The organism is Actinomycetospora soli (assembly GCF_021026295.1).
Taxonomy (GTDB): domain Bacteria; phylum Actinomycetota; class Actinomycetes; order Mycobacteriales; family Pseudonocardiaceae; genus Actinomycetospora; species Actinomycetospora soli.
Map to the genome: position 1 here is coordinate 57,544 of NZ_JAJNDA010000014.1, position 55,611 is coordinate 113,154.

The 55,611-nt window shown below is 74.2% G+C and carries 60 protein-coding genes (2 of these 60 cut by a window edge); 33 read left to right on the forward strand and 27 right to left on the reverse strand.

Annotated features, from left to right (window positions below; translation table 11 throughout):
- Positions 1-363, forward strand: partial view of a hypothetical protein gene (locus tag LN037_RS21705; protein ID WP_230756725.1) — the 3' portion only. Its footprint begins 327 nt before the window's first position; only the last 363 of its 690 coding nucleotides appear in the window; the start codon falls outside the window, past its left edge; it ends in the stop codon at positions 361-363.
- A gap of 90 nt (positions 364-453) precedes the next feature.
- Here the strand turns inward: LN037_RS21705 and LN037_RS21710 are convergent, their stop codons facing one another.
- From LN037_RS21710 to LN037_RS21720, 3 genes are read right to left on the reverse strand one after another with little or no spacing between them, the layout of a single operon-like run.
- On the reverse strand, positions 454-1,398 hold the full coding sequence (locus tag LN037_RS21710; protein ID WP_230756728.1) for an MBL fold metallo-hydrolase: 945 nt from the start codon (positions 1,396-1,398) through the stop codon (positions 454-456).
- The gene (locus tag LN037_RS21715) at positions 1,395-2,312 is read right to left on the reverse strand and encodes a fumarylacetoacetate hydrolase family protein (protein ID WP_230756730.1); all 918 of its coding nucleotides are present in this window, start codon (positions 2,310-2,312) and stop codon (positions 1,395-1,397) included. Before LN037_RS21715 ends, LN037_RS21710 begins: the two co-directional genes overlap by 4 nt.
- A 48-nt stretch (positions 2,313-2,360) precedes the next feature.
- A complete protein-coding gene (locus LN037_RS21720) occupies positions 2,361-3,239 on the reverse strand; it encodes a LysR family transcriptional regulator (protein ID WP_230756734.1) in 879 nt (292 codons plus the stop codon).
- 152 nt (positions 3,240-3,391) lie between these two features.
- Between LN037_RS21720 and LN037_RS21725 the strand changes: the two genes are divergently transcribed.
- Positions 3,392-3,640 carry a hypothetical protein gene (locus LN037_RS21725; RefSeq protein ID WP_230756736.1) on the forward strand — a complete coding sequence of 83 codons (249 nt, stop codon included), beginning with the start codon at positions 3,392-3,394 and terminating at the stop codon, positions 3,638-3,640.
- A gap of 48 nt (positions 3,641-3,688) precedes the next feature.
- Entirely contained in the window at positions 3,689-4,888 is a 1,200-nt protein-coding gene (locus LN037_RS21730) for an amidohydrolase family protein (RefSeq protein WP_230756740.1), read from the forward strand.
- Here the strand turns inward: LN037_RS21730 and LN037_RS21735 are convergent.
- Genes LN037_RS21735 through LN037_RS21745 form a run of 3 tightly spaced genes read right to left on the reverse strand, consistent with a single transcriptional unit; the run spans position 4,831 to position 7,683 of the window.
- Complete coding sequence (locus LN037_RS21735) at positions 4,831-5,658, reverse strand: ABC transporter permease subunit (protein WP_230756743.1); 828 nt, start codon at positions 5,656-5,658, stop codon at positions 4,831-4,833. The two genes, LN037_RS21730 and LN037_RS21735, sit on opposite strands and share 58 nt — an antisense overlap.
- Complete coding sequence (locus LN037_RS21740; protein WP_255694670.1) at positions 5,655-6,611, reverse strand: ABC transporter ATP-binding protein; 957 nt, start codon at positions 6,609-6,611, stop codon at positions 5,655-5,657. The genes LN037_RS21735 and LN037_RS21740 overlap by 4 nt, the downstream gene beginning before the upstream one ends.
- Before the next feature lie 28 nt (positions 6,612-6,639).
- Positions 6,640-7,683, reverse strand: a complete 1,044-nt coding sequence (locus tag LN037_RS21745; RefSeq protein ID WP_230756746.1) for a LolA family protein — start codon at positions 7,681-7,683, stop codon at positions 6,640-6,642.
- Positions 7,684-7,748: 65 nt separating this feature from the next.
- On the opposite strand from LN037_RS21745, the gene LN037_RS21750 reads away from it, so the two are divergent.
- The 5 genes from LN037_RS21750 to LN037_RS21770 all read left to right on the forward strand — a co-directional run bounded on the left by LN037_RS21750 (position 7,749) and on the right by LN037_RS21770 (position 12,844).
- Positions 7,749-8,393 carry a cyclase family protein gene (locus tag LN037_RS21750; protein WP_230756748.1) on the forward strand — a complete coding sequence of 215 codons (645 nt, stop codon included), beginning with the start codon at positions 7,749-7,751 and terminating at the stop codon, positions 8,391-8,393.
- A gap of 44 nt (positions 8,394-8,437) precedes the next feature.
- Entirely contained in the window at positions 8,438-9,094 is a 657-nt protein-coding gene (locus tag LN037_RS21755; protein WP_230757029.1) for a response regulator transcription factor, read from the forward strand.
- Positions 9,095-9,294: 200 nt separating this feature from the next.
- Positions 9,295-10,545, forward strand: a complete 1,251-nt coding sequence (locus LN037_RS21760; protein ID WP_230756751.1) for a sensor histidine kinase — start codon at positions 9,295-9,297, stop codon at positions 10,543-10,545.
- Positions 10,546-10,804: 259 nt separating this feature from the next.
- On the forward strand, positions 10,805-11,722 hold the full coding sequence (locus tag LN037_RS21765; protein ID WP_230756753.1) for a molybdopterin-dependent oxidoreductase: 918 nt from the start codon (positions 10,805-10,807) through the stop codon (positions 11,720-11,722).
- Between the two features lie 54 nt (positions 11,723-11,776).
- A complete protein-coding gene (locus LN037_RS21770; RefSeq protein WP_230756756.1) occupies positions 11,777-12,844 on the forward strand; it encodes an alpha/beta fold hydrolase in 1,068 nt (355 codons plus the stop codon).
- Here the strand turns inward: LN037_RS21770 and LN037_RS21775 are convergent.
- Positions 12,841-13,557 carry a TetR/AcrR family transcriptional regulator gene (locus tag LN037_RS21775; RefSeq protein WP_230756759.1) on the reverse strand — a complete coding sequence of 239 codons (717 nt, stop codon included), beginning with the start codon at positions 13,555-13,557 and terminating at the stop codon, positions 12,841-12,843. The genes LN037_RS21770 and LN037_RS21775 overlap by 4 nt on opposite strands.
- Before the next feature lie 31 nt (positions 13,558-13,588).
- Here LN037_RS21775 and LN037_RS21780 point away from each other — a divergent pair, with 31 nt between their 5' ends.
- From LN037_RS21780 to LN037_RS21795, 4 genes are read left to right on the forward strand one after another with little or no spacing between them, the layout of a single operon-like run.
- Positions 13,589-13,990, forward strand: a complete 402-nt coding sequence (locus tag LN037_RS21780) for a VOC family protein (protein WP_230756762.1) — start codon at positions 13,589-13,591, stop codon at positions 13,988-13,990.
- Complete coding sequence (locus LN037_RS21785; protein ID WP_230756766.1) at positions 13,987-14,490, forward strand: GNAT family N-acetyltransferase; 504 nt, start codon at positions 13,987-13,989, stop codon at positions 14,488-14,490. The genes LN037_RS21780 and LN037_RS21785 overlap by 4 nt, the downstream gene beginning before the upstream one ends.
- Entirely contained in the window at positions 14,487-15,239 is a 753-nt protein-coding gene (locus LN037_RS21790) for a HipA family kinase (RefSeq protein WP_230756769.1), read from the forward strand. The genes LN037_RS21785 and LN037_RS21790 overlap by 4 nt, the downstream gene beginning before the upstream one ends.
- Positions 15,227-15,598: a DUF3037 domain-containing protein gene (locus LN037_RS21795; protein WP_230756773.1), complete on the forward strand. Its 372-nt coding sequence runs from the start codon at positions 15,227-15,229 to the stop codon at positions 15,596-15,598. Before LN037_RS21790 ends, LN037_RS21795 begins: the two co-directional genes overlap by 13 nt.
- Positions 15,599-15,682: 84 nt before the next feature.
- Here the strand turns inward: LN037_RS21795 and LN037_RS21800 are convergent, their stop codons facing one another.
- The 10 genes from LN037_RS21800 to LN037_RS21845 form a co-directional block, all read right to left on the reverse strand.
- Positions 15,683-16,087, reverse strand: a complete 405-nt coding sequence (locus tag LN037_RS21800) for a PIN domain-containing protein (protein ID WP_230756777.1) — start codon at positions 16,085-16,087, stop codon at positions 15,683-15,685.
- Positions 16,084-16,287: a hypothetical protein gene (locus LN037_RS21805; protein ID WP_230756781.1), complete on the reverse strand. Its 204-nt coding sequence runs from the start codon at positions 16,285-16,287 to the stop codon at positions 16,084-16,086. Before LN037_RS21805 ends, LN037_RS21800 begins: the two co-directional genes overlap by 4 nt.
- Before the next feature lie 121 nt (positions 16,288-16,408).
- Positions 16,409-18,493, reverse strand: a complete 2,085-nt coding sequence (locus tag LN037_RS21810; protein ID WP_230756784.1) for a prolyl oligopeptidase family serine peptidase — start codon at positions 18,491-18,493, stop codon at positions 16,409-16,411.
- Positions 18,494-18,639: 146 nt separating this feature from the next.
- The gene (locus LN037_RS21815) at positions 18,640-19,641 is read right to left on the reverse strand and encodes an alpha/beta fold hydrolase (RefSeq protein WP_230756786.1); all 1,002 of its coding nucleotides are present in this window, start codon (positions 19,639-19,641) and stop codon (positions 18,640-18,642) included.
- 55 nt (positions 19,642-19,696) lie between these two features.
- On the reverse strand, positions 19,697-20,455 hold the full coding sequence (locus LN037_RS21820) for a PadR family transcriptional regulator (RefSeq protein WP_230756788.1): 759 nt from the start codon (positions 20,453-20,455) through the stop codon (positions 19,697-19,699).
- Positions 20,456-20,568: 113 nt separating this feature from the next.
- Positions 20,569-20,820: a DUF6295 family protein gene (locus tag LN037_RS21825; RefSeq protein ID WP_230756791.1), complete on the reverse strand. Its 252-nt coding sequence runs from the start codon at positions 20,818-20,820 to the stop codon at positions 20,569-20,571.
- A gap of 2 nt (positions 20,821-20,822) precedes the next feature.
- Positions 20,823-21,578 carry a dienelactone hydrolase family protein gene (locus LN037_RS21830; protein ID WP_308286173.1) on the reverse strand — a complete coding sequence of 252 codons (756 nt, stop codon included), beginning with the start codon at positions 21,576-21,578 and terminating at the stop codon, positions 20,823-20,825.
- 49 nt (positions 21,579-21,627) lie between these two features.
- Positions 21,628-22,167 carry a FumA C-terminus/TtdB family hydratase beta subunit gene (locus tag LN037_RS21835; RefSeq protein ID WP_230756793.1) on the reverse strand — a complete coding sequence of 180 codons (540 nt, stop codon included), beginning with the start codon at positions 22,165-22,167 and terminating at the stop codon, positions 21,628-21,630.
- The gene (locus tag LN037_RS21840) at positions 22,164-23,018 is read right to left on the reverse strand and encodes a fumarate hydratase (protein ID WP_230756795.1); all 855 of its coding nucleotides are present in this window, start codon (positions 23,016-23,018) and stop codon (positions 22,164-22,166) included. Before LN037_RS21840 ends, LN037_RS21835 begins: the two co-directional genes overlap by 4 nt.
- 118 nt (positions 23,019-23,136) lie before the next feature.
- Positions 23,137-23,733: a TetR/AcrR family transcriptional regulator gene (locus LN037_RS21845; protein WP_230756798.1), complete on the reverse strand. Its 597-nt coding sequence runs from the start codon at positions 23,731-23,733 to the stop codon at positions 23,137-23,139.
- A gap of 73 nt (positions 23,734-23,806) precedes the next feature.
- On the opposite strand from LN037_RS21845, the gene LN037_RS21850 reads away from it, so the two are divergent.
- The 4 genes from LN037_RS21850 (at position 23,807) to LN037_RS21865 (ending at position 28,759) form a co-directional block, all read left to right on the forward strand.
- On the forward strand, positions 23,807-25,273 hold the full coding sequence (locus LN037_RS21850; protein ID WP_230756800.1) for an APC family permease: 1,467 nt from the start codon (positions 23,807-23,809) through the stop codon (positions 25,271-25,273).
- On the forward strand, positions 25,260-26,549 hold the full coding sequence (locus tag LN037_RS21855; RefSeq protein ID WP_230756802.1) for a D-arabinono-1,4-lactone oxidase: 1,290 nt from the start codon (positions 25,260-25,262) through the stop codon (positions 26,547-26,549). Before LN037_RS21850 ends, LN037_RS21855 begins: the two co-directional genes overlap by 14 nt.
- Positions 26,536-27,537 carry an alanine racemase gene (locus LN037_RS21860; RefSeq protein WP_230756804.1) on the forward strand — a complete coding sequence of 334 codons (1,002 nt, stop codon included), beginning with the start codon at positions 26,536-26,538 and terminating at the stop codon, positions 27,535-27,537. The genes LN037_RS21855 and LN037_RS21860 overlap by 14 nt, the downstream gene beginning before the upstream one ends.
- Positions 27,538-27,631: 94 nt before the next feature.
- Positions 27,632-28,759 carry a baeRF2 domain-containing protein gene (locus tag LN037_RS21865; protein ID WP_230756807.1) on the forward strand — a complete coding sequence of 376 codons (1,128 nt, stop codon included), beginning with the start codon at positions 27,632-27,634 and terminating at the stop codon, positions 28,757-28,759.
- A 372-nt stretch (positions 28,760-29,131) separates the two neighbouring features.
- Here the strand turns inward: LN037_RS21865 and sthA are convergent, their stop codons facing one another.
- On the reverse strand, positions 29,132-30,544 hold the full coding sequence (gene sthA / locus LN037_RS21870) for a Si-specific NAD(P)(+) transhydrogenase (RefSeq protein ID WP_230756809.1): 1,413 nt from the start codon (positions 30,542-30,544) through the stop codon (positions 29,132-29,134).
- A 128-nt stretch (positions 30,545-30,672) separates the two neighbouring features.
- Between sthA and LN037_RS21875 the strand changes: the two genes are divergently transcribed.
- Positions 30,673-31,785: a DUF4192 domain-containing protein gene (locus tag LN037_RS21875; RefSeq protein WP_230756811.1), complete on the forward strand. Its 1,113-nt coding sequence runs from the start codon at positions 30,673-30,675 to the stop codon at positions 31,783-31,785.
- 28 nt (positions 31,786-31,813) lie between these two features.
- Here the strand turns inward: LN037_RS21875 and LN037_RS21880 are convergent, their stop codons facing one another.
- The 3 genes from LN037_RS21880 to LN037_RS21890 are packed head-to-tail and all read right to left on the reverse strand — an operon-like array spanning position 31,814 to position 34,222.
- Positions 31,814-32,494, reverse strand: a complete 681-nt coding sequence (locus LN037_RS21880) for an HAD hydrolase-like protein (protein WP_230756813.1) — start codon at positions 32,492-32,494, stop codon at positions 31,814-31,816.
- Entirely contained in the window at positions 32,491-33,459 is a 969-nt protein-coding gene (galE, locus tag LN037_RS21885; RefSeq protein WP_230756816.1) for a UDP-glucose 4-epimerase GalE, read from the reverse strand. Before galE ends, LN037_RS21880 begins: the two co-directional genes overlap by 4 nt.
- Before the next feature lie 49 nt (positions 33,460-33,508).
- Positions 33,509-34,222, reverse strand: a complete 714-nt coding sequence (locus LN037_RS21890; RefSeq protein WP_230756819.1) for an iron-dependent transcriptional repressor DtxR — start codon at positions 34,220-34,222, stop codon at positions 33,509-33,511.
- A gap of 58 nt (positions 34,223-34,280) precedes the next feature.
- Here LN037_RS21890 and LN037_RS21895 point away from each other — a divergent pair, with 58 nt between their 5' ends.
- The 4 genes from LN037_RS21895 to LN037_RS21910 are packed head-to-tail and all read left to right on the forward strand — an operon-like array spanning position 34,281 to position 39,702.
- Complete coding sequence (locus LN037_RS21895; protein WP_230756822.1) at positions 34,281-35,201, forward strand: sulfurtransferase; 921 nt, start codon at positions 34,281-34,283, stop codon at positions 35,199-35,201.
- A gap of 58 nt (positions 35,202-35,259) precedes the next feature.
- The gene (locus LN037_RS21900) at positions 35,260-36,426 is read left to right on the forward strand and encodes an acetoin utilization protein AcuC (protein WP_230756825.1); all 1,167 of its coding nucleotides are present in this window, start codon (positions 35,260-35,262) and stop codon (positions 36,424-36,426) included.
- Between the two features lie 4 nt (positions 36,427-36,430).
- Positions 36,431-39,169, forward strand: coding sequence for a bifunctional acetate--CoA ligase family protein/GNAT family N-acetyltransferase (locus LN037_RS21905; RefSeq protein WP_230756828.1), 2,739 nt, complete (start codon positions 36,431-36,433; stop codon positions 39,167-39,169).
- Positions 39,170-39,225: 56 nt separating this feature from the next.
- Positions 39,226-39,702: a hypothetical protein gene (locus tag LN037_RS21910; RefSeq protein ID WP_230756831.1), complete on the forward strand. Its 477-nt coding sequence runs from the start codon at positions 39,226-39,228 to the stop codon at positions 39,700-39,702.
- Between the two features lie 310 nt (positions 39,703-40,012).
- Here the strand turns inward: LN037_RS21910 and LN037_RS21915 are convergent, their stop codons facing one another.
- From LN037_RS21915 to LN037_RS21925, 3 genes are all read right to left on the reverse strand, one after another.
- Positions 40,013-41,086 carry a sigma-70 family RNA polymerase sigma factor gene (locus LN037_RS21915; RefSeq protein ID WP_230756833.1) on the reverse strand — a complete coding sequence of 358 codons (1,074 nt, stop codon included), beginning with the start codon at positions 41,084-41,086 and terminating at the stop codon, positions 40,013-40,015.
- A 165-nt stretch (positions 41,087-41,251) separates the two neighbouring features.
- Positions 41,252-41,686, reverse strand: a complete 435-nt coding sequence (gene dtd, locus LN037_RS21920) for a D-aminoacyl-tRNA deacylase (RefSeq protein WP_230756836.1) — start codon at positions 41,684-41,686, stop codon at positions 41,252-41,254.
- A complete protein-coding gene (locus tag LN037_RS21925) occupies positions 41,683-43,209 on the reverse strand; it encodes a DUF7782 domain-containing protein (protein ID WP_230756839.1) in 1,527 nt (508 codons plus the stop codon). Before LN037_RS21925 ends, dtd begins: the two co-directional genes overlap by 4 nt.
- 212 nt (positions 43,210-43,421) lie before the next feature.
- Between LN037_RS21925 and acs the strand changes: the two genes are divergently transcribed.
- On the forward strand, positions 43,422-45,362 hold the full coding sequence (gene acs, locus LN037_RS21930) for an acetate--CoA ligase (RefSeq protein WP_372460512.1): 1,941 nt from the start codon (positions 43,422-43,424) through the stop codon (positions 45,360-45,362).
- A 53-nt stretch (positions 45,363-45,415) separates the two neighbouring features.
- On the opposite strand, the gene LN037_RS21935 is transcribed toward acs, so the two are convergent.
- Positions 45,416-46,327, reverse strand: coding sequence for a lysophospholipid acyltransferase family protein (locus LN037_RS21935; RefSeq protein WP_230756845.1), 912 nt, complete (start codon positions 46,325-46,327; stop codon positions 45,416-45,418).
- A 121-nt stretch (positions 46,328-46,448) separates the two neighbouring features.
- On the opposite strand from LN037_RS21935, the gene LN037_RS21940 reads away from it, so the two are divergent.
- Genes LN037_RS21940 through LN037_RS21950 form a run of 3 tightly spaced genes read left to right on the forward strand, consistent with a single transcriptional unit; the run spans position 46,449 to position 48,826 of the window.
- Positions 46,449-47,795, forward strand: a complete 1,347-nt coding sequence (locus LN037_RS21940) for an SAM-dependent methyltransferase (protein WP_230756848.1) — start codon at positions 46,449-46,451, stop codon at positions 47,793-47,795.
- The gene (locus tag LN037_RS21945) at positions 47,792-48,616 is read left to right on the forward strand and encodes a DUF1295 domain-containing protein (protein WP_230756852.1); all 825 of its coding nucleotides are present in this window, start codon (positions 47,792-47,794) and stop codon (positions 48,614-48,616) included. Before LN037_RS21940 ends, LN037_RS21945 begins: the two co-directional genes overlap by 4 nt.
- 60 nt (positions 48,617-48,676) lie before the next feature.
- Positions 48,677-48,826 (forward strand): hypothetical protein, encoded by a 150-nt coding sequence (locus LN037_RS21950; protein WP_230756854.1) that lies wholly within the window; start codon positions 48,677-48,679, stop codon positions 48,824-48,826.
- Positions 48,827-48,903: 77 nt separating this feature from the next.
- Here the strand turns inward: LN037_RS21950 and LN037_RS21955 are convergent, their stop codons facing one another.
- Positions 48,904-49,365: a peroxiredoxin gene (locus tag LN037_RS21955; RefSeq protein WP_230756856.1), complete on the reverse strand. Its 462-nt coding sequence runs from the start codon at positions 49,363-49,365 to the stop codon at positions 48,904-48,906.
- A 116-nt stretch (positions 49,366-49,481) separates the two neighbouring features.
- Here LN037_RS21955 and LN037_RS21960 point away from each other — a divergent pair, with 116 nt between their 5' ends.
- The gene (locus LN037_RS21960; RefSeq protein WP_230756858.1) at positions 49,482-49,961 is read left to right on the forward strand and encodes a DUF2975 domain-containing protein; all 480 of its coding nucleotides are present in this window, start codon (positions 49,482-49,484) and stop codon (positions 49,959-49,961) included.
- Positions 49,961-50,197, forward strand: coding sequence for a helix-turn-helix domain-containing protein (locus LN037_RS21965; protein WP_230756860.1), 237 nt, complete (start codon positions 49,961-49,963; stop codon positions 50,195-50,197). The genes LN037_RS21960 and LN037_RS21965 overlap by 1 nt, the downstream gene beginning before the upstream one ends.
- Here LN037_RS21965 and LN037_RS21970 read toward each other — a convergent pair.
- Entirely contained in the window at positions 50,179-50,811 is a 633-nt protein-coding gene (locus tag LN037_RS21970) for an NUDIX hydrolase (protein WP_230756862.1), read from the reverse strand. The two genes, LN037_RS21965 and LN037_RS21970, sit on opposite strands and share 19 nt — an antisense overlap.
- 64 nt (positions 50,812-50,875) lie before the next feature.
- Between LN037_RS21970 and LN037_RS21975 the strand changes: the two genes are divergently transcribed.
- The 6 genes from LN037_RS21975 to LN037_RS22000 all read left to right on the forward strand — a co-directional run.
- On the forward strand, positions 50,876-51,811 hold the full coding sequence (locus tag LN037_RS21975) for an ADP-ribosylglycohydrolase family protein (RefSeq protein WP_230756864.1): 936 nt from the start codon (positions 50,876-50,878) through the stop codon (positions 51,809-51,811).
- A gap of 56 nt (positions 51,812-51,867) precedes the next feature.
- Positions 51,868-52,575, forward strand: a complete 708-nt coding sequence (locus tag LN037_RS21980) for an alpha/beta fold hydrolase (RefSeq protein WP_230756867.1) — start codon at positions 51,868-51,870, stop codon at positions 52,573-52,575.
- Positions 52,576-52,585: 10 nt separating this feature from the next.
- Positions 52,586-53,830: an NAD(P)/FAD-dependent oxidoreductase gene (locus tag LN037_RS21985; protein ID WP_230756884.1), complete on the forward strand. Its 1,245-nt coding sequence runs from the start codon at positions 52,586-52,588 to the stop codon at positions 53,828-53,830.
- Complete coding sequence (locus LN037_RS21990; RefSeq protein ID WP_230756887.1) at positions 53,827-54,561, forward strand: DUF1365 domain-containing protein; 735 nt, start codon at positions 53,827-53,829, stop codon at positions 54,559-54,561. Before LN037_RS21985 ends, LN037_RS21990 begins: the two co-directional genes overlap by 4 nt.
- A 318-nt stretch (positions 54,562-54,879) precedes the next feature.
- On the forward strand, positions 54,880-55,407 hold the full coding sequence (locus LN037_RS21995) for a GNAT family N-acetyltransferase (protein WP_230756890.1): 528 nt from the start codon (positions 54,880-54,882) through the stop codon (positions 55,405-55,407).
- A 5-nt stretch (positions 55,408-55,412) separates the two neighbouring features.
- A protein-coding gene (locus tag LN037_RS22000) for an HhH-GPD-type base excision DNA repair protein (protein ID WP_230756895.1) crosses the window boundary here: on the forward strand, positions 55,413-55,611 show its 5' end (the start). It continues 389 nt past the right edge of the window; the window shows 199 of its 588 coding nt (coding positions 1-199); the start codon lies at positions 55,413-55,415; its stop codon lies beyond the right edge, outside the window.

Here is a 55,611-nt window from a genome sequence, read left to right on the forward strand (position 1 = left end):
GTGCCGCAGGCCATTCCCGACGACGGGTCGATCGTCGCCTCGGGCTCGTTCGCGCTGCTGCAGGTGGTCGGCGGGCTCGTCTTCGTCGCCGGGGTGCTGCTGACCGGGATCGCGCTGCTCCGCCGCGGGTCCGGCGTCCCGTGGTGGATCGGCGCCGCCTTCGTGCTCTCCGCGCTCGGCGTGCTGGTGCCGCTGCCCGAGGCACCGGTGCTGACCGGACTGCAGGTCGAGCTGTTCGAGGCGGTCGGGACCGTCGGGCTCGGTCTGCTCGCGGTCCGGGCGGCGCGCAGCGCTCAGCCGGCGCCCGCCGGGTCGCCGTACCGGGCGGCCGCGTGGACGGCCTCGACGGAGAAGGTCACGTGACCGACGGCCACCGCGGGCCACGTCCGCGGCGGCCACCCGGGCCACGTCCGCGGCACGGCACCGACCGTGCGACCCGGAGCGCGGTCGAGGTCAAGCCAGGCAGGTCAACGGGCGCCCGCCGTTCCACGTGACCATGTCGCCGAGGGCCGCCATCACGTCGATCGCCCCGCCGCGCGGCGTCCCGTCGAGCTCCGCGTAGGCGCGGTGCAGGTTCCCGACGATGCGCTCGGCGTCCGGCCAGTCGGCGAACCGGCCGAGATCGGTGTCCTGCGCGGCGGCCAGCGGGGACAGCCCCGCCGCCCGTCCCCGCTCGGCGACGTCGAGCACGAACCGCAGGTAGTCCAGCGTGGCGTCGAGCGGGGCCCGGTCGTGGAACACGGGGCCGTGCCCGGGCACCGTCGTCGTCGCGCCCAGCGGGGCGACGACCTGCTCGAGGACGTCGATCGCGCCGGTCACCGAGCCCATCAGCAGGAACGGCGTCCCGCCGTTGAACACGAGGTCGCCGCAGAACAGCGTCGACCGCTCCGGGAACCACACCAGGGAGTCGTTGGTGGTGTGGGCGGGCGTGCCCACGTGCAGGACCTCGGCCCGCAGATCCCCGACGTGGAGCGCGACGCGGTCGGTGAACGTGAGGAACGGCGGGTCCAGGGGCAGCGTGCCCCACTCCGGGTTCTCCCAGAACGGCAGCTCCCGCGGCGGCCCGAACGCGATCATCTCCTCGCGGGCGCGCTCGTGGGCCACGATCGTCGCGGTGCAGAAGAGCGCGTTGCCCCAGGTGTGGTCGCCGTGGTGGTGGGTGTTGACCAGGGTCCGGACCGGGGCGGACGTGACCGAGGCGATGGCGTCGACGAAGGCGCGGGTGCGGCGTTCGGTCGAGCAGGAATCGACGGCGACGACGCCCTGCGGTCCGACCGCGAAGCCGGTGTTGTTGATCCACCACGTGCCGTCGGGCTGGACGTAGGCGTGGATCCCGTCGGAGACCTCCTCCAGCCGCGGCGGGCCGGGGACGGTGATGTCGTGGGTGTGGGCACTCACCGGGTGTTCTCCTCGCGCAGGGGACGGACGGGGGCGCCCGCGACGATCGGCGCGTCGACGGCGCCGAGGCCGTCGACCTCGAGCCGGACCCGGTCGCCGGGGCCGAGATAGGTGTAGGCGTCCGCGCCGTGCACCCGCGAGAGCTCGAGGATGCAGCCGGTGCCCACCGTGCCGCTGCCGATCAGGTCGCCGGGGACCACCCGCGTGCCACGCGAGGCGTAGGCGATCATCTCGCCGAACGACCAGTACAGGGCGTCGAGGCGGCCCGCGCTGTAGGGCGTCCCGTTGACCGCGGCGCGCATGGCGGCGGCGGCCGGCAGCTCGTCGGGCGTGAGCATCCAGGGCCCGCAGCTCGACGCCGAGTCCTTGCCCTTGGCGGGGCCGAGGTTCAGCTTCATCTCCTCGCCCTGCAGGTCGCGGGCGCTCCAGTCGCAGAACAGCACGTAGCCGGCGACGTGGTCGACGGCCTCGTCGGGATCGAGGTCGGAACCCTCCCGGCCGATCACCGCCGCGACCTCGAGCTCGTAGTCGAACGCGGCGCTGCCGGGGGAGACCGGGACGGGCTCGTGGGGCCCGCGCAGCGACGCCGGGTTGGTGAAGTAGAAGACCGGCTGCTGATACCAGAGCGGGTCGACCGTCAGGCCGATCGCGGCGCTCGCGGTGACCACGTGCTCCTCGAAGGCCATGAAGTCCCGGATCGACGGGGGCCGGGGCACCGGGGGCAGCAGGGTCACCGTGCCGGGGTCGACCTCGGGTGCCGCCAGCGCGGCGTCGGCCGCCGTGCGCAGCCGCGTGCCGTCGTCACCGAGCAGGTCCACCAGCGCGGTGGCGCCCGGCACCGGGTGCAGGACCTCGTCCCGCCAGACCGCGGTCCGGACGGTCCCATCGGCCTCGGAGTAACTGCTCCAGCGCATCCACGCTCCCCTCGTCGGCGGCCAGTCTGCGGCGGGCGCCGTGGTAGATCATGGACCGATCCGGTTGCGGTCGAGGCCCGCCACGGCGCGCGCCGCGGCCCGGACGACGGCCACGGGGTCGCGGTGGTCGCCGGGGCGGCTCGCGACGGCGACGGTGGCCGGGGGTCCGTCGACCGGCACGTAGCGCACCCCGGGGTGCGGGAAGAACCGTCGGGCGGGTTCCGCGTGCAGCCCGAGCCGCCCGCTCGTCGCCACCGCCGTCGCGACCCCGGCGGGGGAGCGCACCGTCACCCGGCCCCGACCGCCGGCGCCCTCGCCCCACTCCGCGAGCCCCGCGGAGGCGCCGACCGGGGAGACCAGCCGCTGCCCGGCGACGTCGGCGCGGGTGAGCCGGTCGGCCCGGGCGAACTCGGAGCGGACCGGGACGACCGCGACGCGCTCGGACGTCAGCACCCGGTCCAGCGTGGGGTCGTCCGCGCCGCCCACGTCGTGGACCAGCGCGAGGTCGACCTCCCCGGAGCGGACGGCGTCGTACTGGTCGGCCCAGGTCAGCTCGACGGTGTCCACCGCGAGGTCCGGGTACCGGGCCGCGACCAGGTCCCACACGTCGGGCCAGAGGTCGGCCAGCCCGAAGCCGAGCACGCCGATGCGCAGCACGCCGGGCACGTCGCGACGGGCGTCGACCTGGTCGACCAGCGCGTCCAGCCCCGCCAGCGCCTGCCGGGCGCGGGGGACGAAGCGTTCGCCGGCGGGGGTGAGGGCGACCCGGCGGCTGGTGCGGGCGAACAGCCGGGTGCCGAGCTCGCGCTCGAGTGCCTGGATCCGGCGACCGAAGGGTTGCGCGGCGATGAAGTGGGCCTGCGCCGCGCGGCCGAAGTGCAGGGTGTCCGCGAGCGTCACGGCGTACCGCAGGGCCCGGACGTCCATGTCCCACCACCTCGCCGTGCACCGGGGCGCCGTCGGGCGATGCTACGGCGCGCGGACCCGTCGTCGGGATGGTCGATCGGAACCGGAACGGGACATGTTCCGCGGCGCGCGCGCTCCGATGCTGGCCCGGAACCCAGCCACGAGGAGGCACCATGGCACGCACCCTGATCCGGGGCGGTCACGTCCTGACGATGGACCCCGCGCTCGGCGACCTGCCGACCGGCGACGTCCTCGTCGACGACGGGGTGATCACGGCGGTCGCCCCGTCGCTGCCCGACACCGACGCCGAGGTGCTCGACGCCCGGGGGCACCTGGTCCTGCCCGGGCTGATCGACACCCACCGGCACACGTGGCAGTCGCTCGCCCGCGGCATCTGCGGCGACTGGACGCTCGGCGACTAATACTTCGGCATCCGGCTCGCGATCTCACCCGCGTTCACCGCCGACGACGTGGCGCTGGGACAGCGGCTCGGCGCCCTGGACGCGCTGAACGCGGGCGTGACGACCCTGCTCGACTTCTCGCACTGCAACAACACCCCCGACCACAGCGACGCGGCCGTGCTCGGGCTGCGCGACGCCGGGATCCGGGCGGCGTTCTGCTACGGCTTCTTCGAGAGCTCGCCGGAGGCGTCGCGCTTCGGGGACCACGACGCGCGGCTCGCCGACTTCCACCGTGTCGCCGACACCCACTTCGCCGGCGGCGACGACCTGCTCACCCTCGGCGTCTCGCTCTCCGAGCTGTTCGGCCTGCCCTTCGACCGGTCCGTCGCCGAGCTGGCGGCCGCCCGCGAGCGGCGCGCCCTGGTCGTCAACCACACGGGCTGCGTCTGGGGCAGCGTGCTGACCGGCGGGATCCCCGAGCTGGACGCCCTCGGGCTGCTCGGCCCGGACATGGTCCACGTGCACGGCAACACCCTCGGCGACGCGGAGTGGGAGGCCGTGGCCCGCAGCGGCGGCAAGATCTCGATCTCCGTCGAGACCGAGCTGAACATGGGGATGGGCCGCCCGGTGTTCGAGCGGTGCCGCCGCCACGGCCTGGCGCCGACCCTGTCCGCCGACGTCATCTCGCTCAACTCCGGCGACCTCTGGCACGAGATGCGTTTCGGGCTCGGGTTCACGCGGTGGGAGGCGACCGAGGCGGTCAACCGCGCGGGCGCGATGCCGGAGCGGGTGACCACCCTCGCGCAGGAGGCGCTCACCTGGACCACGGTGAACGCCGCCGACGCGCTCGGCCTCGGGGACCGGGTCGGCTCGCTGACCCCGGGCGAGCGCGCCGACCTGCAGCTCGTGGGTGGCGGCGCGCTCGAGCAGCACCCGCGGATCGACCCCTACGCGACGCTGGTCTTCCAGACGACCGCCGCCGACGTCGCGACCGTGCTCGTGGACGGCCGCGTCGTGAAGCGCGACGGCGTGCTCACCGGGGTGGACCTGCCGCGGCTGACGGCCGAGGCCGACCGCGCCGCCGACGCGATCCTGGGCCGAATCCGCGACGCCGGGCGGGCGCTGCCGGGCACCCCGCCCGGCGCCTTCGAGGCCCTCGAGCCCGTGGCCCGCGGCTTCCACGCCGAGGCGGTGCGGGCCGCGGCGGGAGCTCAGCCGTCCCGACGTGCCATGCGCCAGGACGTCACGCCCACGCCGAGCACGACGTAGACCAGCGCCCGCAGCGTGGACGACGCCAGGCCGTCGAGCGGCAGCGGATCCCGGAGCACGTCCGTGCCGGCCCCGAAGCCGCTCGTGAGCAGCAGCGGCTGCAGCCAGTCGAGCGCGGGGATCGCCCCGAGCACGCCGAACACGATCAGGCCGCCGAGCACGCACGCCAGGACGACGAGCGGGTGCTCGGTGAACGTCGAGATCGCGAGCGCCACGGCCCCGACGGCGAGCAGCTGCCCGACCGTCCACGCCGCCACCAGTGCGATCCGACCGAGGGCCTCGCCGACGCCGAGGGTGGTCCCGGAGAGCGTGATCAGCGAGCCCGGCCCGCCGACCACCAGGGCGCCCGCGATCATCCCGACGACCGCGATGATCGCGACGGCGAGCACCGCCACCGTGATCACCCCGGCCGCCTTCATGACGACGAAGCGGGCCCGGCCGACCGGCGCGACCAGCAACCCGCGCAGCGTGCCGGACCCCGCCTCGCCGGCCACCGCGTCCGCGGCGGCCGACGCCACCGCGAGCGGCAGCAGCAGGGTGAGGGCCAGCCCGAGGGCCGCCACGGGCAGGACGAACCCGTTGCCCGCGACCTGGGCGATCAGCCCGCGGCCGCCCCGCCCGGCCACCGCGATGCCGATCGCCACGGCCACCGGGATCAGGGCCAGCAGGCCGAGCACCACGAGGGTGCGCGGGCGCCGGAGCACCCACCGGATCTCGGCGCCGACCACGCGGCCGAGGGAGGCGTGGGTCCTCTCGAGTACGGCGGTCACGCGTCCTCCTCGGTCAGCCGTGCGAAGAGCTCCTCGAGGTGCGCCCGGCGTCGGGACACCTCCCAGACCCCGACCCCCGCGTGCACCAGCGCGGCCACGACCGCCGGCGGGTCGACCTCGGTCACCGCCAGGGCATCGTCGCGCCGGTAGGCCTGGAAGCCGGCGGCCCGCAGGGCCGCGAGCCCGCGGTCCGCGTCGTCGACGGTGAGGGCGAGCTCGCCGTCGGAGGCCAGCAGCGTCGCGAGCTCGCCCGACACCAGCAGCGACCCCTTCGCGAGCACCGCCACGTGGGTGCACACGGCCTCGACCTCCGCGAGCAGGTGCGAGGACAGCAGCACCGTGGTGCCCGCCTCGTGCAGCTCGGCGATCACGCGTCGGACGTCCCGCGTGCCGGCCGGGTCGAGCCCGTTCGTCGGCTCGTCGAGCACGACCAGCCGTCGCGGCACGAGCAGCGCCGCGGCCAGCCCGAGGCGCTGCTTCATGCCCAATGAGTAGCCCCGGTAGCGACGCCGGGCGGCGTCGGTGAGCCCGACCCGCTCCAGCGCCGCGTCGACCGGGACCCGGAGGTCGCCGTCCAGCCGCGGCTCGCACGCCGCGGCGCGGAGCAGGTTGTCCCGCCCCGACAGGAACGGGTGGAAGCCCGGGCCCTCGACGAGCGCCCCGACGTCGGGCAGGGCCCGCTCGAGCTGCGTGCCGTCGTGCCCGAGCAGCTCGACCCGGCCCGCCGTCGGCGGGGTCAGGCCGAGCAGCATCCGGATCAGCGTCGTCTTGCCCGAGCCGTTCGGGCCGAGGAGTCCGACGACCGCGCCCGCCGGCAGGTCGAGGTCGACGCCGTCGACCGCGGTGACCGACCCGTAGGTCTTGCGGAGGTCCCGCAGCCGGGCGGCGGGCTCGCTGCCCGTTCCCGACGACGGGTCGGTGCGGGTCTGCAGGGCCTCCTCGGTCACGCTCATGTCCCTACTCCCCGTCGCTCCGCTCGCCTCACCGGGTACCCAGGGCCTCGGCCACGACCGGCTCCGGCACCGCGCCGACGGCCACGCGCCCGTCGTCGGTGACGATGGCCGTCCCGACCGCGGTCGTGATCGCCCGGCCGTTGCCCCACGGCCCGCTGACCGGGGTGCCGAGCGCGTTCAGGTCGGGCGCACCCTCGGGACGCTGCTGGTCACCCTGCTGCTGGTCACCCTGCTGCTGGGCCGGTCGCTGCAGCACGAGGACGCGGTCCCAGCCGTCGCCGACCGTGCGGGTGCCCTCCGGGGGGCCCTGGCGCTGCGGGCCGTCCTGGCCGCGGGCCGGGGCGTCCTTCACGGTCGTGCCGGGCGGCGGGGTGAAGGTGAACAACGACGGGTCCTGCGGGCCGAAGGTGACGTCGTCGAACCCGATCTGCAGCGCCGGCGTCGCCGAGCCGGTCGCGAGGACCGTGAGCTGCAGCGGGATGCGCTTCTCGGCGTCGACCGCGACGCGGACCTCGCGCAGCATCGTGCGCTCGGTGGGCTGCGGGGTGAGGACCAGCGTGTAGGCGGGCCGTCCGGCGACCTCGGCGGTGCCGTCGACGGCGACCTGACTCGTCTTCCGCAGCTCGCCGATGATCTGCGCGGACGCGCCGGCCGGGTCGGTCTGCGGGTCCTTCTGCTCCGGCGCGCCGCCCGTCGAGCGGGTCGCGGTGCGGTCGGTCGCGTCGTAGGCCCAGCGCGTGGTGCCGTCGGAGACCAGCGTCTTCTCGCCGTCACCGGAGGGCAGGGCGACCCGGCCCCTCCCGTCACCGCCGGACCACACGCGGGCGGACTGCTCGCCGTTGCCGAGCTGCGGCGCGCCCGGCAGCGCCGGCAGGCCGAGCTCGTTGTCGATCCCGACGGTGCCGTTGAACGGCCCCGGCTGCGCGGTCATCACCGACGCGACCAGGTCCTCGGGACTGACCGGCGGGAGCTGCGGCTGGGCCGCCGCCGTCCCGCCGATCCCGATCACCCCGGCGACGACGGCGCCGGCCGCCACCACCGCTCCTGCTGCCCCGAACCATCTGCGCCTCATGGGAACCATCCTGCGGTCGTGGTCCTGAGACGGTCACAGCTCGGGCGGTGGCGGATGATCACGTCGTGACCCTGATCGACCTCAGCCACCCCATCGAGCACGACATGGTGACCTACCCCGGCCTGCCGGGACCGCGGATCAGCGACCACATGAGCTTCGAGGACTCGCACGGCCGCTACGCCGAGGGCACCGAGTTCGCGATCGGCGCCGTGTCGATGGTCGCCAACACCGGGACCTACCTCGACACCCCGGCGCACCGGTACCGGGACGGCCACGACCTCGCCGCGCTGCCGTTGGAGCGGTGCGCCGACCTGCCGACCGTGGTCGTGGAGGCGACCGGGGGCATCGGACCCGACCAGCTCCCGGACGAGGACCTCACCGGCCACGCCGTCCTGCTCCGTACCGGCTGGGACCGGCACTGGCGCACCGAGCACTACGGCGACCCGTCGCACCCCTTCCTGACGGCGGACGGCGCGCGCCACCTGGTCGGGCGCGGCGCGGTGCTCGTCGGCATCGACACCGTGAACATCGACGACACGAGCGGGGACGAGCGGCCCGCCCACACGCTCCTGCTGGGCGGTGAGGTGCTCGTGCTCGAACACCTCACCGGGCTCGACCGGCTGCCGGAGCGCGGGGCGCGACTGACGGCGGCACCACCCGCCGTCGTCGGAATGGCGACGTTCCCGGTTCGGGCCTTCGCGCGGATCTGAGACCGCCACAGCTCCGCGGCGCTACGGTCGCGCACGTGCCCCGCGTGCTGGTCGTCGACGACGAGCCGGGGGTGCGCGCGGCGCTGGTCCGCGGGCTCGGCGCCGAGGGCATGGACGTCGTCGCCGTCGGGGACGGGCCGGCGGGGCTCGCGGAGGCGTCGACGGGCACGTTCGACGCGGTGGTCCTCGACATCATCCTGCCCGGGCTCTCCGGCTACCGGGTCCTCGAGCAGCTGCGGGCCGACGGGGTCGAGACCCCGGTGCTGCTGCTCTCCGCGAAGGACGGCGAGGTCGACCAGGCCGACGGGCTCGACCTCGGCGCCGACGGCTACGTGGTGAAGCCGTTCTCGTTCGTCGTGCTGGTCGCGCAGCTCCGGGCCCTGCTGCGGCGTCGCGCACCGTCGGTGCCGCGGGTCGTCGTCGGGGGGCTCACCGTCGAGGCCGACGCGGCGAACTGGGCGGGTGCCGAGATCGGGTTGTCCGCCCGGGAGCTCGCGGTGCTGCGGCACCTCGCGCAGCGGCCGGGCGTCACGGTGACGAAGGACGAGCTGCTCGCCGCGGTGTGGGGCGACGGGGCCGCCGCCCGCAACGTCGTCGAGGTGTACGTCGGCTACCTGCGCCGCAAGCTCGCTGCGGTCGGCGCGGACGGGCTCGTCGTCACCGAGCGCGGACGCGGGTACCGGCTCGACCCGCCGTCGTGAACGCCCGTCCGGCTTCGAGCGAAGGGCACCCTCGGTCGAACAGACCGGGCTTTGGCGCCCTTCGCTCAGCGGCGGACGCGCCCGGTCCGGCTGGCGAGGGGCGCCCGACGACGGGTAGACCGACCGAAGGTGCCCATCGCTCAGGTCGCGGCCCCGGCGCCTGGTGGGCCCGCCGCACGCTGCGGACCCGGATCGCGCTGGTGGTCGGGGTGGTCGCGCTCGTGGTGCTCGGCGGCCTCGCGCGGCTGGGCGCGGGCCTGCTCCTGTCGGCGGTGGTCGAGGCGGGCGACGGGGAGCTGAGGGAGCGCGCGGTGGCCGCCGCGCCCGCCGTCCGGGACGGCGAGCCGCTCGCGCCGCCGCTGCGGGTGACCGACGTGGCGGGCGCACCCGTCGACGGGCGCGGGCCGCTGCCCCTGGCGGAGCCGGTGCTGCGGGCGCTGGCGAGCGGGGAGCCGGTGACGGTCGCGGGGCCGGGGACCGAGCCGCGCCGGTGGGTGGCCGTCCCGGTGACCCTGCCGGACGGGACGCCGCGCCTCGTTCTCGCCTCGCGCGACCTGCTCGGTGCGGCGTCCCTGCTCGGCGACGCGGCGTCGTGGTTCGTGCCCGGGGTCGTCGTCGCCGCGGTCGCGCTCGCGGGGGCGGCCTGGTTCGCGGCCGGCGCGGCGCTACGGCCGGTGACCCGCCTGCGCACGGCCGCGTCGGGCCTCGGCGAGGGGGAGCGGCTGCCCGTGCCGCCGTCGCACGACGAGGTCGCCGCGCTCGCCGAGGAACTCAACGCGCTGCTCGCCCGGCGCGACGACGCGGTGTCGACCGTCCGCCGCTTCGCCGACGACGCGGCGCACGAGCTGCGCTCGCCGATCGCGTCGGTGCGGGCGCAGGCCGACGTGGCGGTGGCGCACCCGCGGCCGGGGGAGGACACCGAGGCGTGGGCCGCGGTCGCGAAGGACGCCGAGCGACTGTCGTCACTGGTCACCGACCTGCTCGCGCTCGCCCGCGCGGACGGTGGGCGGCTGCCGACGGCGGAGCCGGTCGACCTGGGCGAGGCGGTGGCGGAGGCGGTCGCACGGCAACCCGACGGGCCGGTGATCACGGTGTGGGCGCCCGTCGCGGCGACGGCGTCGGCGACGCCTGCCGAGGTCGGGCTGGTGCTCGACAACCTCCTCGGTAACGCCCGCCGCCACGCGCGGACGGTGGTGACGGTGTCGGTGGTGCCGGCCGGGGCGTGGGCCCGGCTGCTCGTCGACGACGACGGGCCGGGCATCCCGGAGGACGAGCGGACACGCGTGTTCGACCGGTTCACCCGCCTCGACGCCACGGGGGGCACGCCCGGCTCGGGGTTGGGGCTCGCTCTCGTCGCGCGGCTCATCGAGAGCCGGGGAGGCACCGTCCGGGCGGCCCGCTCACCCGAGGGCGGGGCGCGGATCGAGGTGCGCTGGCCGACGGGACCTTGAGGTCGTCCACCCCTCAGACGTCACCGTCGTGTCGTCCTTCCGCGGAAAGGCTGCAGCGTTCTCGGCCGCCGCAGGGACGGGTTCGTAACCGGACGGTTGACCTCGTGGACTCCGCAGTCTGGATGATCACCGACCGGGCCGACAGCGTCTTCGGTCCTAGGCGGTTGATCATGCCGAGCGCGACAGGGGAGATGTCGCGCTCGGCATGATCAACCGTCTAGCTGCTCCGGCCCGTCGACCTCGCCCTACCCTCGACCCGATGAGCGCGCGGATGGACCCGGTCGGAGCGGTCCGTCGACTCGTGCCGCCCGAGCGCCTGACGAGCCGGGTCACGGCACTCGAGGACGCCTTCGTCATCGCGCACTTCGGCCTCGCGGCGCCCGAGCCGCGCCGACCCGTCGTCGTGAACGGGCTCGTCGACCGCGCGGTCGTGCTCACGCCGGACGACATCCGCGCGCTGCCGCAACGCCGGATCGAGTCGGTGCACGAGTGCTTCGGCAACCCGCTCGCGCCGGGGGAGTGGGTGCGCCGCGCGGCGAACCTGGTGTGGACCGGCGCGCGCCTGCGCGACGTGCTCGACGTGGCCGGGATCGGCGACGACGCGACGAGCCTGTGGGCCCGCGGCGCCGACCACGGCGAGTTCGGCGGCAGTTCGGCCCCGGACTACCTCAAGGACCTGCCGCTCGACGACGTCCTCGACCGCGCCCTCGTCGCGTACCGCTGCAACGACGAGCTGCTGCGCGCCGACCGCGGCGGTCCGCTGCGCCTGGTGGTGCCGGGGTACTTCGGCACGAACTCGGTGAAGTGGCTGACCGAGCTGACGCTCGCCGACCACCGCCCCGAGCACCTGTTCACCACGCGGCTCTACCTGCGCCCCGTTCCCGACGGCAGGTCGGTGCCGGTCCGGGAGCTCGACGTCACCTCGGTGCTCACGCACGTCGAGGACGGCGTGGTCCACGGGTGGGCGTGGAGCTCGGTACCGGTGACGCGCGTGGTCGTGACGGTGGACGGCCGACCGGTCCGGGTGGAGCTCGAACCGGCCCGGGGCCGGGCCTGGCAGGGGTTCCGGGCCGTCGTCGGGACCGGCCGGACGATCACGGCGCGGGCCACGGACGCCGTCGGTCGCACACAACCGACCTCCGGGGCGCGCAACGCGGTGCACGAGCTGCACCTGTGACCCACGTCGCCGTAGGCTCCGGCGCGGAAGATCGACTCAGCGCGGAGGTCACGGATGACCGGCACCGACCGGCAGGGCTACTACTCGCACGCCCAGCAGGGTGAGCACGAGTACTTCGACCTCGGCGGGTTCGTCCTGCGGTCGGGCTACACGCTGCCCGGGGCGCAGCTGGCCTACCGCACGCACGGCACGTTGAACGCGAACAAGGACAACCTCGTCCTCTTCCCGCACATGTACTCCGGCACGCCGTCGTCGCTCGACGACTACATCGGGCCGGGCAGGCCGGTCGACACCGAGAAGTACTTCGTCGTGTGCCCGGGGCAGCTCGGGGGTGGGATGTCGAGCTCGCCGTCGAACACCCCGCCGCCGTTCGACCGCGGGCAGTTCCCGTTCGTCTCGATCGCCGACGACGTCCTCGCGCAGTACAAGCTCGTCACCGAGCAGTTCGGCGTCGAGCAGCTGCACGCGGTGCTCGGTTGGTCGATGGGCGCGCAGCAGACCTACGAGTGGGCGGTGCGCTTCCCCGACATGGTGCCGCGCGCGGCCGCGTTCGCGGGCACCGCGAGGACGCCGGTGCACAACCAGGTCTTCATCGACCTGCACATGGAACTGCTGAAGTCCGACCCCGCGTTCGCCGACGGCTTCTACACCGACGCCGCCGACGTGCGTCTCGGCCTCACCCGGCACGCGATCGCCTTCTCGCTCGAGGGCTTCACGCACGAGTGGTACCGCGGCGAGCACTGGCGCGGCCTCGGGTTCGCGTCGTCGAACGACTTCCGGCAGAGCTTCATCCGCGGCTACTTCGCGCCGATGGACCCGAACAACCTCGTCACGCAGGCGAACAAGTGGTGGGCCGGCGACATCTCGCCGCACGGGGGCGGCTCGCTGGAGGCCGCGCTCGGCAAGATCACCGCGCACTTCTTCGTGGTGCCGTTCGGCGGCGACAACTTCTTCCCCGTCGAGGACTGCGAGAACGAGGCCGGCCACCTGCCGCACGGCGAACTGCGGGTGGTCGACACCCCGGCCGGCCACTTCGCGATGTTCGGCCTGCGCCCGCAGGACGTGGAGCGGATCAGCAGCGTGATCGGGGAGATGCTCTCCAGCCCCGGCTACACGGTCTAGGGCTCGATCAGGGCCGCGAGCCCGTCGAGCACGCGCGCCGTCCCGAACGCCCACGCGGCGTCGGGGTGGCGCGCGCTGCGCTGCGCCTCGCCGGCCGCGGCGCCCACCCGCGTGGCCAGCGGGTACGACGACGGGTCCAGCACCTCGGCGAGGGCCGGCCCGGCCGCCGCCCACCACGCCTCGTCCCCGGCCGGATCGGAGCGCGACTCGGTGCGCGCGGCCGCCGCCACGAAGTCCAGCACGAACGTCAGCGCCGCGTCGCGGTCGACGTCCGACAGACCGCACCCGTCGAAGGCGGCGAGCTCGTGCTCGTACTTCGCCGTCGTGCCCGGTCCCGGCACCGGTCGACCCGGGTCGACCGCGCCGACCCACGGGTGCGCCCGGAACACCGCGCGGTTGGTGTCCATCACCGCGCGCACCCGGTCCCGCCAGCCCTCCGCGCCGAACTCGCGCCGCTCCATCGTCCGGAACGCGTGGTCGACGAGCAGGTCGACGAGTTCGGCCTTCCCCGGGACGTAGGTGTAGAGCGTCATCGGGGCGACGCCGAGATCGGCGGCGAGCGCGCGCATCGTCAGGGGCTCCAGCCCGTACGCGTCCGCGAGGCGGGTGGCCGCCCCGACGACGGCGTCCAGCGTCAGGCCGCGCGCCGGACCGCGGCGCGACGGGGCCGCCGTCCGCCAGAGCAGCGGGATCAGGCGCGCAGGATCGACCACGTAGTACACCGTACTGTGTACGCTGTACGGGGTGAACGTCACCGCCACCGCCGTCAGCCTCACCGTCGCCGACCCCGCTGCCTCGGCCCGCTTCCTCGTCGACCACTACGGGTTCACCGAGGTGATGAGCGTGCCCGGCAGCGTCCACTCGCTGACGCGGGAGGACGCCGGCGTCAACGTCGTCTACCTCGCGACCGGGCTGCCGACGATGCCGCCCGAGCAGCGCGACGTGACCGCGCAGGGCCTGATCCTCGCGTTCGTCGTCGACGACCTGGAGGGCGAGCTGGCCCGGCTGCAGGGCGAGGGCGTCGAGATCACGATGCCGCTGACGGTCGAGGAGTGGGGCGAGCGCGCGTTCCAGACCCGCGACCCCAACGGCGTGGTGGTCCAGCTCGTCGACTGGAACGGGGTGGGCGCGACAATGGACGCATGACCGTCCCGACGATCACGCTCCACGACGCCCGTCCCGACACCGAGCCCGGCCTCGGGGCGCTGCGCGGCTACGTCGGCGACGTGATCGGTCGGATGAACGGGCGCCCGGCGACGGACGAGGAGATCGACGCCTTCGTCGCCGAGAGCCCGCACGGCGGCCTGGTGCCGCCCGAGGGCGTGTTCGTGCTGGCCCTCGGTGGCGAGGACACGGTGCTCGGCTGCGCCGGGCTGCGGTTCGCCGGTCCCGGCGTGCCCGACGACGCCGCGGAGATCAAGCGGATGTGGACCGACCCGACCGCGCGCGGGCTCGGCGTCGGGAAGACCCTCCTGGCCGACCTGCTGGCGCGGGCCCGGGAGGCCGGCCGTGCGCGGGTCGTCCTCGACACCCGTGCCGACCTCGTGGAGGCGCGCACGCTCTACGAGCGGCACGGGTTCGTCGAGGTGGCGCCGTACAACGACAACCCGTACGCCCAGGTCTGGTACGCCCTGGACCTGCGGTGAGGCGGGTCGTCGCGACCCGCTACGTGACGCCGCTGCGCGAGGGCGGGTCGCTGCCCGGGTTGGTCGAGGCGGACGACCTCGGCACCTACGTCGTCAAGTTCACCGGCGCGGGGCAGGGCGTGAAGGCGCTGGTCGCGGAGGTCGTCGCGGGCGGGATCGGCCGTGCGCTCGGACTGCGGGTGCCCGAGCTCGTCGTCGTGGAACTGGACCCCGTGGTGGCGCAGTCGGAACCGGACTGGGAGGTCCAGGAGCTGCTCGCGCGCTCCGGCGGCGACAACCTCGGCATGGACTTCCTGCCGGGCGCGCTGGGGTTCGACCCGGTGGCGCACGCGGTCTCCGCAGAGGAGGCGGCGCGGATCCTGTGGTTCGACGCCTTCGTCGAGAACGTCGACCGCTCCTGGCGCAACCCCAACCTGCTGCGCTGGCACCGCGACCTCTGGTGCATCGACCACGGCGCCTGCCTGTACTTCCACCACTCCTGGGCGCGCGCGGCCGCCGTCGTCGCGCGGCCGTACGACGCGTCCGACCACGTGCTCCGGCCCTTCACGACGGCGGGTGCGCGGGCTGCGGCGGACGCGTCGTCGTCGGCCCTGGTGACCCCCGACCTGCTCGCCGGCGTGGTCGCCGAGGTGCCCGACGACTGGCTCGTCGGAGGCTTCGACGCCGACTTCCCGACGGCGGGTGACGCGCGGTCGGCGTACGTCGAGCACCTGCTGGCGCGCGTGGCGGAGCGGTCGTGGGCACCGTGAACACGTACGAGTGGGCGCCGTTGCGCGTCGTGCCGCGCGTCGACCGGGGCGAGTGCGTCAACGTCGGCGTGCTGCTCTACTGCCGGCATGCGGTGGTGCTGACGATGCGGCTGGCCCTGGACGTCGAGCGGTTGGCGGCCCTCTTCCCGTCGCTCGACGTGGACGAGGTGGCGCTCGCCGTGGGGGCGTGGCCGCGGGTCGTGGCGGGGGAGGGCCCGGCGGGGGTGCTCTCGCCGGGCGAGCGATTCCGGTGGCTGACCGCGCCCCGGTCGACCGTCGTCCAGGCCGGGCCGGTGCACACCGGGCTGACGTCGGATCCGGAGGCCGAGGCGGACCGTCTCGTCTCGCGCCTGGTCTAGCTCCCCTCGCGTGGCCGGACCACGTGGCAGCAAAGCGTCGTTACTGGCGTCCAGTGGCAGTTCCTCCACATCGACGGGCCGGGCTCAGGCGCTCGGCAGCAGCTCGAGTCCCTCGTGATCGGCGAAGTCCGCGAAGTCGCGGAGGTTGAACGTCGCGAGCGGGACGTCCCGGGCCAGGCAGCAGGCAGCGATCCACGTGTCGTTCGCCGGCCGCGGACGTCCGCGCAGCTGCGCGTAGGCCTGGAGTTCGCCCCAGCGGAGCGCGACGTCCCACTCGTAGGGCAGCACGATCAGGTACGCCAGGAAAGCGCTCATCTCGGCGCGTCGCCGTGAGCCCCATCGTCGCGCCAGGGTCCACTTCGTGAGTTCCCCGAGCGTCACGAAGGTGATGGCCGGGCGACGGACCTCCAGGACTGTCCGGAGAGCCGCGGCCGGTCGCCGGCGGAACAGGGTCGACGCCGCGTCCGTGTCGAGGACGACGAGGCTCACGACCGGCGGCGCGACTCATGGAGATCTGCGAGGAACTCGGCGTACTCCTCGTCCGAGGAGAACGGGTCCTCCCACGGGAGGTCGTCGAGTGGAGGGAGCGGCTTCACCCCCTGCCGGCGAATCAGCTCCTCGGTCGGAACGTGGTCGTCGCGGTGCTCCGGCCTCGACGTGGTGGACATGGCGATCACCTCCTCGGCCACGAGGATGGCACGCGCGTCTTCGGTCCGGTGCCCGTTTCCGAGCCCTCGCCACAGTGGCAGAAAGCGTCGTTGCTGCCACTGGACGCCAGCAACGACGCTTTCCTGCCACGAGGGGGTGTGGTCAGCCCACCACGCGCCGGCAGAACTCGAGGACCAGCGCCCACTGGAAGGCCCGCTGCGCGTTGTCGGCCGCGCCGCCGTGGCCGCCCTCGACGTTCTCGTAGTACTCCACGGGGTGCCCGTACTCCCGCAGGCGCGCGACGAACTTGCGGGCGTGGCCGGGGTGGACGCGGTCGTCGCGGGTCGAGGTCGTGACCAGGATCGACGGGTACGTCGCGTCCTTCGACAGGTGCTGGTACGGCGAGTACTGCGAGATGAACGCCCAGTCGTCGGGGTCGTCCGGCTCCCCGTACTCGGCCTGCCACGACGCGCCCGCGAGCAGCAGGTGGAAGCGCCGCATGTCCAGCAGCGGCACCATCACCACGACCGCCCCGAACAGCTCCGGGTACCGCGTGATCATCACGCCCATGAGCAGACCGCCGTTGGACCCGCCGTGGATGGCGAGCCGATCCGGCGTCGTGATCCCGCGGTCGACGAGGTCGCGCGCGACCGCCGCGAAGTCCTCGTACGCCCGGTGTCGGTGCTCGCGCAGCGCCGAGGTGTGCCACTCCGGCCCGTACTCGCCGCCGCCGCGGATGTTCGCGACGACGTACGTCCCGCCCTGCGAGATCCACCCCCGCCCCATCACGCCGGAGTACGACGGGGTCAGCGAGATCTCGAAGCCGCCGTACCCGGTCATGAGGACGGGCCCCGAGTCGGCGGACTCCTTGCCGACGACGAAGTAGGGCACCCTCGTGCCGTCGTCGCTCGTCGCGAAGAACTGCTGGACGGTGACGCCGGTGGTGTCCCAGAACGACGGTGCCGACCGCAGCGTCTCGAGCGGCGCGTCCTCCTCCGCCGACGCCCCGAGCACCGTCCGCGCGAACGTCGAGGGCCGGGTGAAGCCGTCGGTGTCGAGGAAGATCTCGTCGGACTCGTCGGGGTCGGTCCCGACGACCGCGACCTCGGCGAACGCCTCGCCGGTCGGCAGCTCGCGACGGGACCAGTCGCCCGCGGCCCACTGCTCGGGGCCGGCCGGTGGGGTGAGCACCTCGAGGCGGGTCGCGACGTCCTCGAGCACGGTGAGGATCAGGTAGCTCTTCGTCCACGACCAGCCCGACAGCGACCGCGACGCCGTCGGCGAGAACAGCACTGTGTGCTCGCGGGACCCGGTCAGGAACGCCTCGGCGTCGAACGCGAGCAGCGTGCCGGCGCCGTACTCGGTGCCCTCGACCGTCCACGGCGACCGCGTCCGCACGAGCAGCCAGGCCCGGTCGATGTCGGTGTCCGCGTCGGCCGGCGCCTCGATCAACACCAGCGACCCGTCGTCGCGGACCACGAACTCCTCGACGGTGTGGAAGTCGGGGCTGCGGCCGACCATCTCGCGCTCGAACCCGCGCGTGCGGTCCTTGCCGGCGAACGCCGACACGTCGGTCTCCTGCGCCTCGAAGACGACGGGCGCCTCGGTCACCGCGGTGCCGCGCGACCAGCGCCGCATCACCCGCGGGTAGCCCGACGTCGTCATCGAGCCGGGACCGAGGTCGGTCCCGACGAACACGGTGTCGTCGTCGATCCACGACACGCGGCTCTTGGCCTCGGGCAGCGTGAAGCCGCCCTCGTCCGCCGTCAGGAAGCGCTTCGCCTCGAGGTCGAACTCGCGGACCACCGTCGCGTCGGCGCCGCCGCGCGAGAGCTGGACGAGGGCGCGCGTGTAGTCCGGCCAGCGCGCGGCGGCGCCGGCCCAGACCCAGTTCTCGTCCTCGTCACGGGCGAGGGCGTCGACGTCGAGGAGCAGCTCCCACGTCGGGTCGCCGGTGCGGTAGTCGTCGAGGGTGGTGCGGCGCCAGAGCCCGCGGGGGTGCTCGGCGTCCTGCCAGAAGTTGTAGAGGCGCTCCCCCCGACGACGGGTGTAGGGGATGCGGTCGTCGGAGTCGAGGACCGCGCGCAGCCCGTCCCGCAGCTCGGTGAACCGCTCGGTGTCGGTCAGCCGGCCCAGGCTCTCGCCGTTGCGCTCGCGGACCCAGCTCAGGGCCTCGTCCCCGGTGACGTCCTCGAGCCAGAGGTACGGGTCGTCGGTCTCGGGGGCGCGCGCGTCGGAGGAGGTCACGGTCCCAGTCTGCCGATCGGGAGCGGATCATGCTTCCGGCGCACCGACGCACGCACGCCTCTCGCGGGAATCCGCCCCTCGTCCTGTCGTCGTGCATCACCGCGACAGGAGCGGCGGCTGCGGACGGCAGACCGCGACGACAGGGGTCAGACGGCCGGACCCCGCACCGATCCGGCGTCGGGACGGGCTCCCGTGCGCAGCAGCGAGCGCCACTCCGAGGGGCTCCACGCGGCGGGCTCGGTCGAGGCGAGGAACTCCCGCAGCACCGCGACGAACCGGCGCGGGTCTGTGTGGAACGGGAAGTGCCCGGCCCGCTGGAACACCTCGAGCCGGCTGCCCGGCATCGCCTCGTGCGCGGTGCGCCCGTGTTCGACCGGGACCACCATGTCGTCCGCGCCCCACACGAGCAGCGTCGGCATGCCCGCCGTCAGGTAGCAGCGGTCGAGCATAGTGACCACCTGCCCGCGCCAGTCGACGACCGCGCGCAGCGTGCGCAGGAAGGCCGAGCGGCTGGTGGCGTCGGGCAGGGCGTCGACGAGGCGCACGAGGTCCTCGGCGTCGCGGCCGAGGCCGGTGTCGAGCTGCTGGAGGAAGCGCAGCACCACCTCCGTCTGGAACCGGACCCCGGGCCAGCCCAGCACGGGCAGCAGGAGGTCGGCGAACGGCAGGGAGGCGGCGCGCAGGGCGGGGGTGACCGCGCGGGCCACGCCACCGGCGCCGACGAGCACGAGCCGCTCGGTGCGCTCGGGGTACTGGTAGGCGAACTGCATCGCGACCCCGCCGCCGAGCGAGTGGCCGACCAGCGTGGCGCGGTCGACGTCGAGGACCGACAGCAGATCCCGCATCCCGTTGGCGTAGGCGCCGATCGAGTAGTCACCGCGGGGCTTGTCGGAGCCGCCGTGGCCGAGCAGGTCGGGGGCGATCACGGTGTGGTCGCGCGCGAGGTCGTCGAGGACGGGGCCCCAGGTCGAGGAGTCGTCGCCGATCCCGTGGATCAGCAGCAGGACCGGACCGGAGCCCGCCGTCCGGAAGGCCCGGCGGTAGCCGTGGACCACGCGGTACTGCAGGGCCCACCGCTCCCCGGCGACCCGGCGTGCGACCGGACCGGGGGACGGTGGGGCGCTCCCGCCCGCGAACAGGCCCAGCACGCGCTCCTCCTCGTCGTCATCGGGGACGATCGAGGGTAGGAGCGCCGTGTGACGATCACGTTGCGGTCTCGTCGGCCGCGTCGGAGGGCTCGTCGTCATTCGCGGGGGAGACCTCGGCCAGCAGCAGGTAGAGCCGCCGCCGGGCCTCGTCGAGGACCTTCGTCGCCTCGGTCACCTGCTCGGGCGTCCCGACCGAGGCGACCTGGGCGACCGCTCCGGCCAACCCGCGACCCGCGGTGCGCAGGTCGCCGAACCCGTCCTGGGCGCCGGCCTCGACCTGGGACCACACCGCGTCCAGCTCCTCGGCGTGCTCGGAGACGTACGTGCGGCCGGCGTCGGTGAGGTGCACGAGCGTGCGTCCCTCCGACTTCTCGGTGTGCACCAGGCCCTCGTCGGCCAGCTGCGAGACGGTCGGGTAGACCGAGCCCGGGCTGGGCTTCCACGAGCCGCCCGAACGCTCGGCGATCTCCTGGATGATCTGGTAGCCGTGGCGCGACTCCTCGCGCAGCAGGGCGAGGATCGCGAGGCGGACGTCGCCACGCGAGCGCCGACCGCGTCCGTGCGGGCCGCCGTGCCCGTGCCGGCCGTGCTCGGCGCCGTCGGGGCGCTCGAACGGTCCGCCGCGGCCGCGACCGCCGCGTCCCCGCGGGCCGCCGGGGCCGAAGGGCGGCCCGAAGTCCATGCCGAAGGGGCCTCCACCCCGACGACGGGCGAACCCGCGCGGCTCGCCGTGTCCGGGGCCGCGGTGGCCCCGCTTCTGCGCCCACTCCGGGCGCTCGTTGATGTCGAACATGTCGTCCGGTCCTCTCGTCATGTATCGCCGACTGTCGACGATGGCTCAACGATATATCGGTACGGGCCGCGTGCGCAAGCGCAGGGTGAGCACTCATGGTCGCTGTAGACCGTGAGTGCTCACCCGCGAAGCACCTAGTGGTGCGCAGCCCGCTCCACGGTGACCTCGAGCGCTGCGAGCAGGTCGCGGGCCGACTCGAGCGAGAGCTCCACCGCGACCCGCGAACCCGGCTCGCGGCCCAGGAAGTCGATGTTCACCGTGTGGGCGTCCGGGGCGTGGACGGGGTGGTCGTAGTAGACCGTCGCCTCGTTCATCGGCTGCCAGCCGTCACGGGTCTTGCCGCTCGACCGCGCGAGCGCGACCTTCTCCGTCGAGTAGGTGCACACGGTCAGCTCCCCAGGTGCCGCGCGAGGAAGGCGGTGATCCGCTGCCAGCCGTCGACGGCGGCCTCGGGGCGGTACGACGGCCGGTCCACGGAGAAGAACGCGTGCCCCGCGCCGTCGTAGCGGTGGAACTCGTAGGTCTTGCCCGCCTCCTGCAGGAGCCGCTCCAGCTCGTCGACGTGGTCCGGCGCCGGGTGCGCGTCGTCGTTGCCGAACAGGCCGAGCAGCGGGGCGTCGACCTGTGCGATGCGCTCCGGGAACGGGTTCACCTGCAGTGGGAAACCCTCGGGGGCGGGCTCGATGACCAGCGCGCCGTAGCAGTCGATCGCGGCCTGGACGCCGACGTCGATCGCGGAGATCACCGCCTGCCGTCCACCCGAGCAGAAGCCGATCGTCCCGACCTTCCCGGTCGCGGTCGGCAGGCTCCGCAGCCACGCGGCCGCGCCGCGGGCGTCCCCGACGAAGCGCTCGTCCGGCACCCCACCCTGGGCGCGGGCCGTCGCGGCGGCGTCGTCGGGCTCGGCGTCGGGGGCCTCGCGGGTGTAGAGGTTCGGGCAGATCGCCGAGTACCCCATGGTCGCGAAGCGGCGGGTGATCTCCTTGGACTCCCGGTCGTAGCCGGGCATGTGGTGGACGACGATCATGCCGGGGTGCGGGCCGGGGTCCATCGGACGGGCGGTGTAGGCCTCGATGAGGTCGTCACCGTGACCGCGGATGCCGATCGTCTCCGCGAGGGTCGCGTCGTAGCGCATGCGCAGCATCCGAGCACGTCCCGACGGCGGGTGCACTCCCGCTGCCGGGAACGTCCCGCTATCGCCGGTAGCGCGCGGGCCCGTCGTCGTACAGGTCCCCACCGTGCAGGTCGTTGACGACGAGGGCCGGGAAGTTCTCGATCGTCAGCTTCCGCACCGCCTCGGCGCCCAGGTCCTCGTAGGCGACGATCTCGGCCGAGGTGATGCACTGCGAGAGCAGCGCCGCCGTGCCCTCGATGGCGCCGAAGTAGACGCAGCCGTGCTCGAGCATCGACGTCTTCACCTCGGCGTTGCGCCGTCCCTTGCCGATCATCGCGGCGAGCCCCCGCTCGACCAGCGCGGGGGAGTAGGCGTCGCACCGGCTCGCCGTCGTCGGGCCCGCGCTGCCGATGACGTGCCCGGGGCGGGCCGGGGTGGGGCCGACGAAGTAGATCGTGGCGCCGGAGACGTCGAACGGCAGCTCCTCGCCGGCGTCGATCGCCTCGAGGAACCGCGCGTGCGCGGCGTCGCGGGCGGTGTAGACGGTGCCGTTCAGGGTGACCGAGTCGCCGGCGTGCAGCGCGGCCGCGTCGGTCAGGGGCAGCTGCAGGTCCGTCACAGGGTCACGCTCCGCACCCGGTGGGAGTGGCAGTCCAGGTTGATCGCGACCGGGAACGCCGCGATGTGCGTCGGGTAGGCCTCGACGTGCACCGCCACCGTGGTGACGGTGCCGCCGAACCCGGCCGGCCCGATGCCGGTCGCGTTGATCGCGTCGACCAGCTCGGCCTCGAGGTCGGCGAGCTTCGGGTCGGGCGAGCGCGAGCCGGTCGGGTTGCGGGTGAGCGCCCGCTTGGCGAGCACCGCGGCCCGGTCGAACGTGCCGCCCATCCCGATCCCGACCGTCACCGGCGGGCTCGCGCTCGGGCCCGCCTTCTCGATCGTCTCGACGACGAAGCGCTTCATCCCCTCGACGCCCGCCGCGGGGGTGAGCATCGTCAGCGCGCTCATGTTGTCGCAGCCCGCGCCCTTGACCAGCAGCGTCAGCTCGATTCCCGACCCGGGCACGAGGTCGTAGTGCACCATCGCCGGGGTGTTGTCGCCGGTGTTCACGCGGTCGACGGGGGAGCGCACGAGCGACGCGCGCAGGTAGCCGTCGGAGTACCCCTCGGCCACCCCGCGGTCGATCGCCTCGGCGAGCGAGCCGCCGGTGAAGTGGACGTCCTGCCCGATCGTCAGGAACACCACCGCGTAGCCCGTGTCCTGGCAGAAGGCGATCTGCTCGGCGGCCGACACCCGCGCGTTCTCCAGCAGCCGGTCGAACACCTCGCGTCCGATCGGCGACTCCTCGGCGTCCCGCCCGCGCTCGAGCGCGGCGACGTGGTCCTCGCGCAGCTCGTGGTTGGCCTCGACGCACAGCTTCCGGACGACGGCCTCGACCTCGGCGACGTCGACCGTGCGCAACTCGCTCACGCGGACGACCTCACCACAGCGGTCCCCCGCCCGCACCATGTCGACCATGATCACGGCGGCGGGACGGCCATGGCTGCCGCGGAGATCGACATCAGCCACGACGGCCCCACCGACGTGATCATGACGGCGAGGCGAAGGTCGCGACCTGGGCCGCGAAGGCGTCCAGCACCGTCCGGGCCGCGTCCGAGTCCCGGTCGACGAGCCAGGCGATCGTCACCCCGTCGGTCACGACGACGAGCATCCGCGCGAGCTGCGCCACCGGCACCGACCACGTCACCCCGCACGCGTCGGCGAGCGACGACAGCGTCGCCGCCGCCGTCCGGTGGTACGCCTCGTACTGCCGCTGCGCGACCCCGGCCAGCGACGGCTCGTGCAGCGCGTGGTGGGTCAGCCCGGTGAGCACGACCTCCCGCTCCGGCGCCGCCTCGACCGTCGCCCACCACTGGCGCAGCGTCTCCCGCAGCGACGGTCCGAGACCCCCGACGATGTGCACGCCGTCGGCCTGGGCGTCGCGCAGCGCGGACACCGTGACCTCGGTGAGCTCGACGAACAGCTCCTCCTTGGACGCGAAGCAGTAGTGGAACGCCGCCACCGGGGCGCCCGCCTCGGCGCAGATCCGGCGGGTGGTCGCGGCCGCGAAGCCCTCGGCGCCGATCACCCGGAACGCCGCCTCGACCAGCTGGCGTCGTCGGTCGGACGCCGACACCCGTGCCACGCGGAACCCCCCGAACTTGGACAACTGTCCCAGACGCTTGACTCAGTATGACCCACGTCGCACGCTGAGTCCCGTGGAGGCCGGATACGCGAGTGCGTTCCCGCGGGTGCTGCGACGGTTCGCGCTGTTCGCGATCGCGTTCTCCGTCGTCTCGATCACCACCGGGATCTTCGTCAACTACGCCTACGGGCTCACCACGCTCGGCCCGGCCGCGGTGTGGCTGTGGCCGGTGGCGGCCGCCGGGCAGCTCCTCGTGGTCCTGGTGCTCGCGGAGCTCGCCGCACACATGCCGCTGGCGGGGGCGAACTACCAGTGGTCGGCGCGGCTGGTGAACACCGGCTTCGGCTACACGGTGGGCGCGCTGGGCCTGCTCTACTCCGCGGTCGGACTGCCCGGGATCGCGCTCGTGGGGCTCGCCCCGCTGGCCGCGACCGTGCTCGGGCTCGACGCCGCCGACCCGCTGACGCTGCTGGTGATCGCCGTCGTGGCGCTGCTCCTCGCGTACGCGGTGAACATCGTGCGCGTCCAGCTCGCGGCCCGCGTGAACAACCTGGCGGTGTTCGCCGAGATCGCCGGCACTGTCGTGCTCTCGGTCCTGCTGCTGGTCCTCTGGGCCACCCACCGCGGCACCACGCCCGACGGCGGGCACGGGCTCGCCTTCCTCGCCGTCACGAACCCGGGGACCCCGCTCGCCGACGGCATCGTCGGCGGCGCGCTCATCGGCATCTTCACGCTCGTCGGGTTCGAGGCTGCGGCGGACATGGCCGAGGAGGCCGTCGACGCCCGACGCACCGTGCCGCGGGCGATGATCGTCGCCGCGCTCGTCTCCGGGGTGCTCGGGTGGGTCGCGCTGATCGGCTTCACGGTCGCGATCCCCGACCTCGGCGCCGTCGAGGCATCGCCGGTCCCGCTCGCGGCGATCGCGACGTACTGGCTCGGCCCGGTGCTCACCGACGTGTTCCTGGTGGTCGTCGTGTTCTCGATGTTCGCCCTGCTCGTGGTGGCCGCGGCGTCGAACTCCCGGCTGATCTTCGCGATGGCCCGCGACGGGCTGCTCCCGGCCTCCCGTGCCCTGAGCCGGGTGAACGCGGCGACGGCGACGCCGGTGTTCGCGCTGGTCGTGAGTCTCGTGCTCTGCCTGGCGCTGCTGGGCTACGGGACGCTCGACGGCGCGGCCTTCACCATCCTGGTCGGGGCCACGGCGCTCGTGCCGTACCTCATCTACCTGCTCACCCTCGGCGGTTACCTCGCGCGGCGGAAGCGTCTTCGTGGCATCGACGGAGCCGGGCGGGCTCCGTTCACCTTGGGTCGCGCGGCGCTGCCGGTGGCCGGGCTCGCGATGCTGTGGCTCGTCGTCGTGGTGGCGGCGCTGACCCTGCCCGAGGCCTTCCGGGCCGCCGACCACGTGGTGCTGGGCGGGCTCGCCCTCACCGGGCTCTGGTACGTGGCGGTGCTGCGGCGCCGCCTGCGCGACGGGACCGCGGGGCTGCCCGGCCCCGACCCGTCGTCGGGAAAGGAGAGGTCCCTTGACCTGGCGTAACTGGGCCGGGAACCAGCGCACGACCCCCACGCGACGCGTGGTCGCGCGCACCACCCAGGACGTGGTGACGGCGGTGAAGGAGGCCGCGCGCGACGGGGTCCGCGTGAAGGCGACGGGCTCCGGCCACTCGTTCACCGGGATCGGCGCGCCGGACGGCATCGCGCTCGCGGTTCCGTCGCAGGGGGTCCCGGAGGTGCACGGGATGCTCGCGACGGTGCCCGCGGGGATGACGATCCGGGCGGTGAACGCGGCGCTGTGGGAGCAGGGCCTCGCGCTGCCGAACCTGGGCGACATCGACGCGCAGACGATCGCGGGTGCGGTCGCCACCGGGACGCACGGCACCGGCGCGGGCCACACCGGGATCGCGGCCCGCATCCGCGCGCTGGCGCTGGTGCTCGCGGACGGGACGGTCCTGTCCTGCTCCGCCACGGAGCACCCGGAGATCTTCCACCACGCGCGGGTGGGGCTCGGCGCGCTGGGGATCGTCACCGCGGTGACGCTCGAGTGCGTCCCGGCGTTCACGCTGCACGCCACGGAGGCGGCGCGACCGCTGGCCGAGGTGCTGGAGGGGTTCGACGAGCTCGCGGCGCAGCACGACCACGTCGAGTTCTACTGGTTCCCGCACACCGAGGTCGCCGCCACGAAGATCAACGACCGGACGACGGCCACCGGGCCGACCCGGTCGCGGGTCGGCGCCTGGGTGGGCGACGAGCTGCGCGGCAACGGCGCGTTCGAGCTGGTGTGCCGGGCCGGCGCGGCCGTGCCGTCCGCGGTGCCGGCGCTGAACCGCGTCATGGCCGGGCAGATGGCCAACGCCGAGTACGTCGACCGCTCCTACCGCGTGTTCACGAGCCCGCGACGGGTGCGGTTCCTGGAGATGGAGTACGCGGTGCCGCGGGCGGCCCTCGGTGAGGCCTTCGCCGGGCTCCGCGCGGCGGCGGAGCGGCACGGGGCCGACGTGACGTTCCCGGTCGAGGTGCGGGTGGCGGCGGCGGACGACGTCCCGCTGTCCACGGCGTCGGGCCGGGACTCCGCCTATCTCGCGGTCCACGTGCACCACACCCGACCGCACGAGGCGTACTTCGGCGCGGTGGAGTCGGTGATGACGGCCCTCGACGGCCGCCCGCACTGGGGGAAGCTGCACACCCGGGCCGCGGCGCAGCTCGCCGCGTCGTACCCGGAGTTCGGCGACTTCGTGGCCCTGCGCGACCGCCTCGACCCGGAGCGCCGCTTCGGCAACGCCCACCTGGAGAGGATCCTCGGTGCAGCTGGCTGACCTCACGACCCCGGCGCTCGTCGTCGACGCAGCGGCCCTCGAGTCCAACCTCGCCGCGATGGCCGCGCGGTGGCCGGGGGAGACGCTGCGCCCGCACGTGAAGGCGCACAAGACGACCGCGCTGGCCGCCCGTCAGGCCGCCCACGGCGCCGTCGGGTTCACCTGCGCGACGATCCGCGAGGTCGAGGGCATGGCCGCGGCCGGTCTCGGCCAGGACCTGCTGCTCGCCAACGAGGTCCTCGACACCCGTCGCCTCGGCCGGCTCGATGCGCGGGTGACGGTCGCGGTCGACTCCCCGGAGACGGTGGACGCGGCCGCGGCGGGCGGGGTGCGCGAGGTTCTGGTCGACGTCAACGTCGGGATGCCGCGCTGCGGGTGCCGTCCCGAGGAGGCCGGGGCGCTGGCCGACCGGGCGCGGGCCGCCGGGCTGACCGTCCGCGGGGTGATGGGCTACGAGGGGCACCTGCAGGCCTGGCCGGACGCCGACGAGCGGGCGAGGCTCACGACGACCGCGATGGAGCTCCTGCTCGCCGCGCACCGCGACGTCGGCGGCGACGTGATCTCCGGCGGGGGCACGGGTACCGCCGCGTGCAACCCGTACGTGACGGAGATGCAGGCCGGCTCGTACGCGCTCATGGACTCCGCCTACGCCGCGGCCGGCGTCGGTCACGCCCAGGCGCTGCACGTGCTCGGGACGGTGGTGCACGTGTCGGTCGCGCGTCCGGACATGCCCGCGTACGCCGTCGCCGACGTCGGGCTCAAGGCGCTGGGCATGGACCACGGCAACCCGACGATCCCCGGCGCGCAGGTCTGGTTCTGCTCCGACGAGCACGTGACGTTCGCCGCCGACGACCCCGTGCGGGTGGGTGACCGCGTCCTCGTGATCCCCGCGCACGTCGACCCGACGGTGGCCTACCACGAGCGGATGCACGTCGTCCGCGACGAGGAGGTCCTCGAGACCTGGTCGGTGGATCTGCGGGGCTGGTAGGGGTTAGTCCTCCCCCCGTCATCGGGTACGGCAGGCCGGCAAGCAGCTGAGTCGGCCGTCCGCACCCGTGGCGGCCAGGAGGAGGAACGACCTGATGGACCTGTCGCGCACGCGGGAACTCTTCGAGCGGCCGGGGCCGTTCGCGACGGTCTACCTGGAGGCGACGAACCCCGGCGAGAACGCGGCCAAGCAGACCGAGCTGCGCTGGCGTGGACTGGCGGACTCGCTCACCGAGCAGGGCGCCGACGACAAGACGGTCGCCGCGCTGGGCGAGGTCTTCGGCGAGAACCGGGGCGGCGAGCTCGACGCCTACGGCCGCGTCGTCGTGGCAGCTGGCGGCGAGGTGCTCCTCGACGAGGCCGTCGAGGGCGTCGACCGCTCCGGGGACGTGGCGACCTGGTCCCCGCTGCCCGAGCTGGGCTCGTACTTCCGGTCGCAGTCCGGCAGCGTCCGCGTGGTGCTCGCGGTGGTCGACCAGACCGGGGGCGACGTCTACCAGGTGGTCGCGTCGAATGTCGAGGGCGCCCGGGAGGTGTCCGAGGAGACGATCCGCGGGTCCGCCGTCGAGTCCGTGCACAAGCCGCGCGAGGGCGGGAACGCCCACAAGCAGCGCCAGCGCCGCCACGCCGAGGCGAGCTACCAGAACGGCGCCGACGTGGTGAAGGGCATCCAGTCGGCCGTGAAGTCGTTCCGGCCGGAGATCATCGTGCTGGCGGGCGAGGTCAGCGGCCGCGAGGTCGTGCGCAGCGAGATGCCCAAGGACCTCGTCGAGCTCACCCGTGAGATCGACGCGGGCAGCCGGGCGGCGGGCGCGAGCGAGGACGCCCTCGAGGACGCCCTGCTCACCCAGGCGGGCCTCGCGGCCACCGAGAAGGAGACCGCCGTCCGCGAGCGGTTCCACGAGGCCAAGGGGCACAACAACGCCGCCGAGGGCCTCGAGGCCGTGCTCGAGGCCGCCCGCAACGGTGCGGTGGACACGCTGCTGCTCGTCGACGGCACCCACGTCGAGGGCGACCTGTGGACCGGGTCCACCCCGGAGGCCATCTCCACCGAGCGCGACCGCGCCGCGTCGCTCACCGACGGCGAGGTCGTGCAGCGGCCGGCCGAGCAGGTGCTGCTGCGCACCACCGGCGCGCTCGGCGGCTCGGTCGCCGTGCTCGGGGCCGGCACCGAGCTGGTGGACAACGTCGGCGCCCTGCTGCGCTTCCCGGTCGGCGGCTGACCGCGAGCCGGTCCGCCCCGGCCCGAGCACTCGGCACCTTGGCGGAGCGGCGCTTCAGCCAGCCCGTGCCGTTCCGACCTTGTCGCGGGCTTCTGTCGCCGTCGCCTGGCCTTGTCGCGGTGATTCGCCACGACAAGGTGGCGGGTTGGCGTCGGTTCGCCGCGACAAGGTTGCGAGCGGGGGGCGGGCTCGGCATTCAGGGCCCGCGCCCTTCTCGCCCCGGCCCGCTTCGGCTCCGGGTTCGTACCCGTCGCCCCCGCCGGACCTTGTCGCGGGCTCCTGTCGCCCCCGCCTGGCCTTGTCGCGGCGAGTCACCACGACAAGGTGGCCGGCCGGCGTCGGTTCCCCGCGACAAGGCCGCGAAGAGGGGGCTCAGCCGAACGCCTGCAGCGCGCGAATCTTGTTCGTCGCGTCGAGGGCAGCGACCTTGTAGGCCTCGGAGAGCGTCGGGTAGTTCAGGACCGCGTCGACCAGGTAGTCCACGGTGCCGCCGCAGCCCATGATCGCCTGGCCGACGTGCACGAGCTCCGTGGCGGACGTGCCGAACACGTGCACGCCGAGCAGCGCGTGGCTCTCGGGGTGGACGAGCAGCTTGAGCATCCCGTAGTCGTCGCCGACGATCTGCCCGCGGGCGAGCTCCCGGTACCGGGCGATGCCGACCTCGTAGGGGACCGACCGCTCCGTCAGCTCCGCCTCGGTGGCGCCGCAGTACGACACCTCGGGGATCGTGTAGATCCCGTACGGCGCCAGGGCGGCGTCCGCGTGGCCCGTCGGCTCGTCGAACGCGTGGTAGGCCGCGAGGCGGCCCTGCTCCATCGAGGTCGCGGCGAGCGCGGGGAACCCGATGACGTCGCCGACGGCGTAGATGTGCGGCACCGACGTCCGGTAGTGCTCGTCGACGGTGAGCCGCCCCCGCGCGTCCGCCGCGAGCCCGGCCTTCTCGACGGCGAGCTCGTCGGTCACCCCCTGCCGGCCGGCGGAGTACATGACGGTCTCGGCCGCGATCTTCTTGCCGCTGACGAGCGTGGTGACGGTGCCCCGCTCGGACACGCTCACGCCCGACACCTCCTCGCCGAACCGGAAGGTGACGGCGAGGTCGCGCAGGTGGAACTTCAGCGACTCGACGACCTCGGCGTCGCAGAACTCGAGCATCGCGGGGCGGCGCTCGACGACGGTGACGCGCGTGCCGAGCGCGGCGAACATCGAGGCGTACTCGATGCCGATCACCCCGGCGCCGACGACGACCATGCTCGCCGGGATCGCCTCCATCGCGAGGATGCCGTCGGAGTCGACCACCCGCCGGTCGTCGAACTCGACCGTCGACGGGCGCGCCGGCCTCGTGCCGGTCGCGACCACGATCTTGTCGGCGGTGACCGTCTGGTGCTCGCCGCGGCGCTCGCCGAGCACCTCGACGGCGTGCTCGTCGAGGAAGCGGGCGGCGCCGGGGAGCAGGTCGACCCGGTTGCGCTGCAGCTGCGCCCGGATCACCTCGACCTCGCGGCCGATCACGTAGTGGGTGCGGGCGAGGAGGTCCTGGACGGTGATGTCCTGCTTGACCCGGTAGCTCTCGCCGTAGAGTCCGCGCATGGCGTAGCCGGTCAGGTAGAGCACGGCCTCGCGCAGCGTCTTGGACGGGATGGTCCCGGTCTGGGTGCAGACGCCGCCGACCATGCCGCGCCGTTCCACCGCCGCGACCCGCTTCCCGAGCTTCGCCGCGGCGATGGCCGCCTTCTGCCCGCCCGGGCCGGAGCCGATGACCAGCAGGTCGTAGTCGTGGGTCGCCACGTCGCGACTGTGACCGGTGGCCCGGGCGGGGGCAAGCGCCTGCGCGTGACGGGTCGGTGAACCGGCATCGGCTGCTCCGATCGGGTGGAGCGTGGATCCGGCGGGACCCGGCGCGGGTCAGTGCCCGTGTGAGCACCCGGAAGAAGTCCCGCAACCGTCGACCCGTCCGATCCCGCCGTCCGCGGCGCGCTCCCGACGAGCGCGTGGTGGTGTCGATCTCCGACCCGGCGGACCTCGTCGCCTCCGTCCCACCGCTGTTCGGGTTCACCCCCGAGGAGTCCCTGGTCGTCCTCGGCCTGCACGGCCCGGAGCGCAGCCGCCGCCTCGGGGCCTCGCTGCGCATCGACCTCGGCCACGCGCCGGAGGACGACGCCGTCCTCGCCGACGCGGCGCGCGAGCGCCTGGCACCGACCGGCCCGGACGCGGTCGTCGTCCTGGTCGTGTCGGCCGCCCCACCCGGATCCGACGGGCGCCCGCCCGGCGCCGGACTCGTCGACGCGGTCACCGACGCGTTCGCCGGGGTCCGGGTGCCGGTCATCGGCGCCACGTGGACCGAGCGGATCGCCGCCGGCGCGCCCTGGCGCTGCTTCGAACGCTGCGACTGCTCCGGCACGCTGCCCGACCCGGCCGGCACCCGCACGGCCGCCGAGACCACCGCGCTCGGCCGCATCACCTACGGCTCGCGTGACGAGATGGCGGCCTCGCTCGCGCCCGACCGGGGTGCCGGCTCCCGACGTCGTCGGGACCTCGTCGACGACGCGCACGAGGCCGCGCTGCTCGACCGCGAGCTCGCCGGGTCGGCCGCCGCCCGGCGCGACCTGGACGCGGTGCGCCGGGCGGTCGCGGAGGTCGGGGCCGGGACCGCGCCGACGGAGGAGGAGATCGCCCGCCTCGCGGTGGCGCTGTGCGACCCGCGCGTGCGCGACATCTGCCTCGGGTTCGCCGCGGGCTGCGACGACACCGTCGACCCGGCGGCGGCCGAGGAGCTGTGGCGGATCCTGGTCCGGGCGGTGCCCGAGCCGGAGGTCGCCGAGCCCGCGACGCTGCTCGCGTTCGCCTCGCTCGACCACGGCGGCGGGGCCACCCTCACGACGGCGCTGGAGCGGGCGCACCGCGCCGACCCCGGACACCGGCTGAGCGGGCTCCTCACGACGATGCTCGCCGCCGGCCAGACCCCGGAGACGGCCCGGCGGATGGTGGAGCGGGCCGTGGCGGAGACGAGCCGGCAGCTGGCCGGGTGAGCCGGCCGAGCCGGTCGAGCCGGGGGACTCAGCGCAGCGCGTCGAGGGCGGCCGGGACGTCGGCCGGCGCGTCGACGACGGCGGCCGCCCCCGCGCCGAGCAGCTCCGCGCGCCCGCCGAAGCCCCAGCTCACGCCGACGCAGGGCAGGCCGTGGGCACGGGCGCCGTCGACGTCGTGGTGGCGGTCGCCGACCAGCGCGACCACCGGCCCGTCGTGCGCGGCGAGGGCGAGCCCGACGACGGCCGCCTTGCCCTCGACGCTGCCGTCGAACTCGGCGCCGAACACCCCGCCGGCGAGGTACTTCTCCAGCCCGACGTGGCTGATCACCTCGTGCGCGAAGGGGCGGGGCTTGCTCGTGGTCACGGCGAGGCGGTCACCGCGGGCCACGAGGTCGGCGAGCAGGTCGGGGACGCCGTCGTACACGGTGACCTCACGCATCAGCCCGCCGCCGTAGACCTCGCGGTAGATCGCCATCATCGCGTCGGCCGTGGCGGCGTCGACGCCGAGGACGTCGCGGAACGCCTGCGGGAACGGCGGGCCGATGAGGGCGCGCAGCTGCTCGTCGTCGGGCTCGGCGATCCCGACGCCCGCGGCCGCGCGCCGCACCGACGCGCGGATGCCGGGACCGGAGTCGACGAGGGTGCCGTCGAGGTCGAAGCAGATCAGGGGCGAGCGCAGCGACGGGGAGTGGCCCAGGGGTGTGCTCATGCGGTCACCCGGCTCCGCGCGAAGGCCCAGGCGTCGGCGACGATGCCGTCGAGATCGCCGCGGGTGGGGGTCCAGCCCAGGCGCTCGTGGGCGCGGGCGGCGGAGGCGACGAGGACGGCGGGGTCGCCCGCGCGGCGCGGGGCCACCGCGGCGGGGATCGGGTGCCCGGTCACCCGGCGGCACGCCTCGATCACCTCGAGCACCGAGAACCCGGTGCCGTTGCCGAGGTTGCAGACCAGGTGCTCGCCGGGCGGGGCGGCGTCGAGGGCGCGCAGGTGGGCGTCGGCGAGGTCGTCGACGTGGATGTAGTCGCGCACGCAGGTGCCGTCGGGCGTGGGCCAGTCGTCGCCGTAGATCGCCACCTGCTCGCGCGTGCCGGCCGCGACCTGCAGCACGAGCGGGATGAGGTGGGTCTCGGTGGTGTGCCGCTCGCCCTGCGCCCCGTGGGCGCCCGCGACGTTGAAGTACCGCAGCGACACCGCGCCCAGCTCCCGGCCGGACGCGGCCGCGTAGGAGGCGATGGCGTGGTCGATCGCGAGCTTGGTGGCGCCGTACGGGTTGGTCGGCCGGGTGGGGGAGTCCTCGGTGATCGGCGTGGTCTCCGGCTCGCCGTAGGTGGCGGCGGTGGAGGAGAACACGAGGCGCGGCACCCGGTGCGCGCGGATCGCGTCGAGCAGGGCGACGGAGGTGACGACGTTGCCGTGCCAGTACTTCGCCGGGTCCGCCACCGACTCGCCGACCAGCGAGCGGGCGGCGAAGTGCAGGACGCCGTCGAAGCCGCCGGCGAGGACGTCGGCGGCCGCCGCGGCCACGTCGCCCTCCACGAACGCGGCACCTGCGGGGACGGCGTCGCGGTGCCCGGTGGAGAGGTCGTCCAGGACGGTGACGTCGTGGCCCGCGTCGAGCAGGTGCGCGGTGCACACGCTCCCGACGTACCCGGCGCCCCCGGTGACGAGCAGCTTCATGGTCCCCGAGTCTGACCTACGGTCCTGTGCCCCCGATGAGGGGCGGGCCTCAGACCGCGCGGACCAGCACCGCGTGCGCGACCAGCGGGTCGACCTCGGACTGCCGCCCCCCGGAGCCGACGTTCACGGCGTCGCCGAAGCGCGGGATGCCGACGACGTCGACGTCGCTGCCCGGCAGGACGCCCGCGGCCTTGAGCCCGGCCATCAGCGGCTCGTTGAGCTGGACGTGCTCGGCGATCCGGCGGATGACGACCTTGCCGCCGCCCGCCCGGGCGAACTCGTCGAGGCGGACCAGGCCGGCCTCGTCGGGCGTGGGCGTGCGGGTGGGCAGCTCGGTGCCGTCGCCGCGCAGCTCCTCGAGGCCGGGGATCGGGTTGCCGTAGGGCGACACGGCGGGCTCGCCGAGCAGCGCGAACACCTTGCGCTCCACGGCCTCGCTCATCACGTGCTCCCAGCGGCAGGCCTCGGTGTGGACGTGCTCCCACTCCAGCCCGATGACGTTGACCAGCAGGAGCTCCGCGAGCCGGTGCTTGCGCATCACGGAGACGGCCTTGCCGCGGCCCTCGGGGGTCAGCTCGAGATGGCGATCCCCGGCGACGTGCACGAGACCGTCGCGCTCCATCCGGGCGACCGTCTGACTGACGGTGGGCCCGCTCTGCTCGAGGCGTTCGGCGATGCGCGCGCGCAGCGGCACCACACCCTCCTCCTCGAGCTCGTAGATGGTGCGCAGGTACATCTCCGTGGTGTCGATGAGGTCGTTCATCCCCACCCCTTCCGTCCTGATCACGATCCTACCGAGAAGGACACGGCACGATGGACCCGTGCCGAACCAGCAGGGGCCGCTCGTCAGTGCCGCCGACCTCCTCGCCGAGCTGGCCGGGGGCCCGGCCGGGACCGACGGCCGCCCGATCGTGCTCGACGTCCGCTGGCGCCTGACGCCGCCGCCGAAGAAGCGCACGCGTCGCCGCCCCGACCCGGTCGGCGAGCCGGACTTCGACGCGGGCCACGTGCCCGGCGCGGTGTTCGTCGACGTCGACTCCGAGCTCGCCGGCCCGCCCGGGCCCGCGGGCCGGCACCCCCTGCCCGATCCGGACGACCTGCAGACCACGCTGCGCCGCGCGAGCATCGCCGCCACGAGCTCGGTGGTCGTCTACGACGCCGTCGGCGCGGGCGACGGGATGGCCGCCGCGCGGGCCTGGTGGGTGCTGCGCTGGGCGGGGCTCGCGCCGGGGCGGGTGCGGGTCCTCGACGGCGGGTTCGGGGCGTGGACCGCGGCGGGCGGCGAGTCCTCGACCGTGTCCGGCGGGGTGCGCAGGCAGGGCGACGTCGACGTCGCCGGCGGCGCCATGCCGGTGCTCACCGCCGAGTCCGCGGGCGCGCTCGCGCAGGACGGCGTCCTGCTCGACGCCCGCGCCGCCGAGCGGTACCGCGGCGAGACCGAGCCGATCGACCCGGTCGCCGGGCACATCCCGGGCGCGGTCAACCTGCCGGTCGGGCAGGTGCTGGCCGAGGACGGGCGCTGGCGGCCGGCGGCCGAGCTCGCGGAGCTGCTCGGGCGGGCCGGGCTCGGGGACGGCGCCGGGGCGGGGTCCGGGGCGTACTGCGGGTCCGGGGTGAGCGCGGCGATGCTCGTCCTGGCGGCCGAGATCGCGGGGGTCCGCCCGCCGGAGGACCCGGTGGCGCTCTACGTCGGCTCGTGGTCGAACTGGGTCGCGGGCAAGCGGCCGGTGGAGACGGGCTGAGGCCGTCCCGGACGGTCGAACTCCGCTCCGCTGCGTCTCCCTCGGTAGCGTGCGCGCCATGCGCGCCACGGTGGTCTGGGACGAGGCCCTCCTCGCCTACAAGCTGTCGAACGACCATCCGCTGCACCCGGTCCGACTGGACCTGACGATGCGGCTGGCCCGCAGCCTGGGGGTGCTCGAGGGCGTCGAGCCGCTGATCCCGACCCCGGCGCCCGACGCGGAGCTGGAGCGGGTCCACGTCGCCTCCTACCTGGACGCGGTGCGGCGCGCGCCGAGCACCGGCGACGACCCGGCACACCAGCTCGGCACCACCGACAACCCGATCTTCGAGGGGATGCACGACGCGTCGGCGCTGGTGGCGGGCGGCTCGATCGCCGCCGCCCGGGCGATCGCCGAGGGACGCGCGGACCGGGCGGTGAACCTCTCCGGTGGCCTGCACCACGCGATGCGCGACCACGCGTGGGGGTTCTGCGTCTACAACGACTGCGCGATCGCGATCAGCTGGCTGCTCGACCACGGCTACACCCGCATCGCCTACCTCGACACCGACGTGCACCACGGCGACGGGGTGCAGGCCGCGTTCCTCGACGACCCGCGGGTGATGACGATCTCGGTGCACCAGCACCCCCGCACGCTGTGGCCGGGCACCGGCTTCGCCTCGGAGCTCGGCGAGGGCGCCGCCGCGGGCACCGCGATCAACCTGCCGCTCCCGCCGGGGACGCGGGACCAGGCGTGGCTGCGGGCCTTCCACGCCGTCGTGCCCGGCCTGCTGCGGGCCTTCGAGCCGCAGATCCTCGTCACGCAGTGCGGCGCGGACACCCACCACGAGGACCCGTTGGCCGAGCTGTCGCTCACCGTCGACGGGCACCGCGCGATCTACCGGGCCTGCCGCGACCTCGCCGCCGAGTACGCCGGCGGCAAGTGGCTCGCCCTCGGCGGCGGGGGCTACAACCTCTTCCGCGGCGTCCCGCGGTCCTGGACCCACCTGCTCGCGACGGTGCTCGACCGCGACGTCGACCCGGACCGCACCATCCCGGCGGAATGGACGTCACACGCCGCCACGCTGACGAACCGGCCGTTGCCCACCACGATGACGGAGGAGGCCCCGACGGACTGGACGCCGTGGGGCGGCTACACCGAGATCGACGTCGATCGCTTCGTCCTGGAGACCCGCCGCGCGGTGTTCCCGCTGCACGGACTCGAACCGCAGAACGTCCTGGACTGAACCCATGAGCTCATCCCCGGCCTGGTCGACCACCGAGGTCTCGAGCCTCGACGCGGCGACCACCCCGGTCGCGGCCGTCCCCGACGCGCCCTACCCCCGGCAGTGGGAGGCCGACGTGGTGGCCGCCGACGGCGCCACCGCACACCTGCGGCCCATCACACCCGACGACGCCGACGCCGTGGTCGCCTTCCACGCCCGGCTCTCCGAGCGGACCCGCTACTACCGCTACTTCAGCCCCTACCCCACGATCCCGCCGCGCGACCTCAAGCGCTTCGTCGAGGTCGACCACCACGACTCGGTGGCCCTCGTGCTGTGGCTCGGTGATGAGATCATCGCCATCGGGCGCTACGTGCGCCTCGGGGCGGACGACCCGTCGGCCGAGGTCGCGTTCGTGGTCCGCGACGACCACCAGGGCCGTGGGCTCGGCTCGATCCTGCTGGAGCACCTGGCGGCCGCGGCGGAGGAGGTGGGCATCAGCCGGTTCGTCGCCGAGGTGCTCTCCGAGAACCGCGCGATGGTGCACACCTTCCGCCAGGCCGGCTACGACGTGACCCGCTCGCTGGACGGCTCGACGCTGCACCTCGAGTTCGACGTGGCCGCGACCGACCGCTCCACCGAGGTGCGGCGCTCCCGCGAGCAGGCCGCCGAGGCCCGGTCGGTGGCGAACGTGCTCACGCCGCGCTCGGTCGCCGTGGTCGGCGCGTCCGCCGACGAGCGCAAGCTCGGCCACGTCGTGCTGCGCAACCTGCTGCTCGGCGGGTTCACCGGCCCCGTCTACCCGGTCAACCCGGAGGCGCGCTCGGTGCGCGGCGTCCGGGCCTACCCGACCGTCACCGACATCCCCGACGACGTCGACCTCGCGGTCCTCGCCGTGCCTCCGGAGGAGGTCCCGGGAGTGGTCGACGGCTGCCTCGAGAAGGGGGTCCGGGCCCTCGTCGTCGTGACGTCGGGCTTCGGCGAGGCGGGGGAGGAGGGCATCGCCCGGCAGCGCGAGCTGGTGACCGACGCCCGCTCGCGCGGCATGCGCGTCGTCGGGCCGAGCGCGCTCGGCGTGGTGAACCTCGACCCCGCCGTGCGGCTCAACGCCTCGCTCGCCCCGACCCTGCCCCCGCCGGGACGGGTCGGGTTCTTCTGCCAGTCCGGGGCCCTCGGCATCCAGATCCTCGCGGCCGCCGCGCAGCGCAGGCTCGGGCTCTCGACGTTCGTCTCGGCGGGCAACCGCGCCGACCTGTCGGGCAACGACCTCATGCAGTACTGGGACACCGACCCGACGACCGACGTCGTCCTGCTCTACCTCGAGAGCTTCGGCAACCCGCGCAAGTTCGCCCGCGTCGCCCGCCGGCTGGCCCGCCGCAAGCCCGTCGTGGCGGTCGCCTCCGGGCGGCACGCGACGCCCGGTCTCGCGGCCAGCACGTCGCCGCTGGAGGAGGCGTCGGTCGCGGCCGTGTTCGACCAGTCCGGCGTCATCCGCGTCAGCTCGGTCGACGAGCTGTTCGACGTGGCCCTGCTGGTGGCCAACCAGCCGCTGCCGCGGGGCCCGCGCATCGGCGTCGTCGGGAACTCGAGCGCCCTCGGGGTGCTGGCCTCCGACGTCGCGCTCGCCCACGGCATGTACCTGGCCTTCCCGCCCGTGGACGTCGGGTCGATGGCCGACCCCGCCGAGCTCGCCGACGCCGCCCTGCAGGCCCTCGAGGACGACCGGTGCGACGCGCTGGTGATCGTGTTCTCGCCGCCGGTGGCCACCGACGGCGCCGAGCACGCCGACGCCCTGGCCGAGGTGGTCACGAGCGCCGACAAGCCGGTGACGACGACCTTCCTGGCCTCGTCCGGGGTCCCCGAGCACCTGGTGGTGCCCTCCGAGCTCGGGGGCTCCGCGGTGCCCGCCCGCGGCAGCGTCCCCTCCTACCCGTCCCCGGAGCGCGCGGTGATCGCGCTGGCCCGGGTGGTGCGCTACACGCAGTGGCTGGAGCGTCCGGTCGGCGACTTCGTGGTCCCGCCCGGGTGCGACCTCACCGCCGCCCGCGCCTTCGTCGACGACCTCGGGCCGATCTCGACCGCGCTCGTGCTCGACGACGACCAGACCGCGGAGCTGCTGCGCCGGGTGGGCATCCACATCGCCCCGTTCCGGCGCGCGCGCACACGCGACGAGGCGGTCGAGGCCGCCGCGGCGCTGCGGGAGCAGGGCGGCGGGGAGGTCGTGGTCAAGACGGTGGTCCGCACCTGGCGGCACCGCTCCGACCTCGCCGGTGTGCGCACGGGGCTGTCCGACGACGAGTCGGTCGCGTACGCCTACCAGCAGCTGACCGACCTGTCCGGGTCGCCCGAGGTCGACGTGCAGGTCCAGGTGCCGCCGGGGATGCCGGTGGTGGTGGAACTGCGCGACGACCCGTCGTTCGGCTCGCTGGTGTCCTTCGGGCTCGCCGGGGTGGTCACCGAGCTGCTCGGCGACCGCGCCTACCGCGCCACGCCGCTCTCCACGATGGACGCCCACACGCTGGTCCGCGCCCCGCGGGCGGCCCCGATGCTCGACGGCTACCGCGGGGCACGGCCGATGGACCTCGCCGCGCTCGAGGACCTGCTGCTGCGCGTCGGCCAGCTCGCCGACCACGTGCCGGAGCTGCGCTCGCTGGTGCTCGACCCCGTCCTGGTGGCCGAACGGGGAGTGCACCCGACGTCCATGCGTGCCGTGCTCGGGCCGCCACCCGGGCCCCGGGACGACGGGCCGCGCCGACTCGGCGCGTGACCCGTGCGGGTGAGGCACCCGGTGCCCGGGAGGCGCGTGGGGGACGATCGCCGGCGATGCGCGCCCTGCCGATGATCGTGTTGCTCGCCGTGACGTTGGTGCTCACCGCCGGGTGCGGCGGCGGCTCCGCGCCGTCCGGGGACCCGTCGCCGGCCACGGTGCCCACCGGCGCCCCGCCGGGCGGGACGTCGACCCCGCCGGTGCCGGTCGACCCGCTCGTGGCCGCACCGCCACCGGGCGGCACCGCGCTCGACCCCGCGCGGGTCACGACGACGGGGCTGCCCGCCGGCTTCCCCACGCTGGTCTGGACCACCGGGCCGCGCACCCTCGGGGTCTACGGCCGGGCGGGAGGGTGCACCGAGGCGACGGCGGCGATCGCCGCGCAGACGGCCGAGGAGGTGACGGTGCGGATCACGCAGACGTCGACCTCGACCGGGCCGTGCACCCGGGAGCTGCGCTACCCCGCGTTCGACCTGCCGCTGGACGCGGACCTCGGTCAGCGCCGGGTCGTGCTCACCGGCGAGACACGCTGAGGGAGCCGAGGAACCGGGACGGCCCCCGGCCGTCCCGGCCCCTCGTCGCGGGTGACCGGGCTGCGGTCACCGTGTCGGTGGCCGGGAGCGGTACCGCCGTCCCGGCGTGCATCGCGTCACACGCGCTGCGTCCAGAGGAGCATGCGCCCGCCCGCTCGGAGGGGTCAAGCGGCCGAGAGAGCGGGTCGTCCGGGCCGGGACGACTCGATTCCGGAGCAGCGCGTCACCACGAGAGCGGTTGCGCGACGACGAACGGCCGGGCCGGACCCCGTCGGGGGTCCGGCACCGGCCGTCGGTGTCGCGCTGGGTGTCAGCTCGCGGCGTAGGCCTTGAGCCGCCGGGCCCGGTCGCCCTCGCGCAGCTTGGACATGACCTCGCGCTCGATCTGGCGGACGCGCTCCCGGGAGAGCCCGAAGCGCTTGCCGATCTGGTCGAGCGTGCGGGGCTGGCCGTCGTCGAGGCCGTAGCGCAGCCGGATCACGTTCTGCTCGCGCTCGTCGAGCGTGGCGATGACCCGCCGCATGTCGTCGTGCAGGAGGCCGGAGATCACCGTGGACTCGGCGTCGGTGGCCTCGGCGTCCTCGATGAAGTCCCCGAGCGGAGCCTCCTCCTCGGAGCCGACCGGCATGTCGAGGCTCACCGGGTCGCGGCTGTGGTCGAGCAGGTCGGCGACCTTCTCGACGGCCAGCCCGGACTCCTCGGCCAGCTCCTCGTTCGTGGCCTCACGCCCGAGGGTCTGGTGCAGGTCGCGCTTGATGCGGGCCAGCTTGTTGACCTGCTCGACCAGGTGGACGGGCAGGCGGATCGTGCGGGCCTGATCGGCCATGCCGCGGGTGATGGCCTGGCGGATCCACCACGTCGCGTAGGTCGAGAACTTGAAGCCCTTGGCGTAGTCGAACTTCTCCACGGCCCGGATCAGGCCGAGGTTGCCCTCCTGGATGAGGTCGAGGAGCGGCATCCCGCGGCCGGTGTAGCGCTTGGCCAGCGAGACCACGAGCCGCAGGTTCGCCTCGAGCAGGTGCGCGCGGGCCCGACGACCGTCGCGCGCGACCATCCGCAGGTCCTTGGCCCGCTCCGCGTCGATCTCGGCGCCCGCGACCTCGAGCAGGTGCGCGGCGAAGACGCCGGCCTCGATGCGCTTGGCCAGCTCCACCTCGTCGGCGGCCGTCAGCAGGGCGGTCTTTCCGATACCGTTGAGGTAGACACGGACGAGATCGGCGGCCGGGCTCTGGGCGTCCAGGTCGCTCTGGATCTCGGCCTCGGTCTGCAACGCGGTGGTCTCGGTGCTCTCGGAGGTCTCGGCGCCGTCGGGGGTCGACTCGGGCAGGACGGCCTCAGCAGGTACGTCGCTGCGAGACGTCCGCGGGGCGAGTGTCGCCGTCATGGAATCCTCCCTGCGCGGCGTGGGTCTGGCGCGCCGCGTCACATGGTCGAACGCGCGGTGGCGCGCGATCGTTCCCGCGCACCCGGCTCGCGTCGGGATAGCCGCTTGTGACGGTGCTGACGCGTGCTTCCGGTCATTCCGGGACAACCGGTCGGGCGGGATCGGTCAGACCTCGACCAGCACGGTGAAAGGTCCGTCGTTGACGGATGCCACCGCCATGTCCGCGCCGAACCTCCCGGTGGCCACCGTCGCGCCCCGCGCCCGCAGCGCGTCGACCACGGCCCCGACGACCCGCTCCGCCTCCTCGCCCGGCGCGGCCGCCGACCACGAGGGTCGCCGACCCCGGCGCGTCTCGCCGTAGAGCGTGAACTGACTCACCACGAGCAGTCCGGCGCCGGTGTCCGCGCAGCTCTGCTCGCCGTCGAGGATCCGCAGCTCGTGCAGCTTCCGGGCCATCGTCGTCACCGGCTCGTCCCCGCGGGCGGGGTCGTCGCGGTGCACCCCGAGCAGCACGAGCAGCCCGGGCCCGTCGAGGGCGCCGACCACCTCGCCGGCCACGGTGACCGAGGCCTCGGTCACCCGGGCGACGACGGCCCTCACACCCCGTCCCGCGGCACCAGCAGGCCGTGCAGGAACAGGTCCCGGACGACGGGCAGGGCGGCCGCGGTGAGCTCCTCGGCGTCCCGGCCGTGGGCGACGGCGAGCAGCCCGAGCAGGTCGGCCAGGGGCAGGTGGCCCCGGCAGCCGGCGAGCAGGGACTCACCGAGCTCGTCGAGGTCGTGGCGCCACTGCGGGCCGTCGAGCCGCACGAGCGTGCCCCCGATCCGTCGCCAGCCCTCGTCGGACCCGGTGTAGCCGCGCTCCAGGGCCGTCGTGGGCGGGGCGACGAGCGGCTCGTCGCGCAGGTCGTGCGTGCGCAGCCACGCCACCCGGTCCAGCCACGCCTCGATCTCCGGCCCGAGCGGGTCGCCGATCGCCTGGCGCATGTCCTCGAACACCACCGTGCCCGGGACGTCGGGGCCGTCGGTCCGACGCACCGTGACGAACCCGAAGCCGATCCCCACCACGTCGTGCGCGGCGAAGAAGTCCAGCCACTCCGCGCTGCGCGCCCGGCCGGCGGGGGAGGCCGGGTCGACGCCGGCGTCGCGCAGCCACGTGCCGACGTGCAGCGCCGGGTCGGCCACGTCGCGCTGCACCACCCAGGCGTCCAGCCCGCCCGGCGCGGCCGCCGCGGTCGCGTCCTCGATCCAGCGCCGTGGCCGGGTCGTCCAGCCGGTGCCGGGCTCCGCGGCCTCCAGGTCGGCGCCGGTGATCAGCCAGGACGCGAGCAGCTGGCCGACCCCACCCGGCGTCAGGAAGCCCGGGAGCGTGGACACCAGGAGGGCGGAGGCGCCGTCGCCGCCGAGCCCGGAGTCGCGGTAGACGTGCTCGACCGCGGGCGGGCCGGGCACGAACGGCGGGTTGCAGACGACCTGGTCGAACCGGCGGCCCTCGACCGGCTCCCACCAGGGGCCGGTGCGCACCTCGACGTCGACGCCGGAGATCGCGAACGTCGCGCGGGCGAGGGTGTTCGCGCGGTCGGAGACGTCGGTCGCGGTCAGGGAGCCCGCGTGGCCCGACGCGTGCAGGGTCTGCACGCCGCAGCCGGCGCCGAGGTCGAGCAGGGTGGCCACCGGCCGCCGCACGGTCGCCCGGGCGAGCGACAGGGAGGCCGCCCCGGCGCCGAGCACGTGCTCGGTCGCCTTGCCGTCGCCGACGTCGAGGTCCGAGATCACCCACCAGGAGCCGTGCTCGTCGGCGTGGGGGCGCAGATCCAGCCCGGCGGCGACCCCGTCCGGCGTCCGGCGGAGCAGCTCGGTGTCGACCAGCTCGTCCACGGCGACCGGGGCGACGGCCGCGGCGGCCTCGTCGTCCGTGACCGGCTCGCCGAGCAGGAACAGGCGCACCAGGGTACGGAAGGACCCGGCGTCGGGAAGGGAGCGGCGGGCGGGCTCCGGCTCGCCGCGGTCGAGGGCGGCCCCGGCCTCGGCGCCGAGCGCCTCCGCCACGCCCTCGACGGTGAAGCCGGCCGCGCGGAACACCGGGGCGAGCCGCGCGGCGACGGCGGGCAGTCGATCGATCACGGCGGACAGTCTGGCGTCCGGATCGGTACACCGGCCGCGGCGTCACTGTGACGGGTTGCACTCCGGCTCGACGGGGAACACGCCGTCCGGACGAAGGGGACCTTGGCACGTCGATCGTGGCAGGGTTGCCCCACCGGGTCGGCGTCGTGACGCTGCGCACAGGGTCATGCCCGCCCGGCCAGTGGATAGAGCGAGGAACCGGAGGCCAGCGGATGTCGGAGCAGGGCTCGAGTCAGGGAAACACGTACCCGCCGGACCCCGAGCTGTCGAAGACCGCCAACGTGCGTCCCGAGATGAAGGAGATGGACCTCGAGGAGTTCTGGGACTCCCAGGCGAAGGAACGCATCAGCTGGTTCGAGCCGTACGACACGGTGCTCGACTGGCAGCTGCCCTACGCCAAGTGGTTCGTCGGGGGCAAGCTCAACGCCTGTTACAACGCGGTCGACCGGCACGTCGAGAACGGGCAGGGCGACAAGGTCGCGCTGCACGTCGTCCCCGACGACGGGCCCGACTTCGCGGACGCGCACGACATCACGTTCGCGCAGCTCCAGGAGCAGGTCGTCCGCTTCGCCAACGGGCTGAAGAAGCTCGGGGTGGGCAAGGGCGTCCCCGTCGGCATCTACATGCAGATGATCCCCGAGGCCGTCGTCGCGATGCTCGCGTGCGCCCGGCTCGGCGCCCCGCACACCGTCGTGTTCGGCGGGTTCTCGGGCAAGGCCGTGGCCGAGCGGTGCAACGACCTCGAGTGCAAGGTCCTCATCACCCAGGACGAGGCGCTGCGCGGCGGCAAGACCGCCGCCCAGAAGACCAACGCCGACGAGGGCCTCGACGGGGCGGGCAGCACGACGGTCGAGAAGATCGTCGTCGTCAAGCGCACCGGCAACGACATCCCGATGAACGACCGGGACGTCTACCTCGATGACCTGATCGACGGGGAGTCCTCCGACGCGGAGAGCTGCCCCTGCGAGCCCATGGAGTCCGAGGACCTGCTGTTCCTCCTCTACACCTCCGGCTCCACCGGCAAGCCCAAGGGCGTCGTGCACACCACCGCCGGCTACCTGGTCGGTGTCTCCACGACCCACAACCTCGTCTTCGACGTCAAGGACGACTCCGTCTACTGGTGCGCCGCCGACATCGGCTGGATCACCGGGCACAGCTACATCACCTACGGACCGCTGGTCAACGGCGTCACCTCCGTCCTCTACGAGGGCGTGCCGGGCTACCCGGACAAGGAGGTGTGGTGGAACATCATCGAGAAGTACGGGGTGACGATCCTCTACACCTCGCCCACCGCGATCCGCTCCCACATGAAGTGGGGCGAGCAGCACGCGCAGGCGCACGACCTGTCGTCGATCAAGATCCTGGGCAGCGTCGGTGAGCCGATCAACCCCGAGGTCTGGGAGTGGTACCGCAAGCACGTCGGCGGCGACAAGGCGCCGATCATGGACACCTGGTGGCAGACCGAGACCGGGCACATCCTGATCACCCCGCTGCCCGGCATCACGACGATGAAGCCGGGCTCGGCCCAGCAGCCCTTCCCGGGCGTGCGGCCGGAGATCCGGGACGACGAGGGCAACGTGCTCGGGGTCGAGCAGACCGGCAACCTCGTGCTCACGGCCCCGTGGCCCGGGATGATGCGCGGGCTCTACAAGGACGACGAGCGCTTCCGCGAGACCTACTGGTCGAAGTACTCGGACGCCTACTTCGCGGGTGACGGCGCGAAGTACGACGAGGACGGCGACATCATGCTGATGGGCCGCCTGGACGACGTCGTCAACGTGTCGGGCCACCGGCTCTCGACCTTCGAGATCGAGAGCGCGTTGGTCGAGCACGGCGACGTGGCCGAGGCCGCGGTCGCCGCGCGCAAGGACCCCGACACCGGCCAGGCCATCGTCGCCTTCGTGTCGCTCACCGGGGACAAGACGGGCACCGAGGAGCTGGAGCAGGCCCTGCGCGAGCAGGTGGCGCAGTCGATCGGCAAGCTGGCCCGCCCGGCCACGGTGATCTTCGCGAACGACCTGCCGAAGACCCGGTCGGGCAAGATCATGCGTCGCCTGCTCAAGAACCTCGCCGAGGGCGAGGAGCTGGGCGACACCTCCACGCTGGTCGACCCGTCGGTGGTCGAGGAGATGAAGAAGCAGATCAGCGGCTAGGTCTCCGCCGACAGGGGCCCGGTGCGACGTCCGCACCGGGCCCCTGTCGTCGTTCAGGAGGTGGGAGGCGCCTCGCCCCGCAGGGTCGCCAACTCCTCCGTGACCCGGGACATGATCCGGTCGGTCGCCTCGCGCAGGGCGCTGCCGCGCTTCTGCTTCCCGACGAGGTCGGCGAGGTCCACCGGCTCGCCGGCGAGGACGCGCAGGGTGGCGCGGGGGACGAGGGTCCCGGCCTTCGCCTGCGGCGGCAGCAGGTGGTTCGACCCCCACTGGCCGACCGGGACCACCGGGGCGCCGGTCTCCAGCGCCATGCGCGCGATCCCGGTGTGGGCCTTCTGCGGCCAGCCGTCGGACTCGTCGGGGAAGCCGCCCTCCGGGTAGACCACGACGCACTCGCCGCGGTTCACGGCGTCGACCGCCGCCCGGTAGGCCTCGATGCCCGAGGCCTTCCGGTCCACCGGGATGTGCCTGCCGCCGCGCAGCGGTGCGCCCACGACCCGCATGCCCCACAGCTCCTTCATCGCGAGGAAGCGCGGGATGCGGCCCTGCGCCATGCAGTAGGCGACGAGCACGATCGGGTCCACGTGCGAGAGGTGGTTGACCGCGAGCAGCACGCCGCCCTGCGGCGGCACGTGGCGCCCGCCCCGGAAGTCCCACCGCGCGACGGCCATGAGCACCGGCCACAGCAGGTCGATCGCGAAGCCGTACCAGAACCCGCGGTCGCGCCGCGCGTAGAGCACCCAGATCGCGAGCTTGCGCCACAGCCGCATCGGGCGTCCCGGCGGTCGCCGGTCGTGGCCCTGCGCGATGCGCCGCACCGTCGGGTGCGGGCGGGGCTGCTCGGCGTGCTGCGGGGCCTCCGGGGCGTTCCCGACGGCAGGTGCGGCCGCCGGTTCCGGCGGCGGGGCGGCCAGCGGGGACGGGCCCTCGTCGGGCAGGGGAGGCTGCGGCGCCTGGGAGGACATGCCCCGGATCATGGCCTGTCCTCCGCCGTACCCGCATGAGTAGTTCTCCGCGCCGCCCGAACCGGGCGGGCGTCCGGCGCGATGATCCTGCCGAGGTCGGACGAACGGTGTGGGAGGACGGATGGCAGGCGCAGCAGCACGGGTGGTCCGCGCGGCGAGCAGGTTCGTGGACGGGGCGCTCCCCGTGCGCATCCGCGCGTGGGACGGCAGCGAGGCGGGGGCGAGCCGCGCGTCCGGTGCCCCCGTCGTCGTCCTGGCGCACCGCCGGGCCCTGCGGCGCCTGCTGTGGCAGCCGGGCGAGATGGGCCTGGCCCACGCGTACGTCTCGGGCGACCTCGACGTCGAGGGCGACCTGCAGGAGGGCCTCACCGCGATCTGGGGCCTCGTCCGCGACGGCGCGGTGCGGCCCCGCCGGCCCGGCGTCACCGAGCTCCCCGCCGTCCTCGCGGGGGCGGCGACGCTCGGGCTGCTCGGTCCGCGGCCCGCGGCGCCGCCCGAGGCGATCCGGCTCCCGCGGTTCGCGAAGCTGCACTCCCAGCTGCGCGACCGGGCGGTGATCCACCACCACTACGACGCCGGCAACGACTTCTACGAGCTCATCCTCGACCGGAACATGGCGTACTCGTCGGGGTACTGGACCGACCTCGCCGCGCCGCTCACCGCGGAGAACCTCGTCGCCGCGCAGGACGCCAAGCTCGACATGATCTGCCGCAAGCTCGGGCTCGGTCCGGGCTCCACCCTGCTCGACGTGGGCTGCGGCTGGGGCTCCCTGCCCATCCACGCCGCGAAGCACTTCGGCGCCCACGTGCGGGGCGTGACCATCGCGACCGAGCAGCGCGACCACATCAACCAGCGGATCCGGGCCGAGGGCCTGGCCGACAAGGTGCAGGTCGACCTGATCGACTACCGCGACGTGCCCACCCAGATCGAGGAGTACGGCGCGTTCGACGCGGTCTCGAGCATCGAGATGGGCGAGCACGTCGGCGACGGGAACTACCCGACGTTCGCCTCGATCCTGTTCGGCGCGGTGCGCCCCGGTGGGCGCGCGCTCGTGCAGCAGATGTCCCGCCGTCCCGGCGACCACCCCGGCGGCGGGCCGTTCATCGAGACCTACGTGACCCCGGACATGGTGATGCGCCCCGTCGGGGACACGCTCACGCTGCTCCAGCGGGCCGGCCTCGAGGTGCGCGACGTCCACGTCATGCGGGAGCACTACGTGCCGACCTGCCGCGCCTGGATCGCCACGCTCGAGGCGAACTGGGACCGCGCGGTGGAGCTGGCGGGGGAGCGGGGCGCCCGGATGTGGCGGCTCTACCTCGTGGGCGCCGCGCTCGCGTTCGAGGAGAACCGGATGGGCGTCGACCAGATCCTGCTGGCCCGCCCGACGGCGACCGGACGCTCGGGGATGCCCGCGACGCGCGCCACGTTCGAACCGTCGGCGCAGAACGTGGGTACTCCCGCGTCATGAGCTTCGACTGGGCGGCCGCCGGCATCCTGCTGGCGGTCGCGGTCGGCGTCGTCGTCGTGACCTTCGCGGTGACGCTGCTGGTGGCACGCGCGGTGGGGAAGCACTCGGTCGTCGACGTGACGTGGGGGCTGGGGTTCGCCCTCGTCGCCGTGTCCGCGTACGTGACGTCGGGCCTGCTCGGGGTCGGGAACGACACGGTGCGGCTCGTGGCCCTGCTGCTGCCGGTGATCTGGGGCCTGCGGCTCGCGATCTACATCGGGTGGCGCAACCACGGGAAGGGCGAGGACCCGCGCTACACGGAGATGCTCGGGGAGGGGCACGCGCCGGGCGCGACGACGTGGACCGTCGTCCGCAAGGTCTACCTCACCCAGGCCTGCGTGCAGCTCGTGGTCGTGCTGCCCGTGCTCGCGGCGATGGTGCGCGCCTCGACGGTCCCCGTGCTGCTGGTCCTCGGCGCGCTCGTCTGGCTCGTCGGGTTCTTCTTCGAGTCGGTCGGCGACGCCCAGCTCGCGCGGTTCAAGGCGAACCCGGAGAACCGGGGCCGCATCCTCGACTCGGGACTCTGGCGCTACACGCGGCACCCGAACTACTTCGGCGACTTCTGCGTCTGGTGGGGCATCTTCCTGGTGGCGGTCGGACACCCGGCGGGGCTCGTCACCGTCGTCGGGCCGCTGCTGATGAGCTATCTGCTCGTCAACGTGACCGGCAAGGAGCTGACGGAGAAGGGGATGTCCGACCGGCCCGGATACGCCGAGTACGTCGAGCGCACCAGCGGGTTCTTCCCGCTGCCGCCCGGTTCCGCCCCCGCCCGCGCGACCTGAGGAGTCACCCGTGACCTTGCTCCCCGACGCCCTCGTCGAGCTGCTGCGCCGCCCGGCGCCGTGCTCCATCGCCACGCTCATGACCGACGGTTCGCCGCAGACTCGCAGCGCTACCTCGGCCGGCCCTACCCGGTCTTCTCCGGCAACCCCGACGAGACGCGGGTGATCCTGCGGATCGCCGCGGACTCGATCCACGCGCCGATGGGCTGAACCCGGCCCCGGAACGAGCGAAGGGCACCTCCGGTCGATCTACGTGACCGGAGGTGCCCTTCGCTCGGAACGACGGCTCAGTTCTCGCGGCGCTTGCGCAGCACGGCGAGCGCGGAGTCGGCGTGCTCGTCGAACTTCATCTCGCCGGTGATCACCTCGAGCACGGTGCGGTCGGTGTCGATCACGAAGGTCCTGCGCTTGATCGGCAGCACCGGCAGCCACGAGCGCTTCGCGTCGAACTGCTTCGCGACCTCGCCCTTCGGGTCCGAGAGCAGCGGGTAGTCGAACGAGTTCGCCTGCGAGAACGTGTGCTGCTTCTCCACCGAGTCGGCGCTGATCCCGACGCGCTGCGCCCCGACCTCGGCGAACTCCTGCGCGAGGTCCCGGAAGTGGCAGCTCTCCTGCGTGCAGCCGCCGGAGCTCGCGAGCGGGTAGAAGAACAGGACCACGGGCCCGTTCGTCAGCAGCTCCGACAGGGTGCGGGTGGCCCCGCTGTCGTCGGCGAGCGAGAAGTCGGGCGCGGTGTCTCCGGCCTTCATGGGGGAGTGTCCTTTCGCGGACGGCAGGTGTCGGTCCGATCTTCGCGTGGGCGCCCGGCTCGGTTCGGCACGACGCACCTGTTGATAGTCGATAGATAGAGCGCGATACTCGACCGATGTCGCTCGATCGTCGTGTGGTGGCCCTGCTCCGGGCGATGCTCGTCGCCCTGTTCGCGCTCCTGCTCGTGCTCCAGACGTTCTCGCTCCCGGGCGAGTTCGCCCATCTCGCGGCCGAGGAGCCGTCCGCGGCGCCGTGGCGGTGGCCCCTCACGGCGCTGGCGGTGTTCTGGGTGCTGTGCCTGCAGGTCGTCGTCGTGAGCACCTGGCGCCTGCTCGGGCTCGTCCGCGACGACCGGATCTTCCGCCCGGCCTCGCTCCCGTGGGTCGACGCGATGATCGTCGCGGTCGCCGCCGGGTGGGTGGTGCTGCTCGGGGTGGGCGGCGTGGCGGTGTGGCGCGGCGACGACCCGGGCGACGCGCTCGCGTTCCTCGTGGTCCTGCTCCTCGGCGCGGTCGTCGGGCTGCTGCTGGTCGTCATGCGCGGGCTGCTGCGCGACGCGACCGTCCTGCGGGCCGACCTCGAGGCGGTCATCTGATGGCGATCGTCGTGCGCATCGACGTGGAACTGGCCCGGCGCAAGATGAGCGTCGGGGAGTTCGCCGAGCGGGTCGGGCTCACGCCGGCGAACGTCGCGGTGCTCAAGAACGGCCGGGCGAAGGCGGTGCGGTTCTCGACGCTGGAGGCGATGTGCCGCGTCCTGGAGTGCCAGCCCGGCGACCTGCTGGAGTTCGTCGACGAGGAGTCGATCGCCGATCAGCCCGCGCGGCGGTAGAGCCGCGCCGGCTTCCCGACGGTGCCCGTGCGGACCCCGCCGGTCGGTTCCAGGTCGGCGAGCACGTGGCGGCGGAAGGTGTCCTTCGGCAGCGGGGCGCCCAGCACGGCCTCGTGCAGCCCCTGCAGCTCGGCGAGCGTGAACGCGGCGCCGAGCAGCCCGGCCGGGTCGGGGTCGCGCCGGTACCGCGCCCGCACGTGCTCCGCCGCCGCGGCGACCATCGCGTCGTGGTCGAACGTCAGGCGCGGCCGGCGGTCGACGGCGACCAGGCCGACGTCGTCGTCGAGCACGTCGCGCGGCACCAGGTCGACGTGGGCGATCGCGAGGACGCGCCCGCGGTCGTCCCGGTCGGGATCGTCGAACACGCGCAGCTGCTCGGGGGACCGGCCGGTGACGCCGATGTGCTCCCGCAGCGCCCGCAGGGCGGCCGCGGCCAGGGTCTCGTCGATCCGGACGAACGTGCCGGGCAAGGCGAGCTCGCCCGCGGCGTGGCCCGCGCGGCGGTGCACGGCGACCTGCAGGGCCCCGTCGACGACGGTCAGCAGGGCCACGTCCACGGCGACCGACGGGTGCGGGTAGTCCGCGAGGCTTCGTCCGGTCTCGTCGCGCCACACGCCGCCCAGGTTAGCGCAATTCTGCGCTATGGTTGGCGCAGAAGTGAGCTAATAGGGAGGCGACATGTCGCTGGAGCAGCACGTGGACCGGGTGATCGGCACGCTGCAGGGCGGGGCGATCGGCGACGCGCTCGGCGTGCCGTACGAGTACGGCTCGCGCCGCCTCGACGGCGAGCCGGCGATGGTGGGCGGCGGGCTCGGGCACTACGCGCCCGGGCAGTGGAGCGACGACACCGAGATGGCGGCGGTCATCGCACGGGTCGCCGCGACCAGGGCCGACCTGCGCACCGAGGAGGCCCTCGACGCGATCGCCGACGGCTTCGTCGACTGGTACCGCGGCGGGCCCGCCGACGTGGGCTCCCAGACGGCGACCGTGCTGAGCGCGCAGGAGCCGGGTCCCGGCTCGGCGGCGCGGCTGCGGGCGGCGGCGACGGCGGTGCACCGGCGGACGGGCCGCAGCGGGGGCAACGGGTCGCTGATGCGGACGGGGCCGGTCGCCCTCGCCCACCTCGGGGACCGCGACGCGATCACGACCGCGGCGCGCGCGGTCAGCGAGCTCACCCACCACGACCCGCAGGCCGGCGACGCCTGCGTCCTCTGGTGCCTCGCGATCGACCACGCGATCGCCACCGGCCGCGCCGACGCGCGGGTCGGCCTCTCCCACCTGCCCGACGACGAGGCGCGGCGCTGGGACGCGCTGCTCGACGCGGCCGAGGCGTCCGGGCCGGGCGCCTTCGCGGGCACCAACGGCTGGGTGGTCGCGGCGCTGCAGGGGGCGTGGGCGGCGGTGGCCGGCGCGGCCGACGCCGAGGCCGGTCTGGTCGCGGCGGTGCGCGGCGGCGGGGACACGGACACGGTCGCGGCGATCGCCGGGGCCCTGCTCGGGGCCGCGTCCGGGGCCTCCGCGTTCCGCGCGGAGTGGCGCGACCGGGTGCACGGCTGGCCCGGCCTGCGCGCCTCCGACCTCGCCGACCTGGCCACGGCGGCCACCCGGCCGTGACCAGGACCTCCCGACCGGCACCGACCTGACGTCGGGAACGCACCGAAGATGGGGACGTGACCCTTCCTCGCCTCGAAGCCGCGTCCCCGCCCGGGGACGGCAGCGCCGGTGTCGTCCTCGTGCTGCACGGCGGACGTCCCGACGGGCACCAGGGCGCCGGCGGGTTCCTGCTCTCGCACGTGCGGATGGTGCCGTTCGGGCAGGCCGTCGCGAAGGCCGGCGCCCGACGCGGGGTGGCGACCGATCTGCTGCGGTACCGGGTGCGGGGCTGGAACGCGCCCGATCTCGACCCGGTGGTCGACGCCCGCTGGGCCCTCGACGAGCTCCGGCGTCGGCACTCCGACGACGTGCGGGTCGTGCTGGTCGGGCACTCGATGGGCGCCCGGGCGGCGCTGCGGGTGGGGGACGACCCGAACGTCGTCGGGATCGCGGCCCTGGCGCCGTGGATCGAGCGGAACGAGCCGTGGGAGCACCTGCGCGGACGGACGCTGCTCGTGGCGCACGGCGACCGGGAGCGGATGACCGACCCGCGTGCGTCGCTGTGGTTCGCCCGGCAGGTGTCGACGATCTCCGACCGGGTGGCCCGGTTCGACGTGCACGGCGACGGCCACGCCATGCTGCGCCGCGCGGGGGAGTGGCACCGGCTGACCGCCCGCTTCGCACTCGCGGCGCTTGGGCTCGAACCGTTCGAACCCGCCGTCGCGAACGCGATGGCGGTCGGTGCCCCCGAGGGGCTGTCCGTCCCGCTGACCGCCGGAGCCTGAGGAGTCGCCCGTGTCCCGTGACCGTGTCGCCGTGATCGGGGCCGGGGTGTCCGGCCTGACGGCCGCCTACGTCCTGCAGCGGGCCCACGACGTCACGCTCTTCGAGGCCGAGTCCCGGCTCGGCGGGCACGCGCACACCCACGACCTGCCGACCGTCAGCGTCGACTCGGGCTTCATCGTCCACAACCACGCGACCTACCCGAACCTCATCCGGCTGTTCGGCGAGCTCGGCGTCGCCACGCAGGACTCCGAGATGTCGATGAGCGTGCGCGACGAGTCGACCGGGCTCGAGTACGCCGGGGCCCGCGGGGCGGCCGGACTGTTCGCCCAGAGGCGGAACCTCGCGAACCCGCGCCACCTCGCGATGCTCGCCGAGGTGCTGCGCTTCCATCGCGCCGCCCGCCGGGTGCTCGCGGGGCACACCGACCTGGACGACGAGGTCACGCTCGGCGAGTTCCTGCGCCGGCACCGCTTCTCGCGCTACTTCGTGGACACGTTCGCGGTGCCGGTGGTGTCGGCGGTGTGGTCCTCGGGCGCGGAGCTGTCGATGCAGTACCCGGCGCGCTACCTGTTCGCCTTCCTGGCGAACCACGGGCTGCTCTCCGTGGGCGGCTCGCACCAATGGAAGACCGTGGTCGGCGGGTCGGCGCGCTACGTGGAGAAGGCCGCGAAGGGGCTGTCGGCGGTCGAGGTGTCGACGCCGGTGCGTGCCGTGGCGCGGGTCGGGGAGGGCTTCGAGGTCCGTGACGACGCGGACGTGGCCCACGCGTTCGACCGGGTCGTGATCGCCACGCACGCGCCGACCGCCCTGTCGATGCTGGCCGCGCCGACCGCGGACGAGACCGCCGTGCTGGGTGCCTTCGAGTACTCGGCCAACGAGACGTGGCTGCACACCGACACCTCGATCCTCCCGACCGCCCCGGATGCGCGGGCGTCGTGGAACCTGCTGCGGGTGCCCGGCGACGACCGCGTGCTGGTCAGCTACGACATGACGCGCCTGATGCGGCTCGACACCCCCGAGACCTACGTCGTCACCCTCAACGCGACCGACCGGGTCGACCCGTCGACGGTGATCGCGCGGATGGACTACGAGCACCCCGCCTACACGCCCGCGTCGGTGGCGGCGCAGAAGCGGCTGCCCGGGCTGAACGACGGCCGGATCGCCTTCGCCGGGGCCTACCACGGCTGGGGCTTCCACGAGGACGGCTGTGCCTCGGGGGTGCGGGCCGCCGCCTCGCTCGGGGTGACGTGGTGACGTCCCTCTACGACGTCCTGGTGGAGCACCGGCGGTCGCAGACGCTGCAGGACGCCTTCACCCACCGCATGTACCTGTGGCTGGTCGACCTGGACGATCTGCCGTCGTACCCGGGCGTGTCCTTCCGAGGCGCCGACCACCTCGGCGACCCCGACCGCTCCATCCGCGAGAACCTCGACGCGTTCCTCGCCGCGCAGGGCCGCGAGCGCCCGGCGCGGGTGCTGATGCTCGCCCACCCGCGGACGTTCGGGTACGTGTTCAACCCGATCTCGTTGTACTGGGCGTACGCGGCGACGGGGGAGCTGTCCGCGGTCGTCGCCGAGGTCCACAACACCTACGGCGGCCGGCACCACTACCTGCTCGACGTGGACGGGGCCGGCCGCGCGCGGGTGGACAAGGACTTCTACGTCTCGCCGTTCTTCCCGGTCGACGGGGAGTACCGGATGAAGGTGCCGGAGCCGGGCGGGACGCTGGCGGCCACCGTGGTGCTGCGGCGGTCGGCGCCCGAGGGCGGGCTCGCGACGGCGTTCGTCGCGACGATGCGGGGGACCCGCCGTCCGGCCACCCGCCGGGCGGTGCTCCGCGCCGTGCTGCGGCACCCGTTCGTCACGCACCGGGTCTCGCTCGCCATCCGTCGTCGCGGGATCGCGCTGTACCTGCGCGGGCTGCCCGTCGTGACCCGCACGGCCGCGGACGTCGACCGCGGGCTGGGTCAGCTCGAGCGGGTCTGAACCCTTCCCGACGGCGGGTGGTGCGCGTCGCGCACACAGTCGTGCCGGTGGCCACGCTGGTCCCGGGGAGACTTGGGCGTCGCGCACACACACCGGGATGCGGGGCGGCGTGCCGACGATCGATCGTGGTGCGGGACGTGGCGGCGGCGATGTCAGCCGTGTGCCACCGCTGACGTCGGACGTCAGCAGGTCGCCACACCGCTGGCTCCCGCCGACCGCGCGTGGCCGCCCCCGCTCCCGGCGGCGCGGGGACCACGGGCCCCGCCCGGCACGACCCGACGGTGTCCGCGACCCGACGGCGGGCGCACACTGCGGGACGTGACCAGTGCCCCGCTCACGATCCGTCCCGCCGTCGCCGAGGACGTCGACGCCCTGCTCGACCTCGTCCACGCCGCCTACCGGGGGGTGGGCGGACAGGTCGGCTGGACCACCGAGGCCGAGCTGATCGACGGCCCGCGCACCACCCGCGACCTGCTCGCCGCCGACGTCGCCGACCCGTCGATCCACCTCATGATCGCCGGGGACCACGACGGGTGCTGCGCCGTGACCCACCGTGCCGGCGAGGAGACCGCCGTGTTCGGGATGTTCGCGGTGCGCCCGGGGATGCAGGGGAGCGGGCTGGGCAAGGCCCTGCAGGCGGCGGCCGAGCAGTACGCGCGCACCGCGGGGGCCACGACGATGGAGCTGCACGTCATCGACCGGCGCTCCGACCTCATCGCCTGGTACGAGCGGCGCGGGTACGTGCGCACGGAGGAGACCAAGCCGTTCCCGTACGGCGAGCCCGGCGTCGGCTTCCCGCGCGGCGACGACTTCCGGTTCGCCGTGCTGCGCAAGCCCCTAGGCTGAGCGCCGTGGCACCGCAGCTGACCCTCGCCCAGGACCCGGAGGCCGACGAGGTCCTCTCGCAGAACCCGCTCGCGCTGCTCATCGGGATGGTGCTCGACCAGCAGTTCCCGATGGAACGCGCGTTCGCCGGACCGGCGCTGCTGACCGACCGGATCGGCGAGATCACCGCCGAGAAGATCGCGGACTACGACCACGACGCGCTCG

Excerpts from the sequence above, each read along its gene's own strand:
- LN037_RS21865 (WP_230756807.1), top strand. The coding sequence starts at position 27,632 with ATGGACCTGTCGCGCACGCGGGAACTCTTCGAGCGGCCGGGGCCGTTC.
- LN037_RS21720 (WP_230756734.1), bottom strand. The coding sequence starts at position 3,239 with ATGGACGTCCGGGCCCTGCGGTACGCCGTGACGCTCGCGGACACCCTG.
- LN037_RS21820 (WP_230756788.1), bottom strand. The coding sequence starts at position 20,455 with ATGACGAGAGGACCGGACGACATGTTCGACATCAACGAGCGCCCGGAG.
- acs (WP_372460512.1), top strand. The coding sequence starts at position 43,422 with ATGTCGGAGCAGGGCTCGAGTCAGGGAAACACGTACCCGCCGGACCCC.
- LN037_RS21890 (WP_230756819.1), bottom strand. The coding sequence starts at position 34,222 with ATGAACGACCTCATCGACACCACGGAGATGTACCTGCGCACCATCTAC.
- LN037_RS21765 (WP_230756753.1), top strand. The coding sequence starts at position 10,805 with ATGAGCGCGCGGATGGACCCGGTCGGAGCGGTCCGTCGACTCGTGCCG.
- galE (WP_230756816.1), bottom strand. The coding sequence starts at position 33,459 with ATGAAGCTGCTCGTCACCGGGGGCGCCGGGTACGTCGGGAGCGTGTGC.
- LN037_RS21900 (WP_230756825.1), top strand. The coding sequence starts at position 35,260 with ATGCGCGCCACGGTGGTCTGGGACGAGGCCCTCCTCGCCTACAAGCTG.
- LN037_RS21955 (WP_230756856.1), bottom strand. The coding sequence starts at position 49,365 with ATGAAGGCCGGAGACACCGCGCCCGACTTCTCGCTCGCCGACGACAGC.
- LN037_RS21965 (WP_230756860.1), top strand. The coding sequence starts at position 49,961 with ATGGCGATCGTCGTGCGCATCGACGTGGAACTGGCCCGGCGCAAGATG.
- LN037_RS21945 (WP_230756852.1), top strand. The coding sequence starts at position 47,792 with ATGAGCTTCGACTGGGCGGCCGCCGGCATCCTGCTGGCGGTCGCGGTC.
- LN037_RS21770 (WP_230756756.1), top strand. The coding sequence starts at position 11,777 with ATGACCGGCACCGACCGGCAGGGCTACTACTCGCACGCCCAGCAGGGT.
- LN037_RS21915 (WP_230756833.1), bottom strand. The coding sequence starts at position 41,086 with ATGACGGCGACACTCGCCCCGCGGACGTCTCGCAGCGACGTACCTGCT.
- LN037_RS21960 (WP_230756858.1), top strand. The coding sequence starts at position 49,482 with ATGTCGCTCGATCGTCGTGTGGTGGCCCTGCTCCGGGCGATGCTCGTC.
- LN037_RS21880 (WP_230756813.1), bottom strand. The coding sequence starts at position 32,494 with ATGAGCACACCCCTGGGCCACTCCCCGTCGCTGCGCTCGCCCCTGATC.
- LN037_RS21715 (WP_230756730.1), bottom strand. The coding sequence starts at position 2,312 with ATGCGCTGGAGCAGTTACTCCGAGGCCGATGGGACCGTCCGGACCGCG.
- LN037_RS21910 (WP_230756831.1), top strand. The coding sequence starts at position 39,226 with ATGCGCGCCCTGCCGATGATCGTGTTGCTCGCCGTGACGTTGGTGCTC.
- LN037_RS21740 (WP_255694670.1), bottom strand. The coding sequence starts at position 6,611 with ATGAGCGTGACCGAGGAGGCCCTGCAGACCCGCACCGACCCGTCGTCG.
- LN037_RS21940 (WP_230756848.1), top strand. The coding sequence starts at position 46,449 with ATGGCAGGCGCAGCAGCACGGGTGGTCCGCGCGGCGAGCAGGTTCGTG.
- LN037_RS21830 (WP_308286173.1), bottom strand. The coding sequence starts at position 21,578 with ATGCTGCGCATGCGCTACGACGCGACCCTCGCGGAGACGATCGGCATC.
- LN037_RS21745 (WP_230756746.1), bottom strand. The coding sequence starts at position 7,683 with ATGAGGCGCAGATGGTTCGGGGCAGCAGGAGCGGTGGTGGCGGCCGGC.
- LN037_RS21905 (WP_230756828.1), top strand. The coding sequence starts at position 36,431 with ATGAGCTCATCCCCGGCCTGGTCGACCACCGAGGTCTCGAGCCTCGAC.
- LN037_RS21785 (WP_230756766.1), top strand. The coding sequence starts at position 13,987 with ATGACCGTCCCGACGATCACGCTCCACGACGCCCGTCCCGACACCGAG.
- LN037_RS21975 (WP_230756864.1), top strand. The coding sequence starts at position 50,876 with ATGTCGCTGGAGCAGCACGTGGACCGGGTGATCGGCACGCTGCAGGGC.
- LN037_RS21725 (WP_230756736.1), top strand. The coding sequence starts at position 3,392 with ATGGCACGCACCCTGATCCGGGGCGGTCACGTCCTGACGATGGACCCC.
- LN037_RS21935 (WP_230756845.1), bottom strand. The coding sequence starts at position 46,327 with ATGTCCTCCCAGGCGCCGCAGCCTCCCCTGCCCGACGAGGGCCCGTCC.